Origin of the sequence: Candidatus Manganitrophus morganii (assembly GCA_021651055.1) — a bacterium.
Lineage (GTDB): Bacteria > Nitrospirota > Nitrospiria > SBBL01 > Manganitrophaceae > Manganitrophus > Manganitrophus morganii.
In genome coordinates this window covers 2,131,142-2,187,343 of sequence record JAJHOH010000001.1, presented here as the reverse complement: position 1 = coordinate 2,187,343, position 56,202 = coordinate 2,131,142, and the positions used below count along the sequence as shown (strand labels likewise).

Here is a 56,202-nt window from a genome sequence, read left to right as displayed (position 1 = left end):
ACGATCTTCTTCGAGAAATCGGTGAAGCTCTTCGTATTTGATTTCGGACCGGCCGATGACGGCCGCGAAATCGGGGCCGACATCAAACAGCGGATGTGGCCGAGCCTTTCCATCGCGCTCCCCGCTTTAATCATTGGCCTCCTCGTGAATATCACCGCCGCGATGCTGGTCGCCTTTTTCCGCGCCTCCTACATCGATTTCTGGGGGGTGATCGTCGCGGTCGCGATGATGTCGATTTCTTCTCTCTTCTACATCATCGGCGGCCAATATCTCTTCAGCAAAGTCCTGCGGCTCGTCCCGATCTCCGGATACGACGACGGCCTCACCGCCCTGAAGTTTATCCTCCTGCCGGTCCTGATCGGCCTGGTCGCCGGGATCGGGAGCGGGCTGCGCTGGTACCGAACGATCTTCCTGGAAGAGATCGGCAAAGAATATGTCCGGACGGCGCGCGCCAAGGGGCTCTCCGAGCTGCGGGTTCTCTTCGGCCATGTTTTGCGAAATGCATTGGTCCCGATTCTGACCGGCGTCGTGGTCGTCATCCCCCTCCTTTTTCTCGGCTCCCTTCTGACCGAGTCGTTCTTCGGCATCCCCGGACTCGGAAGCTACACGATCGATGCGATCAACAGCCAAGATTTCGCGATCGTCCGGGCGATGGTCTTTCTCGGCTCGGTCCTCTACATCATCGGTCTGATCCTGACCGACCTCTCCTATACCCTCGTCGATCCGCGCGTGAGGTTGAGCTGATGCCGATCCTCCCGGTGGTGCTCTGGACCGACGCCTTGGTCTTTGTTCTGTTGGCCGCCGCCATCGGTTTCGGCCTTTACGCTTCGCGGCGCGAGCCGCTGCGCGCCCCCTGGCGGCAGATCCGCCGGCGTCCGGTGGCGATGGCGGCGATGGTCATCCTGCTCGCCTACGTCGGCATCGGCCTCATCGATTCGATTCATTTCAAAAAACGGCTGCCGGCCACCGAGGCGGGGCAGGCGACGCAATATTCTCCGGAGGTACTCTCGCTACTCGACGTCATGACCGACCGGCTTCGGAAAAATACCGAGCGGACCTACTCCGCCCCCCTCGCCACCCATGCCTATGCAAAAGAAACGGTCGAGATGCCGGACGGCACCCAGGCGCGCGTCTTTCCCAGGCTGCGCTTCGGCGGGGCGCATCTTGCCGATCCGGAGAAGGAGTGGTCTCAGGATGTGGCCTTCACCGCGCTCCAGGGGGGACTCCTCGGCCTCGTCGCGGCCCTCATCGTGAACGTTCATTTTCTCTTCCTCCTCAGCCGGCGTCATGGCATGGAGCCGGGAGCGATGGCGCAGGCGATTTTGAAGGGAAAGACCGACACCGCCTGGCGGGCCACACTCGGAACGATCACTTTTATGATGATTGTGGCCGGCATCGCCTGGTCGCTCAGCACCCGATATCATCTTTTCGGAACCGATAAGGTGGGGCAGGATGTTCTCTACCTCTCGCTCAAGGCGATCCGGACCGGATTGGTCATCGGGACGGTGACGACGCTGGTGATGCTTCCTTTCGCCGTGCTGTTGGGAATTGCCGCCGGTTACTTCCGGGGATGGGTCGATGATGTCATTCAATACATCTACACCACCCTCAGCTCGGTGCCGGGGGTCTTGCTGATTGCCGCGGCGGTCTTGATCCTCCAGGTCTACATGGATCAGAACGCCGACGCCTTCACCAGCGTCACACGGCGGGCCGATGTTCGCCTTCTTTTTCTCTGCATTATTCTGGGGGTGACCGGTTGGATCGGCCTCTGCCGCCTCTTGCGCGGGGAGACGCTGAAGCTGCGGGAGATGGATTATGTTCAGGCCGCGACCGCATTGGGGGTGGGGAGCTGGCGGATCATCCTCCGGCACATCCTGCCGAACGTGATGCATATCGTCCTGATCTCGGTCGTCCTCGACTTCAGCGGCCTGGTCCTCGCCGAGGCGGTGCTGTCGTACGTCGGGGTCGGCGTCGATCCGGCGATGATCTCCTGGGGGAATATGATCAACAGCGCCCGGATGGAGATGGCGCGAGAGCCGATCGTCTGGTGGTCGCTGATCGCCGCCTTCGTCTTCATGTTCGGATTGGTCTTGTCGGCGAATCTTTTCTCCGACGCGGTGCGCGATGCGTTGGACCCGCGGTTGAGAGGGCGCGCATGAACAACCCTGATCCCGTCCTGAAAGTCACCGACCTGAAGACCTGGTTCCACACCGACGGGGGAACCGTCCGCGCTGTCGATGGGATTTCGTTCGAGGTCCGCCGCGGGGAGACCTTCGCCCTGCTGGGCGAGTCGGGCTGCGGAAAGTCGATGACGGCGCTGTCGCTGATGCGGCTGGTCCCAGAGCCGGCGGGGCGGATCGTCTCGGGAGAGGTTCTGCTGGAGGGACAGGATCTCTGCACGCTCCCGGAAGTGGCGATGCGCCCCCTGCGGGGCCGTCGGATCTCGATGATCTTTCAAGAGCCGATGACGAGCCTGAATCCGGTGATCACGGTCGGCGATCAAATTGCAGAGACATTGCAGCATCATTTTTCCCTCGACGGCGCCGCGGCGAAAAAGCGGGGGTGCGATCTCCTGACCGCGGTCGGCATCTCCGATCCGGTCCGGCGGTATGACGAATACCCCCACCAGATGTCTGGGGGGATGAAGCAGCGGATCATGATCGCAATGGCGCTTGCGGGCGAGCCGGAGGTGTTGATCGCCGACGAGCCGACGACGGCGCTCGACGTGACGATCCAGGCGCAAATCCTCGATCTGCTCCGCCGCTTGCAGCGGGAGCGGGGGATGGCGATTCTGCTGATCACCCACGATCTGGCGGTGGTCTCCGAGATGGCCGACCGGGTCGCCGTGATGTACGCCGGCCAAATCGTTGAAACCGCAGACCGCGCCGCTTTTTTCAGCAATCCGCGCCATCCCTATTCGCAGAAACTCTTTCATTCCCTGCCGAGCCGGAACAAACGGGGAGAGAACCTCGGCGTCATTCGCGGCAGCGTTCCGCCGCTGAACCGGGAATTCGTCGGCTGCCGTTTCGCCAACCGGTGCGACGCGGCATGGGAGGCATGCGAGAAGATCGATCCCCGCTGGATTGCGGAAGCCGGGAGCGGCGTCCGATGCCATCTCTACGATCCGGCCGTCGCGGCAACACGACCCGCCACATCCACCGGGACAGCCGCTTCACCAGGCGCAGCAGTAACTCGAAAAACACCGGCTCAAACAAACGGCTCCCTTCTACAGGTTACCGATCTGAAAGTTCACTTCCCCATCCACAAAGGGCTCTTTAAGAAGGTCGTCGGTCATGTGAAGGCGGTCGATGGGGTTTCTCTGTCGCTTCGGTCCGGACGGACAATCGCGCTCGTCGGCGAGTCGGGCTGCGGGAAGACGACGGCGGGAAAGGCGATTCTTCAGCTGATCCGTCCAACCGGCGGGAAGGTCCGATTCGGCGATGTTGAGCTGACGACCCTCTCCGGCCCGGCCCTTCGGGAAAAGCGGGGCGACTGCCAGATCATCTTCCAAGACCCCTACGCCTCCCTCAATCCCCGGATGATGGTCGGCGACATCATCAAGGAAGGAATCGAGGCACAACACCGTGCTAAATCTTCCGTCGAAGCGGAGGCACGCGTCGATCAGTTGCTGGAGCAGGTCGGTCTTCCCGTCGAGGCGAAGCAGCGCTACCCACACGAGTTCTCCGGCGGCCAGCGGCAGCGGATCTGCATCGCGCGGGCCCTCGCCGTCGATCCGAAGGTGATCGTCTGTGATGAGCCGACAAGCGCGCTCGATGTTTCGGTCCAGGCGCAGATTCTGAACCTTCTGAAAGAACTCCAGGAACGGCTGGGGCTCGCTTATCTTTTCATCACGCATAATCTCTCTGTGGTGGAATACTTCGCTCATGAGGTCGCCGTGATGTATCTCGGCCGGATCGTCGAGTATGGTCCGGTGGAAGCGGTCTTGAACAATCCCCAGCACCCCTACACCCGCGCCCTCCTCTCCGCCGTCCCGCAGGTCGACGCTGATAAAAAGCGAGCCATCCTCCGCCTGGAAGGAGAGATCCCCTCCCCCGTCCACCCGCCGAAAGGCTGCCACTTTCACCCCCGCTGCCCGGAAGTGATAGCGGTCTGCCGCGAGACCTATCCCGGAGAGATCGAACGGAGCACCCGGCATACCGTACGGTGTCATCTGTATTCGAATAACGGTCCTTGAACGCCGCGACAGGCCCTCCGTCGGCCTCTGATCCCTAGACATTTCCCCTTCTGCCGATCACGTCGATTCCACATCTGACAAAGATGTATAAAAAAGTAAGAAAATAGGTAAATTATTTATTTGACAATGAATAGACGGATCACGTAGGATTATTCCAGTTCAGGCTAATTTGTCTGGTAAGTCCATCGGCGCTCTACAAGGACGGATCCTCGTACCGTGGGCCGCATAACACGATCACTCTCTTCAAGGAGCACAAAGACCATGCCCACCCTATCGACGGCTCTTCCGTTAAAACAACACAGCATTCGGGCGCTGGCAATCGTTGCAGCAATCACCCTGATGTTCGGCACCGCCTCGCCGGCGTGGGCCCTTTCTATTTCTCAGGCTTACATTATTTCGGACTGGACGTCGCCGACCAGCGCCACACCCGCTCCTTTTACCGTTAACGGCACCGCCGGATTCCAACTGACACTCAATAGCTCGGGAGTGGCCACAGCGGCCACCACCCTCGGCGGACCGCTCACGATCCAGGCGACCGACCGCCTCTATTATCAATCGCACACCGGCACCGTTGATGCGAACGAAGTTTCTTCCAGCCAGCTTGCTTCCCGGGTCAATAGCGAAATCGCCAAGCTCGACGACGCCGGCTTTGTCAACGAGTCGTCGGACGCCGCGCTGAATATCGATTTCAGAGACAGCTCCTCCGTCACACTGCGGACGTCGACGCAGAACGTTTCCGTGACCGGGTTGGTCTTCTTTGAGGATGCCGGATTGGATCCCTTCTCGCTCCGCTATTGCTACAACACTTCCTGTACGCAATCCGATCTCCTCTTTAACGGGTTCAATTCCTCGGCCAGCTCGACCATTCTCGCCTCTTCAAGCGGTCTTGAGACCGACGATTACGCTCCGGAGATCGATCAAGCTTACTGGTTCATTTTCGATCAGGCCGTCACGGGGGGCTATTTTAGGATTGCCGAAACGACAAACTTCGGAGGATACCAGAGCGAGCTTCTTGAGATCGATTTTATTGGATTGACGTCGATCGCGCCGTCTGCTCAGGTTCCCGAACCGAGCGCACTGCTGCTGCTCGCCGCGGGCCTGATGGGCCTTCCCTTCCTTCGGAAATTCCAAAAGAGCTAAGCATTTAGAACCTCTCTAACAAACCCGCGAGGGGGTCGGTCCGAACGGACCGACCCCCTCCGCCGTTTTCAAGCCGCTCTTTTTTCATTTCTTGAAAGTTCTGTTCGGGTGATTGCCAAAATGTTCGGACTCTGATATACCGGAGTCATCCGTCATGTCGGGTCGCTGATGAAATTCCGGAACCCAAAAACGTTTCAATCTAATTTCGCAAGGGTCTCTCTTTCCGTTTTGATTCTGGCCTCGATCTGGAGCTGCACGCAGCCGAAAGCGCCGAAGAACCCCACTGCACTGGCCGAGGCGTCGATCGGCGAGCCGAAACGGCTCATCCCGATGCTCGCCTCCGACAGCGCTTCGGTCGACATCGCCAGCCTGGTCTTCAACGGCCTGGTGAAGTATGACAAAAACATCCGCTTGGTCGGCGATCTCGCCGAGTCGTTTGAGATGACCCCCGATTGCCGACAGGCGACCTTTCATCTGCGGAAAGGGGTGAAATGGCACGACGGCCGGGAGTTCACCGCCGACGACGTCCTCTTCACCTATCAACAGGTCATCGATCCGAAAATCGCCACCCCCTACAGCAGCAACTTCGAAACGGTGGAGAAGGTCGAGAAGATCGACCCGCACACGGTTCGGGTCAGTTATCGGGTGCCGTTTGCCCCCGGTCTGGAAAGCTGGGGGATGGGGATGATTCCGAAACATCTCCTTGAGGGAAAAGATCTCAACAACGATCCGTTCAACCGCAATCCGGTGGGCACCGGTCCGTTTCGGTTTTCGGAGTGGGTGACGGGGCAGAAGGTCGTCGTCAAGACCAATGCCGACTACTTCGAGGGAAAACCGGAAATCGAGGAGTACATCTACCGGCTCATTCCCGATACGGCGACCCAATTTCTGGAATTAAAGGCGCTGAATATCGACATGATGACCCTCTCTCCGGTCCAATACCAGAAGCAGACGGACGACCGCTTCTTTAAAACCGAATTCAACAAATTCAAATACCCGGCGTTGAGTTATACCTATCTCGGCTACAACCTGCGGGACCCCAAATTTTCGGACAAGCGGGTGCGCCAGGCGCTCACGCATGCCATCAACAAGGATGCAATCATCCAGGGGGTCCTCTTCGGCCTCGGCAAGCCGGCCACCGGCCCCTACATCCCCGAGTCGTGGGCCTTTAACCCGAACCTAAAAGACCTTGAATACAACCCCGAGAAAGCAAAGGCCCTCTTGGCCGAAGCCGGCTGGAGTCCCGACAAGGACGGCCTTCTCAAAAAAGAGGGGGCGCCGTTCGCCTTCACCCTCCTGACCAATCAAGGGAATGCGGAGCGGGCAAAGGCGGCGGAGATCATCCAACAGGGCTTGAGAGAGATCGGCATTCAGGTGGAGATCCGGGTCTTGGAATGGCAAACACTGCTGCACCAATTTATCGATAAAAAGCAATTTGAAGCGATCATCATGGGCTGGGGGGTGGGGCTCGATCCCGATATTTACGCCATCTGGCACTCCAGCAAAACCAAAGAGGGGGAGTTCAATTTCATTTCCTACCAAAACCCCCGGGCCGATGACCTCCTGACCCAGGGACGGGAAACCTGCAATCAGGAAGAACGGAAAAAAATTTATCAGGAGCTGCACCGGTTGATCGCGGAAGACCAGCCTTACACCTTCTTATATTACCCGATGGCCCTGCCGATTGTTCACAAGCGATTCAAAGGGATCGAGCCTTCGCCGATCGGGATCCAATACAACCTTCCTCAGTGGAAAATCTCCGGGAACCACGCGGAGCGGTAAGCCGCTTCCTGACCCCCGCCGTGCAAAAAGAACACACCCGATCTTCCCCCCAAGGCGGATGTGTATCAGTCCGGCACAAAAATCCCTTTTCCCCTCATTGCTTTTCTTCTCTCATCTCCCTCAAAGCCTATCTGAATGCCTCTTAACGGCGGCACCTTGCTTGCAGTCTTTCAGGAATGCTTGCGAGCCCCGATCGATTTCCACGGTTCTGATATCCAAATCCCTCTCGAGCCAATCTGTCAATCTTCGGTCCGGCAGCAAGGAGGAAGCGCTCTTCTTTCTCATTTGTGCGCGAACCGCTTTTTAACGCGGTCGCAGCCTGTATCAACCATTAAAGAGAGGACGTAATGAGCCGAGATCCTGTTTGCGGGGTCCTGATCGACGAAAAACTTTCAACCTCGCTGAAATATGAGGGGAGAAAATATTATTTCTGCAGCGACTCGTGCCGGAAACATTTCCACGAGATACCGGAGAAATATCTCCTGATCAAAGCGGCCTAACCGGTTCATCAGATAAGAAGGAGGAAGGGTATGGAATACAAAGGCGCCATCATGCGCGATGACGAAATTGTCGAAGCGTTAAACGACCTGATCGAAACGGACCACAACGCCATCGGCGCGTACAACACGGCGATCGACGGCCTTGAAGACCATCCCAATATTCGGGACAACTTCATCACGTTCCGGGGCGACCACGAACGCCACGTTCGGGAACTCTCTCCCTTTGTCCGGCAATACGGGGGAGACCCCGAGAAAAAGCCGGGCGGGATGGGGGTTCTTCAGAAAGGCTGGACGGCCATTTCCAAACTCGGCGGGGCCGATGCGATCCTCTCGGCCATGGTCTCCAATGAGGAGTCGGCGGTCTCCGCCTATGAAGCGGGGGCAACCAAGAACTTTCCGCCCGACATTCTTCAATATGTCCAACGCGGGCTTCAGGACGAGCGCAAGCACCTGGCCTATTGCAAGGCGGAATACGAGCGGCTGAAAAAAGCAGCATAGATTTCCAGAGGTAGGGGCGTATTGCAATACGCCCCTACAATTTCAGCCGCGGGTCGAGCGCATCGCGCAGGCCTTCGCCCAGGAGGTTGTAGCCGAGGACGGTGATGAAGATGGCGAGGCCGGGAAAGACCGAGAGCCACCAGGCGATCTCGATGTTGTCCTTTCCCGCCGTCAGGATGCTCCCCCAGCTCGCCTTCGGCGGCTGAACGCCGATGCCGAGGAAGCTGAGCGCCGACTCGGTGAGGATCGCCCCCGCGATCCCCAGCACGGCGGCGACATAAACCGGCGAGAGGGCGTTGGGAAGGATGTGGCGGACGATCAATCGAACATCGCGCGCCCCCTGCGCCCGCGCCGCCGTCACGTAATCCATCTCCTTGATCCCGAGAAACTGCCCCCGGACCAGACGCGCCACCCCCATCCATCCGGTCAATCCGATCACGATCATAATGTTCCAAATCGACGGCTCCAGGATGGCGATCACCGCCAGGATCAGGAAAAACGTCGGGATGGAGAGCATGATGTCGACCAGCCGCATCAGAATCGCATCGATCGTTCCCGCGTAAAAACCGGCCAACGCGCCGACCAAAATGCCGATCAAAATCGCGATCCCCACCGCCACAAACCCGACCCAGAGGGAAATCCGCGCCCCCCAGATGACCCGGCTGAGAACATCCCGCCCGAGCGGATCGGTTCCGAACGGATGTTCGAAACTCGGCGCCTGGAGAATCTTCCCGATATTGATTTCGTAGGGATCATGCGGCGCCAAGACCGGCGCGAAGATCGCCGCGAGGAAGATCGTCAGAACGATCAGGCTCCCCGCCAGCGCCACCCGATTTTTCTTGAACCGCCGCCAGAAAAGAGGGGGGCCGGGGGTCGGGGGCCGGGGGTCGGCGGAAGAGGCTGCTGGTTGCATCTCGGTTTGTTTCATTGAGTCCCTTTTATTTTGGTTTTCTCCGGCACCCGGCCCCGGTCCCTTCCTCACGAAACGCGTATCCTCGGATTGACCCAGGCGTATGAAAGATCGGCGAGAAGGTTGCCGATTAATGTCAGCGCCGCGGCAAAGACCGTCAGACCCATAATCACCGGGTAATCGCGCGCCAACACCGACTGAAAGGAGAGCTGCCCGATCCCCGGAATGGCAAAGATCGTTTCGATAATGACGCTCCCGCCGATCAATGTCGGCAGCTCCAGCCCCATCAACGTGACAACCGGGATCAACGCGTTCCGGAGCGCGTGTTTGTAAATCACCTGCCGCTCGGAGAGCCCCTTCGCCCGGGCCGTTTGGATATAGTCCTGACGAATCACCTCCAGCATTTCCGATCGAAGATACCGCGAATACCCGGCCAGGCCGATGAGCGAAGCGGTCAGGACCGGCAAGATCAGATGACGCGCCCAGTCGATCAACCGTTCGAGCGGGGAGAGCTGCGCCGCCGTGAGCGATTGGTATCCGGAGAGGGGAAGCCATCCGAGAGAAACGCCGAAGAGAAGCATCAGCAGCAGGGCCAGCCAGAAACTGGGGAGGGAAAACCCGATATAAACAAAGAGGGTGGTGGCCTTGTCCATCCACGAGTATTGGCGCGTCGCCGAGAGAATGCCGATCGGAAAGGCGACCAGGACAATCACCGCCAGGGTCAGCAGGTTGATCGTCACCGTCACCGGCAGCCGCTCCAGGATCTTCCGAGAGACCGGCTCTCCATCGACAAAGGAGCGGCCGAGATCCAACGTGACGAAGCGCCGCAGCCAATCGAGGTATTGGATGTGAAGCGGCCGGTCCAGTCCGTAAAGCCTTCTTAAGTTTTCTTTGGCTTGCGCCGATACTTTAGGATTAAGGGTCGTTTGAAGATCGGTCGGGTCTCCCGGCGCCAGATGCATGATGCCGAAGGTCAGAAGCGTGATTCCAAAGAGGGTAATGAGGAGCTGCCAAAACCGTTGGAAGAGAAAATGGGCCATATTTTAGGTATGCTATCAAAAACGATCTTTAGAAATCAAATGCAGCGTTGTTTTGACCTAATAACTCTCAAAACCCGCTAATTCTTTCCAAAACCGGCATTGAATATCGGTGGATATGTGATATAAACTTTCATTCAACAAGCGGCTCTTTTTGAAAAAGGGGGCAAATGTCGGAAACCTCAACCTATAGACAAGACGGCATCGGCCAACCCCAATTAGTGGTGATTTTTTATTCTTGACAAAAAAAATTATTACTATATATTTACAAAAAATTTCTTCTAACTTTTTTGATTCCAGGAGAAAAGGAGGTGAGACTACTCACAAACAAACAAAACGGGGTGGCTTCACCCCACCCATAACGAAAGGGGGCAAATAGAGTGCACGCTTTAGGGACGCACTTGCTGGTGGAGTTGAAAGACTGCAACTCCAAGATTTTGAATGACGTGAAGAAGATCGAAGACATTCTGGTTACTGCGGCGAAGGAAGCGAAAGCAACCATCATTGAAAGTCGGTTCCACAAATTCAGCCCCTTTGGAATCAGCGGAGTGGTCGTGATTGCAGAATCCCACCTGACCATCCACACATGGCCCGAGTACGGCTATGCGGCCGTTGATATTTTTACCTGCGGCGAAACGCTTCAACCCTCCGTCGCCGCCTCTTACATTGTCGCAAAATTACAATCGAAGAACCCCTCTCTGGTTGAAATGAAGAGAGGCTTGCTTTCCTTGGGCGACCAGAAGTTGCCTCACAAGCCGGTTAAAGGAGAGCCTGTTCATTATGACCGAGCCAAAGAGCTACAAATGGTTCCTTGATTACCTCTCCCCGTTTGAAGGGCACATGCATGGAATCGACACGATCGTCTTTTCCAAGCAGACCCAATTTCAGCAGGTAGAGATTCTGGATACCAAAAGCTACGGACGTTGTCTGGTCCTCGACGGCAAGATGCAGTCGAGCGAGGTGGACGAGTTCATTTATCATGAAGCGCTGGTCCACCCCGCGATGCTCACCCATCCGGAGCCGAAGAAGGTCTTCATCGTCGGCGGGGGCGAAGGGGCGACCCTCCGGGAGATCCTCCGGCATCGATCGGTCGAGCGGGTCTTGATGGTCGATATCGATCAAGAGGTGGTGGAGAGTTGCAAGCGCCACCTCCCTCAGTGGCACCAAGGATCGTTTGAGGATCCCCGTGCGGAGATTCGCTATCTCGATGCGCGAAAATATCTGGAGGAAACCACCGACACCTACGATATCATCATCATCGACATCTCCGAGCCGGTCGAAGAAGGCCCCGCGTACCTTCTCTACACAAAAGAATTCTACAGCCTGGTGATGGAGCGCCTTACTGCAAACGGAATGATCTCCCTTCAGGCCGGCACCACCGCCGCCACCAGCCTGCTGAATTTCTCCGCCGTCTACCAGACCCTCCGGACCGTTTTCCCCGTCGTTTCCCCCTACCAGGCTTCCATCCCCTCGTTCGGCCTTCCCTGGGGCTTCGCCTTGGCCTCGAAGCGGTTCGATCCAAGGACGTTTGATCAGAATGAAATTGACCGGCGCATTTCTCAGCGGGTGGAGGGTGAGCTGAAGTATTATGATGGGGAAACCCACGTCGGCCAGTTCTATCTTCCGAAGCAGGTCCGGATTCAGATGGAGAAACAAGAGCGGATCATCGAAGACAACTATCCGCTGTTCACGTACCATTGAGAGTTTCCTTTTTTAGAACTTTAAATGCAGGTTATCTGAGAATCCCCGTGAAAAGACATCATCTAGTTCAAAGCGAGCGACTGGCTCTGCCAGCGCGAGCGCGGGGTGTGGGGGCATCGGAGGACCCTTTCTTTTTCATTTGCCGGACGGGCCCCCACATATGATAGACCAAGAGCAGTTTAAGACCCCCCTTTTCGACGCGATGGTGTCGCTGGCGGAGAGCCGGAAGGTCTCCTTTCACACCCCCGGCCACAAGAGCGGCAAGGGGATTTCGACCCGCTTCCGGAAGTTTGTCGGGCCGAAGATCTTCTCGATCGATCTCACCACCCTCGACGAAGTCGACTCCCTCCAAAAACCAAAAGGGGTGATCAAAGAAGCGCAGGAGCTCGCCGCGAAGGCCTACGGCGCCGACCGCTCGTTCTTTCTGGTCAACGGCACCACCGGCGGCAACCATGCGATGATCCTGGCCGCCTGCGGCCCGCGGGACAAGGTTTTGGTCGCCCGCAACGCGCACAAATCGGTGTTGGCCGGCCTGATCTTCTCCGGCGCGGAGCCGATTTTCTTCTCCCCGGCGGTCGATGACAATTTAAAACTGACCCTCAACGTCACCTACGAAACGACCCTCCGGGCGATCGATGCCCATCCCGAGGCGAAGGCCCTCTTCCTCACCAGCCCCAATTATTACGGCATCTGCGCCGATCTGGAGCGGATTATCCCGTATGCCCATTCAAAAGGGCTGGTGGTCATGGTCGACGAGGCGCACGGGCCGCATCTGAAATTCCACCCCGACCTGCCGATCTCCGGGGTCGAGGCGGGGGCCGATTTGGTCGTCCAGAGCACCCACAAGATTATCGGCGGGATGACGCAAGCGTCGATGCTTCATGCGCAGGGGCCGCGGGTCGACATGACGACGCTGGCACAGGTGCTCCGCTTCGTTCAGAGCACCAGCCCCTCGTACATTCTGATGGCGTCGTTGGATCTGGCCCGGATGCAGATGGCGACGGAGGGGGAGAAGCTGCTCGACAAGGCGATCAAGCTCGCCGCCGAAGCGCGCAGCAAGATCAATCGGATTCCCGGCGTCTCCTGCTTCGACAAAGCGATGGTGAAAAATCCTCTCTTCTCGCCGATGGGCGATTTCGACATCACCAAGCTGACGATCACCGTCCGGGATCTCGGCCTCACCGGCTATCAGGCCTCGCAGATTCTCAACAACAAGTATCACATCCAGGTCGAGATGGCCGATCCGTTCAATGTGTTGGTCATCGTCAGCATCGGCGACCGGCGGGACGATCTTAATCGTCTGGTCGATGCGCTGCGCGACATGTCGAAGGAGTATCACGGCAAGCCGAGCCAATCGAGTTTCATTGCCGAGGTCAGCCTTCCTCCGTTCGGCAAGGCGGGCCAGATGACGCCGCGCGAGGCCTTCTTCCGCGATTACCGCTACGCTCCGCTCGATGAGAGCGGCGGCCTGATCAGCTCCGAAATCATCACCGTCTACCCCCCCGGCATCCCCCTCCTCGTCCCCGGCGAGATCGTGACCCAAGAGGTCATCGACTACATCCGCAAAATGGACCGCCTCGGCGCCACTGTGGATGGGCTCAATGCGTCGAACAGCACCATTGCGGTGGTGAAGCAGTAGTCGAATCCTCTTCTGGCTTGGAAAATTCTCCCACTTGCTGTATCCTTAGCAGGATTGCGGTAGGTTTTGTCTTCATTAGGTGTTGATCTTAGTTCTTCGTCATAAAGCAGATCTGGAGCCGGCCCGTGGCGCAACGATTTGGCGGGGATTGGACTGAAGAGAAACTCGAACGCCTCCGAAAATATTTACAAGCCTATACGAAGATTTTTAAAACGAACCCCCAAGCAAGGCATTTTCGGATCACATACGTAGATGCCTTTGCCGGCTCTGGCAGCCGAACAGAGAAGCAACCGCACTCCGAAGACATCAACCCGCTCTTTGCTGAAGCAGAAGCAACTGAGACTGAAAACTTTTTTAAGGGTAGCACGCGAATAGCCCTAGAGACCGAGCCCCCATTCGAGGAATATATTTTTGTCGAGAGGGATGCTCAGTGCAGAGAAACACTTGAGCACTCCGTGAACAGTTCCCCAATTTACATGACCGTATTTTGATAAAATCTTCCGATGCAAACATATTTCTTCGGGAATGGTGTGAACAAACGAACTGGAAAAAGAACCGCGCTGTCGTTTTTCTTGATCCATACGGGATGCAGGTCGATTGGTCGACGATTGAAAAGATCGCCGCTACTGAGGCAATTGATCTTTGGATTCTTTATCCTTTGGGTCAAGCAGTAAACCGACTCCTCAAGCGTGAAGGTCCTCCAACGGGCGGCTGGGCAGACCGGCTTACTCGCTTTTTCGGCTCCGAAGAATGGAAGACACGGTTCTATAAGCTCTCTCCTCAAGAAACTCTGTTTGGAGACTCGTCTCTTGAAAAAGGGGCGGATTTCGATTCTCTTGGAAATTACTTCCTCGAACGGCTTGGGACGGTTTTCACCGCGGTGGCAAAAAATACACTTGCTCTCCGGAATTCCAAGGGAGTTCCGCTCTTTTTGTTATGTTTTGCTGCAGGGAATCCGAAGGGCGCAAAGACCGCTGTTGGCATTGCAAATGATATTTTGAAAAATAAGGGGTAGAATCCATGGCTACCGAATCACATATCGAGTGGACCGATACAACTTGGAACCCTGTAACTGGCTGTTCAAAAGTGAGCCAGGGCTGTAAGAATTGCTATGCTGAGAGGCTTGCCCATCGTCTACAGGCAATGGGACTGCACCGCTACCGAAACGGGTTTGACGTAACCCTGCACGAACAAGCAATTAATGAACCCTTCAGCTGGAAAAAACCGAGGAAGGTATTTGTAAATTCAATGAGTGATCTCTTTCACGAAGAGATTCCTCTTGAGTACATCCAACGTGTCTTCGCCGTTATGGCAGCTGTTCCACGGCACACATTTCAGATTCTGACGAAGCGCAGCGACCGATTGCGTGAAGTAACTGGGCAATTGCCGTGGCCTTCGAATGTTTGGATGGGAGTCAGCGTTGAAAGCAGCGATATGCTCTTCAGAGTCACCGACCTTGAAACCGTTCCAGCCGCTGTTAGATTCCTTTCTTGTGAACCTCTGTTAGGCCCACTGTCTCAAATTCCGCTCTCGCATATTCACTGGGTCATTGTCGGCGGTGAGTCAGGTCCAGGAGCGCGTCCGATGGAGCCACCATGGGTGTATGAAATACTCCATCAATGCCGCGCCGCAAATGTTCCTTTCTTCTTTAAACAGTGGGGTGGCGTTAGAAAATCACGGACCGGGCGTGTCCTGAACGGCCGCACGTATGATGAATATCCGGATAAGGCGAATGCATTGTTGGTACCTGTCTAAACGCGTTTCTGATAGCGGGATCTTGATTCATGACGAATAAAAAGAAGTCGATGAAGAAGGTTAGATATGATGAATTGCTCCCCGAATACAAGCGCAGCGATCTCTTCCGCGGTGTTGGCGGCAAATATTATAAGTCGTATCAATACGGCACTATGGTGCTGCTCAGCCCGGACGTCGCGGAGGTGTTTCCCGACGACGCCTCTGTGAATAAGGCGTTATGGATATTGATCAAGGCCGCTCACCAATCTGTCAGCCCAACGAAACGCCGCTCCAATTGACGGGGGGAACTGAACCGACATAACAATTCAAACAGCTTGCCTTCTACTCACCAGAACCAACCGCTTTCCTCCCACATCCAGAAGGATAGCCGCAAATGCACACCTTCGGACCTCATCAGAAACAAAATCATCTGCCCCAGTCTGCACGCTCCAAAATGCAGGCTCAAACTACCTTCACACACAATGCAGCAAGGCATACCGTTCCACAGTTACAACACACCATCGGCAACCAAGCCCTCCAACGTTTGCTCCAAACCAATGCGGCGCCTCCCCAGATCCAACCCAAATTGAACGTCAGCACACCGGCAGATCGGTCTGAGCAGGAAGCAGACCGCGCAGCCGATCAGCTGATGCAGTCACAAGGCCCTCGCGAACGATGGCAAACAGAGCCGGCCCGGGAAGACCATACCGGCGAGACGGCGGTGCCGTCCTCTGTCCGGGAGGCCGTCTCCTCCCCCGGACGGCCGCTCGATGCGGCGACGCGCGGGTGGATGGCGTCCCGCTTCGGTGAAGACTTCGGCCATGTGCGGGTCCATACGGACGACCGGGCGGCGGTATCGGCGCGCACATTGGGAGCACGGGCCTACACCGTCGGCTCGGATCTATTTTTTGAAGCAGGCGAATATGCCCCCGCTACAGCCGCGGGAAAGCGCTTGCTTGCGCATGAGCTGGCGCACGTGGTGCAGCAGCGCGCCTCTCATACCGATCGGGTTCAACGGCAACCGAAGCCCTCCCAGAAAGTCCCGCCCGGTCCGGGCGAGCTGACGGTGCAGGAGTACGAGGCGTGGGCGAAGAAACACCCGCAACGGGAGGTTCGGGCGGGGGGCGATTATGAAGCGGCTGTGATTTTTGCGCGATACAAGCCGCAATGGTTTTGGGATCGCGGCTATCTCTATGCCGGGTATGGCGGGAACTTTCCCTACTATTGGTGGGAGGTCTGGATCAGCGACGAGGGGAAGGGCAAGGAATTTCGGGTCTGGCACACGACCGACTGGCAGGGAACACAGAAGGGGACACCCCCCAAACTACCCCCCGCGCCGAAGAAAGAACTTCCTGAGCCCCGCACCGTGGTCGTTGAAGGGACGGAGAATTGGCCGACGAAAATTCCCTTGGACACCGACCTGGAAGATCTCTTCGGTCTGGACGTCGCAGAGCGGGAGGGGGTCACCCCCTTCGGCAAGGGGCTGATGGTTCGCTACCAGAACGGGGCGGTCGCTATCTTCCCGGAGGGAACGACCGAGCGGTACATCGTCCGCCCCCTTCCCCCGCCAAACCTCGGCTACCTGATGTACGATAAAGACGGCAAGCTGATCAGCGATGTCGTGATGTCCTATCCGGACGACACCTTCCCCGATCCCAAAAAAGACGCCATCAAGTAAACACCCACCGCCATCGGTCTTCCGCCCTATCCGAACCACCCGGGTAGAATGCTACAATAATCCATGGTCATCATTCTTTTTGGCGTCACCGGAGCGGGGAAAACCACCATCGGCCAGTTGCTTGCAAAAGAATTGGGCTGGGACTTCTATGACGCCGATGCGTTTCACTCTCCCGACCATGTGGAAAAGCTGCGGCAGGGCCTTCCGCTCAGCGACGCCGATCGGCAACCTTGGCTGGCAGCCTTGCGCAAGGCGATCCGCGAATGGATTCAACGCGGAGAGAATGCCGTGCTCGCCTGTTCGGCGCTGAAAAAATCGTATCGCCAATCGTTGCAGGTGAGTGATGCCGTTCGGTGGGTCTATTTGAAAGGAGACCCGGCCCTGATCAAGAACCGCCTTGAGGAGCGATCCGACCACTTCATGAGTCCCGCCTTACTCGACAGCCAATTCGAGACCCTGGAAGAACCCTGGGGCGACGACGTGGTCGTCGTCGATGTAAATAAAAGTCCGAGCAAGATTGTAAGAGAAATTCGAAGTACAGTGAAGATTTAAAGATATTGGAATGGGGCGTTGCCCCACACTCCATCGCGGGGGTGGGGCGAGCAGCCCCGCGACATTCATTCGCCCCATTTCAATGTTCTCGACTGATTCCGACAGGTTGACTGAACGAGAGATTTCGCTTATAAAAAAGGGTTGGTATTCACAAATGAGAGGAGCCATGGCGAAAAAGAGCAACAAACAAGACCCTCCCAAACCCGAATCCGAAACCTCCGAGCCCAAACCGAGCCCTCGCGCCGCGACGCCGAGAACCACCCTCACCGCTGTCGAGATGGGCGCGCGCCAGCGGGAAATTTCCGTCGCGGAGTTTTTCACCAAGAACCGGCACCTGCTCGGATTCGACTCCCCGCGAAAGGCAATGCTCACCTGCGTCAAAGAAGCGGTCGACAATGCGCTCGACGCCTGCGAGGAAGCGGGCATCCTTCCGGAGGTCACGGTCAAGCTGGAGATCGTCTCCAACGACGGGACCCCGCCCCCGGCGAGCCAGGCGACCCGTTTCCGGATTACGGTGATCGATAACGGCCCCGGAATTGTCCGACAGCAGATTCCGCCGATCTTCGCCAAGCTCCTCTACGGCTCCAAATTCCATCGCCTGCGGATGAGCCGCGGGCAGCAGGGGATCGGGATCTCGGCCGCCGGGATGTACGGCCAGTTGACGACCGGAAGACCGGTGCAAATTATCTCCCGGACCGGCCCGAAGAGTCCCGCCCATTATTTCGAAGTCCAAATCGATACCAAGAAGAACGAGCCGCGCATCTTGGAGAAAAAGGAGGTCAGCTGGGAGAACCCCCGCGGGACGGCGGTGACGCTGGAGATCGAAGGGCGATATCAGAAGGGACGGGCATCGGTCGACGATTATTTAGAGCAGACCTCCATCGCCAACCCGCACGTCAAGCTCGTCTATGTCACCCCAGAGGGGGAGACGAAAGAGTATCCCCGGAAGTACAACGAGCTTCCGATTCCGCCGCGCGAGATCAAACCGCATCCGTACGGCATCGAGTTCGGAATGCTCCTGAAGATGATGCACGAGAGCAAAAGCCGCTGGCTTTCGGGATTCCTCTCCAGCGATTTCAGCCGCGTCTCCTCGAAGCTGGCGGAAGAGATCTGCAAAGCGGCGAAGCTGTCGCCCCAGATGAAGCCGCGCGAGGTCCACGGCGCCGACGCCGAGGCGCTCTACAAGGCAATCCAGTCGACCAAAATCATGGCGCCGCCGACCAATTGCCTCTCGCCGATCGGCGAGAACGCGATCCTCGCCGGACTCTACAAGCAGATCAAGGGGGAGTTCTACACGGCGGTCAGCCGCCCCCCCGCGGTCTACCGCGGCAACCCCTTCGTGATCGAGGCGGGGCTTGCTTATGGAAAAGCCCCGGAACCGGAAGGGAAAAAAGCGGAAGAGAAAAAGGTCCCGCTGGCGGAAGGGGAGGATCACGAGAAGGACAGCGAGCTCGCCCGGGTGATCCGTTATGCGAACCGCGTCCCGCTCCTCTATCAGCAGTCGGCCTGCGCCACCTTCAAAGGGGTCCTCGAAACGTCTTGGAGAAATTATGGCATTTCTCAATCGAAGGGGGCGCTGCCGGCCGGACCGATGGTGATCTTTGTCCACATGGCGTCGGTCTGGGTGCCGTTCACCAGCGAATCAAAAGAAGCGATCGCCGACTACGACGAGATTCGAAAGGAGATCACCCTGGCCCTGCGCGAGTGCGGCCGTCGGCTCGGGAGCTTTTTGAAGCGGCGCGAGCGGGCCAAAACCGAATTCCGCCGGCGCAACATCTTCGAGCTCTACATCGAAGAGGTGGTCGATGCCTGCAACCGGCTCAAGGGAGGAAAACTCGCCACGGAGAAGCTCAAGGAGCAACTTCAGAAGATCGCGCTCAAGCGGACCGGCGGCGAGAAGACCGACGCGGCGCTTGGGATGACGGGAGAGGGGCCGGAAGGGCTTCCGCACTCGATCATCGTCACCGCCGAGGGGGTCGAAGGGGATGCGCCGGTGGTGAACGACGGCGCGCCGCAAGCGATGCCCGCGCCGGAGGGGATCCTCAAAGAGGGAGGGGCGCCGGAAGACGAAGCCGTGTCTGAAGCGGGAGACGCCGCCACGGCGCCGAAGCGCTCGAAGGGAAAGGTCAAACCGGTGGCGAAGGCGAGCAGCGTCGCGAAGAAACCGACAACGCGTAAAAAGAAATAGCGCAAACGAACAAATCTTCGTCATACCCGCGAAAGCGGGTATCCAGGAACCTGAATCTCTGGATTCCCGATTAAACATTCGGGAATGACAACACTGAATAAGAAACGGAGAAATAGGAGAGCGCATGGCGAAGAAGAAAGAACACAAAACCACTCCGGTCGAAAAGAAGTTGATCGGCGTCGCCGACACCGTCATCCACGCCGCGGAGCGGCGGCAGGACCCCACATTATCGATACCGGTTCGATCTCTTTCCAACGTCACCTTCAGCGAGAAGAAGGGGATGATCGAGATGGGGAAGAAAAAACAGGAGCGCTCCTTCTTCAACGTCGGGATGGCAAAGAAGTTCATGCAGACGGTCCTGGTCGCCGACGCCCTCTCCGAGCTGCAGCGCGCCGGCCTCACCACCTCATTGAGGGAGATCTACTACCGGACCAAACATACCCTGAAAGACTCGAACGAAAATACCTTCGATAACCAGGATGAATCGGATCCGGTGATCGAAGATCTGGAGGCGTCGCTGGAAGCGTTACGCGAGGAGCTCCATGTCCGCGCCGAGAGCGCCGGGAGTGTGGTCGGGCCGCTGGTGTTGGTCGACGACGGCGACACGGTCAACTGCACGCGGCTGGGGAAAGGGGGCTACTCGGTCCCGTCGATCGTGGAGCCGGAGTATCTTTCAATCAAGAAATGCACCGCCGATTTCGTCCTGCTGGTCGAGAAGGGAACACAGTGGAACCGTCTCTCGGAGGACAAGTTCTGGCGCCGGTACAATTGCATCCTGCTGACCGGAAACGGCCAGCCTCCGCGCGGCATCCGCCGCCTCACCCGGCGGCTGCATGAAGAGAAAGGTCTTCCTGTCTACGTTCTCGTCGACAACGACCCTTGGGGCTATTACATCTACTCGGTCGTGAAGCAGGGCTCGATCAACCTGGCGTTTGAGAGCCAGCGGATGGCGATCCCGAAAGCGAAGTTCATCGGCCTCTCCAGCGCCGACCCCGAAACCTACGGCCTCCCGCGCAACGTCGGGATCAAGCTGAATGAGAAAGACATCGCCCGCGCGAAGGAGCTGCTCGCCTATCCCTGGTTTCAAAAACCCGATTGGCAGAAAGAAATTAAGCGGATGCTCCAGAGCGGTCTCAAATACGAGCTCGACGCGCTGGCCAACAAGGACTTTCAGTACCTGACGAAGAAGTACCTTCCGAAAAAGCTGAAAGAGAGAGACTGGCTCGACTAGAATTGGAATGGGGCAGCACCCCGATTCAGCGTACCTTTAGAAAACCTGTTAAAACTTATCCGCGACTTTATCGAATGACTCATGAACGGCCTGGTAGCTTTCTAAAAAACCTTTCTTCGTATTTTCCCACGCACCGGCGGAGCTCTGCTTCATGGAGCCGATCCACTCGGCCACTTTCTCGCGCTGCCTTTTAATTCCTTCCAGAGACGTCTTTGCGGTGTTGCGCGCCGAGTCTCCCATCTGGTCCCATTCCTTTTTGATTTTTGATTCCATCTGTTCGATCCGGACGTCCAGGTTATCCAAGACCGCTTTCCCTTTCTTTACCGCTTCGTCTTTCTGATCGGCAGAATAGGCCTTAATCGCCTCAACCGCCTCCTTCACCTCTTGGCCGACCTCTTTCTTAGACACCCTCTCTCCCGAGGGCCGGTCGGCAGAAAAAGCCGGCATGGCCGTGAAGATCCCGATCGATGCAACGATCAAAGCGGCGAATGCTGTTTTGTAAATCTTCATCGCATTTTCCTCCTTCATTCACATTCAAGAGGGGTAGATTACCATGAACCGATCGGATGATAAAGCCTTTTTCCGGAGATTCGTTGACAACAGATAAGAATCGGAATATACCTGAATTCATCGATCCGCTTCGCAACTCAAACAAGAAGGTGGAACATCCGAACATTTACGCAAAAGCCAAACCAACCTGAAAAGAAAGTCTCCTCCGGCCTGAATCGGTCTCACGGGCTGAACCATCCTCCAGACTCGATTCTGCACCTGCAGCGCACGATCGGAAATCAGGCCGTCCAACGGATGTTCGACTCGGTCCCCCGCGCGAGCGGCGCGGAGGAGCAAGCGGCCGAGGCCGCCGAAACAGAGGTGATGTCGCTCGACGCAGGAAGTCGCGCTTCGTGGCTCGACGCCGCCGGCCGGCAGTCCGGCGCAGTCTCCGTAGACACCGGTAGCGAGGCACAACAAAGGGCTGATGCGATCGACGCCCGGGCCTTCACCCTTAGCAGCCGGATCTATTTGGGCGCAGAATACAAACGCGGCACACCGGAGGGAGACGGGCTGCTTGCGCACGAGCTGACCCACGCGCGGCAGCAGCAAGCAGGCCCCCCGCGGCTGGCCGCGGCGCCGAAGCGGCCGACGGCAAAACAGATCAAGCAATTCTGCGCGGCGGCGTGGATCAAGTGCGGCAAGGCCAGTAACGAGAAACCTCAACGCATCGTCGGGGTGCGGCGGGACGACAAACAGGCGCCGACCTACCCAGCACCGGGACTTTCCAAAGGCAAGGACAAGGTCTGGGTGGAAGTTCCCGAGAAATTCTCTTCGAAGAATCTCTATGTAAAAGTCTATTTGGTCAAGTCCGATGGGACCCCGATCCGGGGGGGCAAGGGGATTATCTGGCCCGGCAGCAAGGAGAAGGAGCAAGATGTCGAAGTGGACCGAAGGGCCGCCGAGGCGGTCGGGCCCGACACCCTCGCCTTCATCGTCGACGAGGAGGTCGACTACTTTGCGAAGACCACCGTCTCGGGTAAATCGTTCCCGGTGATCGAGGTTGCAAAAGTCGGGAAAAGTGTCTCTGTGCGTCTCGACGTCGGCGACGCCGAAGGGGCCAGCGGCACCTTTTACGCCAAGGTGACGTTCGGGGAAGGGGCGAATCCCCTCGTGTACAAGGCATTGCACACCGGGGGTGGAAGTTCTTACCGAGACTTCGTGCTCGAAGATGAGCAAGCGTATTACCGTATTGGAAACCTGCAGGACGACGTCAAAAAAGGAAAGGCGTTCGGAATCCCCCTCGAAAAGTGGCCGGGAAAGTAACGCCGCCTCTCTCACCCACAGAACATCGGTCCTCTCTCAAAACTTCACTCGAGAAAACCATGCGCTTGACCGAGGATGCGCGACTCTAGAATAATAATGAAGGACCCTCTTTCGCTTTTATTTATCCTTCATGGAGACCCCTTTGCCGCAGCCTCAGCCGGAACAGCTCCCCGGAAGTCATCTGATCCGCGGTTTTCTGATCACCTTTTTGGCCGGCGCTCTTTTTGGGATCATCACCGAGATTGTTTTTGCGAGCTTCTTCGCAAAAGAGCTCGATGCCGCTGCGTTTCTTCGGCTCCAACAGATTCGATCCCCCATCCTGACCGGGCTGATGCATTTTGCCTCCTGGGCGAGTCACCCCTTGGTTTTGAGTCTGCTTGCGCTGGCAATCGGCGCCTACCTGGCCTACCGACGGCTTTTTCATCTTCTGCGCGTTGAGCTTCTGATCTGGATCGGCGGCGCGGCGCTGAATCTCTCTTTGAAGCTGTTTTTCCAGCGGCTCCGGCCGGACGGAGCCACCGCTTTGATTTCGGCCTCAGGCTACAGCTATCCCAGCGGCCATGCCCTCGGTTCCGTTCTTTTCTTCGGCGGATTGGCCTATCTTTTTTCGATCGGCATCTTGCCTGCGCGATCTCCCGTTTTGCGAAGAGGGGCCGCTTTCCTCTGTTTCGCGATGGTGATCCTGGCCGGAATCAGCCGGGTCTACCTTGGCGTTCATTACCTGACCGATGTTCTGGGCGGATGGATGGCGGGGCTCTTTTGGCTGGGGCTCTGCATCAACTTCGCTGAAGTCTGGAGAAGGCGGATCATTCATCATCGAAGGAAGACCCTGATCCGCAAATGGGGGCCGACCGCTCGGGAGATGCAGAGCGTCCCTCGTCCTCCGGATACGATTGTGCTGATCAATGCCGATGCCAACATCCTCTCCGGGCGGGACAATCCTGAAGAAACGCTGGAAGCCTTGACGCAGCTGTTCCGGGCGGAAGGTCTGCCGGCGGCGCTTTGGGTGGCCCCCGGAGATCAAATCGGCGCCGCGGCGCAGCTGGCCGTTGAACAAGGGGCGAAGACCCTGGTGGCGGCGGGGGGGGATGGGACGATCAGCGCGGTCGTCCAGGCCGTCGCAGGGAGCCGGGTTCGATTGGGCGTCCTTCCGTTGGGGACCTTCAATCATTTCGCCAAGGACCTTCACATTCCCACGGAGATGGCGGAAGCGGTCCGGACGATTGCGCGAGGGACCCCTTTTCGCATCGATGTGGGGGAGGTCAACGGCCGGGTCTTTATCAACAATGCCTCGATCGGATTTTATTCCCGCGTGGTTGAAAAACGGGATGAGATTCGCGAGCAGCTCGGATACCGGAAGTGGAGAGCGCTGCTGAAAGCGGGCCTGATTGTGTTTCGACGGTTTCCTTTGATTTCCGTCCGGGTGGAATCCCGGCAGGAGACGCGCGAATTTCGAACCCCGCTTCTTTTCATCGGAAACAATGAATATCCGATCACCCTCTTGAACCTGGGACAACGGACCGCCCTCGATCGTCGAACGCTCAGCATTTACGCCGTCCGAAGCGAGAGCCGCTTCGCGTTTGTCCTGCTGAGCCTTCGCGCCCTGCTGGGACGTCTCCATGCCGCCGGGGACTTTCACTCCTTTTTGGGTCGCTCGCTTTGGGTCGAAACCACCAAAAGGCGCCTCAAGATCGCGCTGGATGGAGAGGTCGCCTCGATGAAACCGCCGCTTCAGTTTCGAATCCGGGCCCAGGCGATCGAGGTGATGGTGCCGGAAGCGCAGGACTTCACCGCAGCGGTCGGCGCGGAGGGAAAGCGATGAGGACCATCGCACATCTTTCGGATCTTCACTTCGGCCGGCACAATCCTCGGGTGGCCGAAGCGCTTCTTCAAGACTTGTGGGAGATCCAACCCTCTCTCATCGCAATCAGCGGAGACCTGACGCAGCGGGCGCGGAAAAGAGAATTTCAGGCCGCCTGCGACTTTCTAAAGCAAGCTCCAACGCCGTACCTCTCGGTCCCGGGGAACCATGACATCCCTTTGGAAAATGTTTTTGAGCGCTTTCTCTCTCCTTTCAGTCGATATCAAAAATATATCTCCGAGGAAACGGCCCCCACCTTTGTCGACCCGGAGTTCACGGTCTTCGGTCTGAACACCGCGCACCCGAGCCGCTGGAAACAGGGTTATCTTTCGCATGAGCAGCGTCGCTCGCTCGAAGCGCGGCTTCGTGCCGCTCCGGCCCGGAATTTCAGGATCCTGCTCTGTCATCATCCGGTCCTGGTTCCGCCGGAGCTCAGCGACCTGGCGGGACTCACCAACCCCGGAAGCCTCCTGCCGATCCTCGAAACGGGTGCGCTCGATCTGATTCTGGCGGGACATCTTCACCGGAATTTCCTGACGGAAACGATCAGCCTGGACGTCGGGATGAAACATTCGACCCTTCTGGTTCAGGCCGGAACCGCCATTTCGACCCGGGAGCGGGGCGAGGCCAACGCCTATACCCTAATCACCCTCAACCCCGGCGAGATCCTCATGACGGTCCGGGTCTGGGATAATCAAAAATTCCATACCTCGATCGTCACGACCTATCGAAAAACCGGCAACAACTGGGTGCATGCCGCGACGTCGCCGACACCCTCCTAGAAGCAGCTCAAACGCCCCTTCCCTTTTCCAGGCAGATGGCGTAATAATACCCTTCACCCATGAGGCGCGCCGACAACGGCGGACGCTTCATTTTTCCCTTCACATTGCTCCAGCCGAAAAGGAGATCCCGATGCCGACCCTCCCCAGCTTCGCCCGGACGCTCGATAAATTGATGTCGCAATGGCCCGACGCCAGAGAGAACCGCTCCTTTGCGCCGCTCGAGCAGCCGGCCCGCGCGCTCTTCGGCGGAAGCCTCGGTGAAACCGGCGGCATTGCGGGGGCGATTCTCGACCTGCACCGGTCGGGGCCGCTCCTGGCCGAGGTGCTCCGCGCGCACCCCGCGCTGTCGGCCACAGATCCTTCGCGGACATTTGGGAAACTCTTCGGAGAGGAAAATATCGAGTGGGGCGGGGCGCAAGCGCCGTTTGCTTACACCGGGATGATGACGGCGGCGATGATCGTCCTGGCCGACGTCGGGATGCCGGAGCAGATCGGGAACCTGGCGGTCCGCGTCGGGTTCGGGCTGGACCCGTATAATGCGCTGCTGCGCGATCGTCTGTTCGGAACGTTCGGCCGGCTGCGCGATCCATTGAAAATCGGGATCAAGTTTCCGACCCGGCTCAACACCTTCGACGATCTCTTCAACCGCACCTGTCTGCTCGGCATTAAAGACGCCTTGAACAATGTCGCGAGCGCTTCGATGGCGTTGCCGCGCGAATCGACGACGGCCGTCATCACTCTGATCCGCCCCAACCGCGGATGCCCCGGCGCGGTGGTGGAGATCATCGGACATGGATTCGGCGCCACACAGCCGGCCGACCTCGATCTTTGCTTCACCGCCTATGCGGGCGGCCTCCTCACCGTCACCGTGCCGCCGGCCGATTGGAGCGACACCCTCATCCGGGCCACCGTCCCCAAGGGGGTCGGCAACGGGCCGGTCGCATTGATTCGGCGGGGAAATCCGGCATACGCCGGCGACACGATCACCTCCGCCACGGAGCAGCTCGCCGGCGCGATGGAGAGCTGTTTGGGAATGGGGGCGTCGCGGATCGCCTTCGGTCTGCGCCAGATCGCCACCAAGCTCGGCGCGCCGATGGTCAGCTCCACCGGCCGCAACCGTTTCAGCGGCGGCCCTCCGAAGATTCTCAGCTTCACCGGGAACAACGCCACGCAGGTGATGCTGCGGCCGCGCGGGCCGCTGGTCCTCGGCTGGATCACCGACAATGCCGATTCGGTGGAGATCAAAACGTCGGGCCCGCGAGAATTACCGGTCATCGGCACACCGCTGCCGGTGAGCGGCGAGGAGCGGTTCCCTTCCGTCAACGGCACATCACACTGGACAGGGAGCTACACCCTCACCGCGACGAATGCCTGCGGCGCTGTGTCGGCGAAGATCTCCGTCGAAATGAAGGAGCGGCTCGCGCTGGCCCTCGCCGGCGGCGGCTCGAAAGGGGCGTTCGAGGTCGGCGCGGTCCGCTGCCTCACCGACATGTTCAACTACAAGCCCGACATCCTCTGCGGGACCTCCGTCGGCGCGCTCAACGCCGCCAAGCTTGCCGAAGGGCCCGCCGCGCTGGCGGAGCTTGAAACCCTCTGGCTGGCGATGGCCAGCACCGACGATCTCTATGTTCCGACGGCGTGGGTGGTCAGCATCGTGAAAAACCTGGCGGCGCTCGGGATCAAAGGGGCCGGCACGGTCAACTTCGCGACGCTGCTCGGGGTAAAAGGAGGGAGCTACAACTGGCTGAGCCCCGATCAGGAGATCGCCGTCGGGGTCGGCAAGAACGTCCTCGGCAACGTGTCGGGCGGGGGCTGGGCCTTCACCGCTTCCGACCTCATCCTCGGCGCCATCAAAGCGGGGCTCCACCTCGGCAAAGTGGTCGATGGGATCCAGGGGCTGCTCCGCTCGCAGTCGCTCTTTCACTTCAGCCCGGTCCGCGCGAAGATCGACGCCGCCATCGATCCGGCCAAAGTGCAGAAATCCGGAATTCATCTCCGGATCGCGATGGTGAGCCTCGACAGCGGCCAGACCCGCTATGTCGATCAACGGGGCCGGTTCGTCGATGATGATTTTCCTGTCCCGTTGCGGGATGCGATCCAGGCGTCGGCCTCGATTCCGATCGCCTATCCGCCGACGGTGCTGGACGAGGGGTTCACCGATCCGGTCGCCGGTCCTGCGGCGATGCCGAAGGGAAATTATATCGACGGCGGGGTGCGCGACAACGCGCCCCTTCGCGCGGCCGACGAAGCGGGGGCGAGTTCCATCATCGCCATTCTTCCTTCCCCGGCCGCCATGGATCGGGTCAACTTCACCGGGTCGGCGCTCCCCGCCATCGGAGCCCGGGGGTTCGAGACCCTTTTCGACGAAACGCTGCAAAATGACCTGGCCCCGTTTCGCGGCTACAACGTCCCGGTCAAGCTGATCGCGCCGCAGATCGAAATCCACAGCATGCTCACGGTCGATCAAGGAATGATCCGGATCAACATGGATTACGGCTACATGCGGGCGTTCGACGAGATGCAGCCGGACGACGCGCTTCGCGCGCAATTTCGGAAGCTGTCGCTCGATATCGCGAAGGCGCGTCTCGAAGTCTGGGGGCCGCTGGAGCACCGCTCCGAAGGTTTTCTGATGGAGGATGAAAAAGTTTCCTTCGCGGCCGTGGGGCTGCAGCGGACGGCGGACACGGGTTATCTCCGGGAGGTTCGGGCCAAGAAAAAAGAGATCCGCGCGTTCTGCCAGCAGCGCCAGACCCTCGCGAAGCACACCGGGGCCAATCCGACCGGGATCGAGCGGGTCTGGCAGAAGTGGGAAGGGCACGACTGGCCCCCCACCCTCATCGATCCCTGGCAGGCGAGCTACGCCCATATCGGCCCGGTGGTTCCCGCAGAGACCCCGCCGGCGGCGCTCCCCCCGCCTTGAGGCGGCTGCATCACCCGAACCAACGGATTCGACCGTGGTCATTTCCACCCCGGTCCAAAGAGAGGCGAACCGATGTTCTCATTTGGGACGAGAAGCAGGGTCGCATGTTGGAAAATCCTCTGCCTGAGTCTTTTCTCTCTGAGCCTCTTTCCCGCACACCCTTCTGCCGCCGCCGACCCCACCGACCTGATTCAATCGGTCATCCGGCAACAGATGAAAGCCTTCAACGAGGACGACTATGCGACCGCCCGGACCTTTGCCTCGGAGGGACTTCGCCAACGATTCTCAAAAGAGCGCTTCGAGAAGATGGTCAAATCGGGGTATCCGCAGATTGCAAAATCCCACCTCGTCTCATTCGGAGAGATCCTCTTCTCCGACGACACTCAGGCAGCGGTTGCGACGGTCCACGTAACCGGAAAAGACCGGGTGACGGTCATTGCGCGGTATCTGATGGTCCTCGAAGGGAACGCCTGGAAAATCAACGGCGTGATGATTTTAGAAGAAATCCAACCGATTAGACTCTCTCGTGAGGTGAAGTTTCCCCTATGTCCAGCAGACAGCAGCATATGCAGATCCACGAGAACAATTCAAACCACTTCGACGACTTCATCCGGCTGAACGAAGCCTGGATCTCGGAGCACTTTCAACTGGAAGAAGCCGACCTGCAGCTTGCCCGCGATCCGGGCGCAATCGTGAGAGCGGGCGGGTATATCTTTACCGGGATCATCGAGGGGGCCGACGTCGGAACCGCCGCGCTCTTTCGGCATGCGCCGGACGAGTACGAACTGGCCCGCATGGCCGTCGCCCCGGCCTACCGGGGCCAGGGGCTTGGGCGGGCGCTCGCGCTGGCCGCGCTCGGAAAAGCGCTCGCCCTCGGAGCGAAGCGGGTGATCGTATTGTCGAACACCCGGCTCCTTCCCGCCCTCCGCCTTTATCAATCACTCGGATTTAATACGGTTCGAGAAGGTCCCCATTCGGTCTACGCCCGCTGCAATATTATTATGGAAAAGTTCATGGACAGCGCGCAACGGTAGGACCGCAGAAGAGAACCCCGCTGATCCGGGTCGTGAGGAAATGCCATATGAATAAAAACATCGTCTTTCAGGGCTCCGTTGCAAGCATCCTTGTCACCCTCCCTGTCGGCATGATCGTGCTTCGGCTGCTTCCCGGCTGGGACGACCTCGTGAGGAATCTCGGCGCGGGCGGCGCGTGGACCGTTGCATTCGTCTCTCAGCTGATTTACGGCTGGGTGATCGGGATCGCCACCTTTGCCTTTCTGAAGCTTCTTGAAAAATTAAAATATCAAGGGAGCGCCTTCGGCGCCGGCCTGAGCGCCGCAATCAGCGTCACGATCATCAATATTCTCTCCATCCGTTTCTCCGTCGATTTCGGCGTTGCCCTGGTTTTCTGGCTGGCGTGGGTGAACTGGGCCGTCCATTATGTCATTTTCCTATCGATGAAGTTGCTGAATCGCCCGCACCAACCGGCCGGCTAAAGGGACCTCGAACGTCGGATCGGATCAACCTCATTAAGCTCCGCGCTCCATTTATCCCGCCGCAACCCCCTATTATCTCTAAGAAGTCTCGATCAGATTCCGCGGTGTGGATTCGCACGCAAAGAATATGCGAAAATTGTAGGTGGCGAGGAACGGAGGGAGGCAGAGGCCCCGCCGGGCGAAGTAGGATACGGCCCGGTCATAAGGAGATATAAAAATGAAAAAAGGTTTACTGAAAGGGTTTCTGTTTTTGGCAATGGTTGCCCAGCTGTTTTACGCCGGCCAGGCCATGGCCGACGATGAACCTTCGTCGGGGCACCGGGAGGTGTCCGGGACGATTGAAAAAGTGGAAAGCGATTTAATCTCGGTAAAAACGGAGGAAGGGACCACCCGGACGTTCACCATTCGGGAAGGCAAACGGGAAGAGGTCCGATCGTTGAAACCGGGAGACAAGGTGCTCCTGGAAATGGATGAAGGGAATCAGATCGTCGATATTCACCGGGAAGGATCGATCATCACCAAAGGAGATCATCGGCACCGCTCGATCGCGGGAACGTTAAAAATGTTCAGCCGGACCGACAAGAAGATTATCATTGAATCGAATGACGGCGGAACGGAGAGCTTTTTGGTCAAAGACTCGGCCGCTTCAAAATTGGGCTCCATTAGAGAAGGGACCCAAGTCACCCTGGAAATTGACGAGCAAAACCGTGTGATGGATGTGCACGGCGGTTGATCGCCGCCGCGTCCTGAGCGGATCGGGCGGGGGGAGCCGCAATACACTTCCCCCGCCCGAAGGCCCGAAGAATTGATCAGCTCCCCTCTTTCTCCAACTTCTGCAGCATCTCTTCAAAGAAGGGCCGGTCCCGAAGGCTCATAAAATCATTTCTAAACCGGATCGCTTCGATTTCGACCGAATCGCCGACGACGTCCCGGAGCACCAACGCAAACCGGCTGCCGTCGCTGAGTTTGGTGTTGTCCATGTAGGGGAGATCGAAATAGGAAATATCGAATTGGAGGCTCCCCTTCAGCAGGCTTCCTTGAAGAATCTCCCCTTTAAAGAGATCGTCGTAGATGCCGACTTGAATGGTGGCGTAGGCTTTATTCACCGAAACCGGCATGATCTCCAGCGACTGGCGCCGGGTATCGCCGGTCAGATCGACCAGGTCGATCAGTGTATCCGCCAGGTTGGCTCCATTGCTCACAGTCCTCCCCGGCTCCATACATTGCTCCGGCAGAAAACTTTGAAACGGGGTCCCGTCTTGCTTCCGGAGGGTCGCAAACTCTTCCCGGTTGTAGAGCCTGACGCAAATCGGCTCGTTTTTTTCGATGTTGAAGACCGCGCTCGTCCCGATATTGTTCAGCATTTTCGCCTGCCTTGAGACGATGTTCATCGACACACGGATAATCTGCCGCTCTAAATCGTCCCATTTTTTCCGCTCGGCCTCGGTCTGCGCCGCCGCGCGCTTCCGCGCCAACGCCGTATAGACCTCTTCGAAGAGCGGCTTTGCATTGAAGAACTCCTGAAAGTTGACCGTGAGGAGCTCCAAGAACATGATTCGCCTTCGAAAGGAATCTTCATCGGCCTTCACAAAATCTTCTTTGAGGGAGCCGAGGTAGCCGTCCATGAGCGTTTTGAACATCGATTGCCGGATATCGGTGTCGGCCTTCTCCCGCTCCGTCATGGTCCGGACGAACATCTCGGCCCGGCGATTCTCTTCCGTATAGGAGTTGATCAAGACCGGAATCAGAATGGCGCTGACGGCGGCGCTGAAGCCGGCCAAGATTTTTGCGAACGACTCCACCTTCGCCCAGGCATCGGTCCGCTTTTCTTTCTCAGGCATGGAGATCCTTTTTAGAGTTGAATATCGTGGCTGGTTTTGTCGGATTCGACCTTCACAGGGAACTCCTGCCCTCGGATGATCAGGGTGTGATTTCCCGGAGGGAGATCGAGCTTATACTCCCCCTTGGGACCGGTCTTCGTTTTTGTCTCCGTCCCCTTCACGGCCACGGTCAGGTTCGCGACCGGCGAGCCTTTGCTGAAGACCCTTCCCGAAAGCTCCGCCGCCGTCGACGGCTGTGAAAGAAACACAATGAACAAAATCAGAAAAGCGGAAAAGAGGATCCTCTTCATTTTTAACTCCTTATCTTTCTGCAACCGTTCCCGGGCCGGAACCGTTCCCGAGTGAAGGAAATGAAACTGGAAAATGATTCTAGCCGATCTCGATACGATCTGCAAATATCGGTCAGCGCCTCCTCTCCTCCTAAATTGCAATTCCGGTCCAATTTGTCTATGATACCCCCTATGAAAGTGAAGCTTTATCACCCCACGCGCGAAATTATCCTGAAAGGCCCCAAACAGGTCGCCGTGCTTCTAAGGGAGCTCAACCTCCCCAAAGAGGCGCACCTTGTCATCTGCGGCGATGAGCTGGTCACGGAAGACTTGGTGATCCCCGACGATCAGACGGTCGAGATCCGCCCCGTGATCTCGGGAGGAGGCGAGTGATCCGATGAAGTGCCGCCAATGTCAAAAATCGGCTGTCATCAAGATGGAGCGCCACAACACCTCTCTCTGCGGCGGCTGCTTCAACCTTTACGTCCACGACCAGGTCGATCGGGCGATTACCGAACAGAAAATGTTCGATCATGGAGAGCAGATTCTCGTCGCAATCTCCGGCGGGAAAGACTCGCTCGCCCTCTGGGATGTCCTCATTAAACTCGGCTACAGGACGGCGGGGCTCCATTTGGATCTGGGGATCGAAGCGTATTCGGAAATCTCGCGGAAAAAAGTCGAGACTTTCGCGGCGTCACGCGGCTTGGATCTGATCGTCCATCCCTACAAGGAGGCCTACGGTCTCGGCGTGATCGAGATTGCGGAGGAGACCGCCCGGCCGGCCTGCTCCGCCTGCGGGACGATGAAGCGCTACCACTTCAACCGGATCGCGATGGAGCGGGGTTTCCCCGTCGTCGCCACCGGACACAATCTGGATGATGAGGCCTCGCGTCTATTGGGAAATGTATTGCAGTGGCAGGAAGAGTATTTGGAGAAACAGTCGCCGGTCCTCTCCGACGAAGGGGGAACCTGGGCGAGAAAGGTCAAGCCCCTCTTTCGCCTCGCCGAGCGGGAGGTCGCGGCCTATTCGATTCTGAACCGGATCGATTACATCGTCGATGAGTGCCCGATGTCGAAGGGGGCGAAGATGCTCCTCTACAAAGACGTCCTCAACCGGCTGGAAGAGACCTCCCCCGGAACAAAGCACAAGTTCTATCTCGGCTTTCTGCAGAGGCAGCGCGCCGCGCCGGCTGCGCCCAAAACAGTCGATCTTCATCCCTGTCAATCGTGCGGCCAGCCGACGCCGGGAGAGGTCTGCGGATTCTGCCGGTTGATGCAGCGGGTGACCCCATGAGGCTTTTTTCTTCCGGAGAACGGGTTCACCTCGTCAACGCCAAAGGGGACCACTACCCGCTGACATTGAAGGCGGGAGCGCTCTTCCAATTCAGCGGGGAGACCATCCCGCACGACGCCATCATCGGCCTGGAGGATGGAACCGAGATCACCCTGTCGCGCGGAAGCCGCTTCTTTTTGCTCAAGCCGACCCTGGCAGAGTATACCCTCCATATGCCGCGCGGCGCGCAGATCCTCTATCCGAAAGACCTGGCGCTCATCTGCATGTGGGCCGACATCCACCCCGGCGCGACGGTGGTGGAGGCGGGAATCGGATCGGGGGCGTTGACGATGACGATGTTGAATGCGGTCGGGGAAAAGGGGCGCGTCATCAGCTACGAGATCCGCGAAGATTTCGCCCGGCGGGCGGTGGCGAACATCGAGGCCTATCTGGGGTCGGCGATCACGACCGACCGGCTGTTGGTCCGCCAGCAGGATATTTACGAGGGGATCGAGGAGGAAGCGGTCGACCGGATCGTCCTCGATCTGCCGGAGCCGCACAAAGTGGTGCCGCACGCCGTGACGAAACTCCGCTCCGGCGGGATCTTCCTGGCATTTCTTCCGACCGTCCCGCAGGTGGAACTGGTGGTCGGCGCCCTTCGGAAAGAGCCGGCCTTCTCCGAGATCGAGACCTTCGAGACGCTGCTGCGCACCTGGAACATCGACGGCCGCAGCGTCCGCCCCGATCACCGGATGGTCGCCCACTCCGGATTCCTCACGACGGCGCGGCGGGTGAAGCGGCTCCCGAAGAAAGAGCCGATCCGGTCGGAGGAAGAACCGCTTGTTCCTTAGGCCGTCATTCCCGCGGATGCGAGAATCCAGAAAATCATAAATTCTAAAACGCTGGATTCCCCATGAGACATTCGGGAATGACGCATAGAAGATTTACTATTTTATTAGGAATAAAAATGAACGCAGACGAGCTCCGCGCCCTTCAAGCGCCGTTGAAGGCGCGTTATCGCGAGGAACCGGCCGCGGCGAAGGTCACCCTCTCCGCGGAGGGGGTTCTCGGAGAAGCGTCGGTCACCTGCAAGGTGTCGACGGGACGGGCGCTCGTGGAAGCCGGTCTTCATCCGGCGAGCGGCGGGAGCGGCCTGGCCGCCTGCTCGGGCGACATGCTCCTGGAAGCGCTGGTCGGATGCGCGGGGGTCACCCTTAAAGCGGTCGCCACGGCGCTTGCGATCCCGCTTCGGTCGGGCAAAATCATGGCCGAGGGAGATCTCGACTTCCGTGGGACCTTGGGGGTTGACAAACAAACTCCGGTGGGGTTTACTGAGGTTCGTCTTCGCTTCCAGCTCGACACCGACGCCGCCCCGGACCAGATCGCGACCCTGCTGAAATTGACCGAGCGCTACTGCGTGGTCTATCAGACTTTGCGAAATTCGCCCCGATTGACCCTCTCCCATGAAGTGACGGGATAGGCGTCAAGAAATGACCGGACGATAAGAAAGTCTTTTGAACAACATTCCATTCACTTCTTTGTATGTAAAGGATCAGATCATGATCAAACGTTCTTCTCTTTTTGTTTTTATGATCCTCCTCACCCTCTCCTCGGCATCGATCGCCGACGCTCAAAAAAAGGGGACAAAGCCGGCCGCGCCGCCGGAGCAGATCGGCCAGGCCGCCTTTCCGATCTCCTGTAAAAAGACGGTTCAGAAATCGTTCGACCGGGGGATCGCCCTGCTCCACTCCTTCTGGTACCAGGAGGCGGAGAAAGCGTTTACTTCGGTCATTCAGACCGATCCCAACTGCGCCATGGGATATTGGGGGATCGCGATGAGCGTCTATCACCCCCTTTGGGAAGCGCCCAACGCCGCCGATCTGAAACGGGGCTGGACCTTCGCCGCCCGGGCGAAGAAGCTCGGGAGCAAAAACGAACGGGAGAGGGACTATCTGGCCGCCCTCGAAACTTTTTACCATGATTCCGATAAGGCCGACCATGCGGCCCGCGCCCTCGCCTATGAAAAGGCGATGGAGCAGCTTCACCAAAAACATCCGGACGACCGGGAAGGGGCGATCTTCTACGCCCTCTCTCTTTTGGGAACCGCCTCTCCGACCGACAAAACCTATGCGAACCAGAAAAAGGCCGCCGAGATCCTCAACCCGATCTTGGCCGAAGCCCCCGAGCACCCCGGCGTGATCCATTATCTAATCCACGCCACCGACTCGCCCGCGCTCGCCTCGGAAGGGCTCAACGCCGCGCGGGCTTATGCGAAGATCGCCCCGTCGGTTCCGCACGCCCTTCACATGCCCTCTCACATCTTCATCCGTCTCGGGCTTTGGCAGGAGGCGATCGACTCCAACCGCGCCTCCGACGCCGCCGCAAAATCGAAAATGAAGGGGAATCCCGACCCGCGGCTTCATGCGATGGATTACATGGTCTACGCTTATCTCCAGAGCGGCCAGGACCTCCAGGCAAAGGGGATCGTGAACGACCTCTCCTTCCTCCCCAAGGCGAACCAGGAGACCCTCACCGCCGCTTATGCCATCGCGGCGATCCCGGCGCGCCATGCGATCGAGCGGCGCCGTTGGTCGGAAGCGCTGGCCCTCACGGCCCATCCGAGCCGCTACCCTTACACGGAGGCGATCACCTATTTCAGCCGCGCCGTCGGCGCGGCCCGAAGCCACCGCCTGATCGAAGCGCGCGGAGAGCTGGAGGTCTTGAAGTCGGTCCGGACCCGTTTAGAGGAATCGAAAAACAAATATTGGGCCGATCAGGTCGAAGTGCTCCTTCAAGCCGCGGCGGCCTGGACCGAATACACCGACGGGAAACATGATCGAGCCGTCATGCACATGCGGACCGCGGCCGATTTGGAAGACTCTCTTGAAAAACATCCGGTGACTCCCGGCCCGATCGTTCCGGCGAGGGAGATGCTCGCCGATCTTCTGCTCGAAGTGGGCGAGCCGAAAGAGGCGCTGGTCGAATTCGAGAAATCGCTTCAGACCTCCCCCAATCGATTCAACGGATTCTACGGCGCCGCCCGCGCCGCGGAGCGCGCGGAAGACTTCAAAACGGCCCGGATCTATTATGAGAAGCTGGTGGCGCTGGCCGGGGAAGCGAACGGCCGCCAAACGGAGCTGGCGGAGGCAAAAACATTTCTTGAGAAGACAGCCGAGCAGACGGGGGCCGAAGAATCGGCCGCGCAACCGGCCGAAACGGAGCCCGAGTCGTGAAGCAACAGGAAAAATATGTCTGAATATCAGGTTGCGATTGACTGGGAACGGGAAACCGAGCAATTTACCTACGAGTCATACAGCCGCGATCACCTCTGGACCTTTCCCGGCGGGGTGCGGGTCTCGGCATCGGCGGCTCCCGATTATCAAGGGAATCCGAGTTATGTGAATCCGGAAGAGGCGCTTGTCGGGGCACTGTCGAGCTGCCACATGTTGACCTTCCTCGCGGTCGCCGCCCGAAAGCAGTTTGTGGTCGATTCCTATCATGATGATGCCACCGGTATTCTGGAGAAGAATACCGAGGGAAAGCTCGCCATGACGCGTGTTACCCTCCGGCCGAAGATCACCTTCTCCGGTTCGAAAACTCCGACACCGGAGGAGTTAAAGATGCTTCACGACCAAGCGCACCGCGGCTGCTTCATCGCGAACTCGGTCACCACGAAGGTGACGGTGGAGAGTCGGTAGGGCGTGGGGCATGGCGCATCTGGTGTGAAGATCCGGAATTAATAGGCTTCTCCTAGCGTCGGCCCCACATACAAATAGAGGGAAGAAAATGGATCAAGCGCGAAAGGTCAAAACAATCATTACCCCCCAGCCGGTAATGGAAGGGGCCGGGGTACGGTTGAAGCGAAGCATCGCCACCCGTACGCTGAGCGAGTTGGATCCGTTTTTGTTATTCGACCACTTCGGATCGGAGAATCCGGACGACTATCTGGCGGGATTCCCGATGCATCCCCATCGCGGAATCGAAACGGTCACCTATATGCTGGCCGGGACGGTCCGGCATCTGGATACCCTCGGAAACGCCGGAACGATCGGGCCGGGGGACATTCAGTGGATGACGTCGGGGAGGGGAATCCTTCACGAAGAGATGCCGCAGCCGAGCGCGAGGCTGGACGGGTTCCAGCTCTGGGTCAATCTTCCGGCCCGGCTCAAGATGACCGCTCCCCGATATCAAGACATTTCCGCCGCGAAGATTCCGGTCTGGACGGGAGAAAACGGGGTGATGGTCCGGGTGATCGCCGGGGAGGTCGGCGGCATTCGGGGGGCGGTGACCGATATCGCCGCCGATCCGACCTATCTTGATATCACGCTCCCGGCGAACGTCGCTTTTCGCAGGTCGGTTCCGCAAGGCCATGCCGCCTTCGTCTATCTTTTCGAGGGGGCGGGGACGTTCGGGATCGCGGAGTCGGACGGCGTTTCCGCGTCGTCGCCCAGATTGTTGGTGCTCGACGACGGCGACTTCCTCGCCGTCCGCGCGGGGGAAAGCGGCGCCCGATTTCTTCTCGTCTCCGGCCAACCGCTCAACGAGCCGATCGCCCGCTACGGCCCCTTCGTCATGAACACCCAGGAAGAGATCGAAGAGACGCTCCGCGAGCTTCGCGAAGGAACGTTCATTCAGCCAGTCCGATAACGCTTCATTATCTAGGCTTATCCCCCGGCCGCCCCATACCCGATCAGCGACCCCCTTGAATCTAAAAAATCATATTGCTTATAATTAAGGAGGGCTTTTTTTATTTTGGAGAACGTCCATGAACGAGCTGACAGAACAGATCTTGGGCTTACAGCCGGGAGATCATCTTTGCCTCATTTATGACAGAGATCCCGCCGAGCAGATGCCGGCGCTGGTTCCTTTTATCAAACAAGGATTGGAGGGCGGAGAGCAGTGTATTTATATCGCCGATGATCAGACGACCGACGAAGTGGCCCTCGCCCTTGAAGGGAGCGGAATCGATGTTCGCGATGAATTGAAACGGGGCACGCTGCTCCTGTGGACCCGGGAGGAGTGGCGCCAGCCGGGAGAGCTCGATTCCGACAAAAAAGCGGCCCAGGTGCGTCAATTTATCGATGCGGCCTTTGCGGCGGGATTTGCCGGGATTCGGTTTGCGGTGGAAATGACCTGGACCCTCGGGCCCGCGATCAGCGCGGAGCGGCTAAAACATTGGGAGGCGACCATCAATAAAATCTTCGTTCCCGGCTTCCCGGGCCGGATTGTCTGTCAATACAGCCGGCACCGCCTCTCCCCGGCGGTCGTAGAGACCTCGTTGAACACCCACCCGCTCGCCATCATCGGACAAACGGTTTATCCCAATCTCTTTTATGAAGCCCCCCTGATTCTGGACGGCCGGTCCGAAGCGGATAAATTGGACTGGATGATCTCTCAGCTGAAAAACGCCCGTCTGGAAGAAAAGAAACGTGCAGGACACCAAGAGCGGGAGCAAAACAAGAGACTCCGGCAAATCTATCAGCTCAACGATCAGGTCAATCGGGCCGAGGCCCTTGAGGAGATTTACAAGGCCTCGCTCGACATGATTCTTCAATCGGTGAAGGCCGATCGCGCCGCCATTCTATTGATGGACGACGATCAGGTCATGCGCTTTAAAGCGTGGCGCGGACTTTCGGAAGAATACCGCGAGGTTGTGCAAGGACATTCCCCCTGGCAGCCCGGCGCCCCCGATCCGCAGCCGGTCTGTATCCCCGATATCGATCATGCCCCCTTGGACGCGCCTCTGCGAGAGGTTGTTCGTCGGGAAGGAATCCAAGCGCTCGGATTCTTTCCCTTGGTCTATCAAAAGCGGCTGCTGGGGAAATTTATGGTTTATTACAACACGGCGCATCCCTTTCTTGAGGAGGAGGTGCAGCTCGCGCAGACCATCGCCGGCCACGTCGCTTTTTCCATTCAGAGCAAGCGGCGAGAAGAAGCGTTGCACCAAAGCGAAGAACGCCTGAATGTCGCATTAAGCGCCGGACGGATGGGCGCCTGGGAATGGAACATTCAGACCGGGAAGATCGCTTGGAACAGCACGCTTGAGACCATTCACGGAATTCCGCCGGGGACATTCGGGGGAGGTTTTGAGGACTTTAAACGAGACATCCATCCGGAAGACCTGGAACGGGTCTTGGCCGCGATCAATCGAACATTGCGGGACGGGAGCGAATATCAAATCGAGTATCGAATCTTCTCTCCGGATCAAAGGCTCCTCTGGTTGGAGTCGAGGGGGCAGCTCTTTTTCGATGCAAATGGCCAGCCGGAGCGGATGGTCGGCGTCTGCATGGATATCACCGAGCGCAAGCGAATGGAGGAGGCGCTGACGCAAAAAACGATTGAAGCGCAGGAGGCGAGCCGGGTGAAGTCGGAGTTCGTCTCGAATGTCTCTCACGAGCTGAGGACTCCGCTGAATGCCATTCTCGGTTTCTCCCATCTTGTCTTGGGGAATATTTACGGTTCGATCAATGAAGATCAAAAATATGCGCTGGAGGGGGTCCTCCGAAACGCAGACGACCTCCGCAAGCTGATCAATAACCTTTTGGATCTCTCGAAAATAGAGTCGGGAAAGGCCCCGCTGAAAATCGCGCCGGTGGAGATCCCCGCCTTGATCGAAGATATATCAGCCGGGCTCCAATCGTTGCTGGAGAAGAAGTCCCTTTATCTTCAATATGAAAAGAAGGCGCTTCCCCTCATTCAATCTGATGGGGATAAGATCAAGCAGATTTTGGTCAATCTCCTCTCCAATGCGATTAAATTTACGCCTGAAGGAGGGATCACGGTGGAGATGGAAGATCGGCCTGAAAGAGAACGGGTCGAGATCCGCGTACAAGATACCGGCATCGGCATCAAACCGGAAGACCTTGCGAAAATCTTCAACGCGTTTCATCAGGTGGACGGGACCGCAACCCGTGAGTTTGGAGGGAGCGGTTTGGGTCTCACGATCGTGAAACAGCTGGTTGATCTTTTAAAAGGGGAGATCGGCGTAGAAAGCGAATTCGGAAAAGGATCGACCTTTATCCTCTCTCTTCCTTATCGCGCCGATGAAAGATCGCCGGAGATCAATCCGGCGCCCGAGCGCGGTTCTTATCAAAAATCGCCCATAATATAAGGACAAATGCAAAGAGGCGGATCACATAAACGAAGGTGCGAACCTCGTCTTCTTGATTGATCAGGACGAGAATGATCCGTTCTGCGGCAAGCATCCAAAACGCCAGCGCAAAAATTGCGAAGAGACGGTCTCCCGTCTTTTTCCAGAAGCGAAGGAAGAAAAGCCCGGCCACCCAACAGGCCATCATAATGGCGCCGGAGATAAATACGATCATCTATCTCTCCTCAGACAAGATCCCAAATTAAGCCATAGATCAGCAGCATCAGGCCGACCAGCGCGGGGAAAAGTCGCCAAAGCTGGAGCGGGACCTGCGGAAAGAGCAAATCGACGAAAAGAAGGATGTTATTTAAAGCCAATCCGACAAAGCAAAGCGCGCTCCAGAGCAGAATCCCCGTTCGGTTCCGCTGGTAGCTCCGCAGCAGAATGATTGCGCAGGCGACGCTGGTGAGTGCGCAGAGAAAATAAACCGCTCCTTCAATCATCTTCCTCTTCCTTTCTTAACTTGAAGGCGTCGGAGAAATGACGCAATTTGTCGGCCGGCTTGGAGAAGATCAAGTCGATCACCCTGGCCCGCGACGACGCATAGGCCTCCGCCAAGCGGTCCACCGCGACGATCAATTTGTTTGTGCGAGGGCTGTATCGGTAGCGCGGGGGAAATCCTTCATTCAGAAAAAGGAGCTCCCGGGTGTGAAGATCGGCCAGCCGCTTTGAGATGGAAACGGTGCTGCTTCGAAACTCTTTGCTGACCTCGTCGGCCCGCCATTCCCGCTCGGAGTGGGAGCGAAGAAACAGAAGCACCTCCAGCAGCTCGACGGAGTCGATCCGCTCCGCGATAAATTGCTTCACCTCTTCTGGTATCAAATCGCCGGCCAATATTCCCGCTCTTCATCTTAAAATCGAATAGACCTTTCAAAGGTATCAGAAGACGGCGGGCGATTTCAAGGAAGGAAACATCGAAGCCGTCGGTCACATGATGTAACCCATCTCACGCAGGTCGAGGCGATTCACGCATTCTTTAAGAAGAATTCGGACGAATGGATATGTCGATCAATAATGCCGCCGTGGACCTGGATAAAGGGGAACCTCTTTGCGGTTCGATCGACGCTTCGGCAGACGATGGAGGGGAACTCCTACGGTGCGTTCGGACCCTGCCGAGGCTTTATTCCTCTTCTAAAGCAGAACAATGATCGCCCGGTAGGAACTTGTTTTCTTTCGGCCATCTTCTTCTAAGCGGCTTTGGAAGCGGCGGCCCTTGGCTTTTTAATCCGGGCCTCTTTCGGAACCCCATCCCCTAAGAGCATTCCCCACGGTTTCAGCGATTCCACCCGATCGAAAATGACCTTGAGAATCGCCACCAGGGGGATGAAGAGAAACATTCCCGAGATTCCCCAAAGCAGTCCTCCCACAATGACGGCAATGATTGTCGCGATGGAGTTGATCCTCACATACGAGCCGACGATTTTGGGAACGATGATGTTATTGTCCAAAAATTGGATGATGCCAAATGCAATCACCACACTCACCGGAGCCCAGAGCGATTCCTCCGTCACAAACGCGATGACCGTAGGAAAGACGCTGCCGATAAAAATTCCGACATAGGGAATGAGATTCAGAATGGCCGCTGTTACCCCCAGGAGGACGGCATAATCGATTCCCAAATAAAGGAGGACCCCCACATTGAGAACGGCGACAATGACCGTCTCGATCATCAATCCCAAAAGATAATTTTTGACCACCCGCTTGATCTCATCTAAAACGGCCTTCACTTGTTGAATATGGCCCCGAGACGAGAGCTGAAAGAAAAATTCCACGAGGAGCGGCCGGTAGAGGAGAAATAAAAAAGTATAAATCGGCACCAACACCATGATATAGCTGAATTTTGTGAAGGCCAAAAGTGTCTGCGAGACGAGGACCCCTCCATTCTCAAAGACTCTGGCGGTGGTCAGCCGCAGCCATTGCAGCTGCTTCTGGTAAGTGATGCCGAAATTCTCTTTCAGAAAGACCTTTAATTCGCGGGCATACTCAAAGACCCGCTCTTTGAGGACCGGAAGGTCTTGTGAAAACTGGCCGGCCTGCCAGACGATGAATCCGATGACGGTCGCCACCAGAATCAGCGCCACCGTCAGGGTGAGGGTGATCGCTAAAATTCTCGGTATTCCAATCCGCTCTAAGCGATAGCTCATCGGATAGAGCAAAACAGAGAGGAGCGCCGCATAGGCGAGCGGGACAAAAACCTCGGCGCCGTAATAAAGAATTCCTGTAACGAGAACAAGCCCCAGCAGGAGGAAGGTCGATTTCACATAAAAGGGGAGGCGCGCTTCAGAGGTCATAGAAAAAACCTATTAAACAGAATCGTACATTGACCATAATGACGGCTGGAAAGGGAGCTCCAACGAGGTTTTCTGAAGCCGACCGACAAGGTGCAAGGAGAAGGAGAATGAAGATCAATCAACCTAATCTATTATTGTATAACCCATCGGAGGGGGTCAACCGATCGATGTTGGCCGGCAATTGACTTCCTGCCTTTTTTGCAATCGAGAGAAAACGCTCTTCCGCTTGTCTGCTTGACTGAATGGACCCATCTTCCCGTATCATAGAAGAAAGCCGCTAACAGACGCTCCTAAGAAATTTCTCCGCGCGCTCCACCTGCTTCGGGAGATCGACCATGCTCCAGAGGACCCTTTCCTCGTTGATCGGACTGATTCTCCTTGCCGTCTCTTTGGTCGGTTGTCCCGCGATTCGCTCCATTTCTCCCGACGCCGGCAGAGGCGCGGCCCCTCAAACCGCCCCCGGCCACATCACGAAGCAGGTCTCCTTCAGTATTCTGGAAGATTACGACAAAGGGGAAGATTTAGACGAAGTCGCGGAGGACTTTGCGCTGATGCAGGAGCTCGACGTGACCACCTGGCGCGGAAGCTTCGGGTGGGATGATTATGAGCCGGCCCGCGGAAAGTATGACTTCGCCTGGCTGCATGACTTTGCCGAATTGGCCGGGCGCGTTGGAATCGAGCTGCGCCCTTACATCGGATACACCCCGGCTTGGGCCGCAAAAGGGGGAACCGATGAAGCTGCATGGAACGATCCGCCGAAGCGGATCGAGGATTGGTACAACTTCGTCTACCATCTTGCGAGCGCCGTGCGGCGGCACCGGAACATTCGCTCGTTCGAAATTTATAATGAGGAAAACGTCCCGCTCTGGTGGGATGGGACCGTCGCGGAGTATAACCAAGTCCTCCTGCGGGGGGCCGCCGCCATCCGAGGGGCCAATCCCGGCGTCGAGGTCCTCCTCGGCGGATTGGTCTTTCCCGACGTGGAATTTATCGAGGGGATCTGCACGACGTTTGAGAATGCCGGCAGTTTCGATATCGTCCCGCTTCACGCCTACCCCGAGACCTGGACGCCGGAGACGGTCACGGTGGAAAACTATATCGATGCGCAGTATCGCACTTTTACCGACACCGTGGAGACCGACTGCCAGGGCGAGCCGATCTGGATCAACGAAGCGGGGTATGCCACGACCGCCGGGAAGACCGAACGCGACCAGGCCAACTGGTGGGCCCGTGCGATCGCCACCTTTCTGGCCGTCCCGGAAATTGAGCATATCGGCATCTATGAAATCAAAGACCTTGAACCGGACCGCCCGATTATCGGGGAGGCGCCGAACTACTTCCTCGGCCTGACCACTTCGGACCGTAAAAAGAAGCTGGCTTTCCACACCGTCGACCTTCTAACCGATCTGCTCGATGTAACACCGCTCACGGTCGCCGACGGCGACCTGACGGTCACCGTCACGAAGGGAAAGCCCGGGGCGCTTTATCATCATCTCTTTATCCGTCCGGGTGGAGAGCAGGTTCTTTTTGTCTGGGATAAGAGCAGCCGCCCGACGGTCAACTTGCAGGTCAGGCAACGCGGCGCCGCGGCGACCGAATATGGACTCGACGGCGCCTCCTCCACCTACCCGGAGTTTGACGGCCGGACCCTCCGCAATGTTCAGCTCACTCCCGGCGAGGTTCGGATTTTCGAGATTGGACCGCAGTAGCAGATGGCCCGCCTCCCATGACCTTTTCTCCCCTCATGCAATTCGATTGACTTGAAAAAAGAATTGGCTTATACACGTGAATCAGCCCGGCGGATCACGCATGGCGAAGATTATAAAAATGTCGGCGGAGCATCTGAAGGAGCGACTGATTGCGGGTGATATATTACGCAACCCTTTCGGTCTGGGGCCGGAAACTGAAATGACGATCCGAATCAAAAAGGCCTCGCCGGAAGAGGCCGAACAAATCGCGCTGATGGTGAAGCGGTTGACCGACGAGATCATCGACGCGATCGGCGAGAAGCCGTTCAATATCGACCTGGCGGAGACGAGCGTCCGTTGCCGGCGATTCCTGGAACAGGAACTCTACGCGGTGTATAGGGCGATCGACTCCGAATCAGATGAGCCGCTCGGCTTCATCGCCCTTTGTGAAAGCCACGCCCTTTACGCGGAGGGGGCCTTCGGGATCATTCAGGAGCTCTATGTCGATCCGGCCCATCGCTCAAAGGGAATCGGCGGAAAGCTGGTAAAAACCGCCATGGACCATGCCCGAAAGAAGGGATGGAAACGGCTTGAAGTCTGCACCCCGCCGCTTCCCCAATTCGCCGGTACGGTTCACTTCTATGAGCGTCAGCGCTTTGAAGTGACGGGAGGCCGGAAGATGAAAGTGTTGTTGTAAAAACCTCCCAATCGCTTGGCATTCCAGGAAGATCGCTTCGCTTAACCTCGAACCGGCGCTTCCCGCATCCCATGACGACGGGCGCCGTAGACACGGCTATAGCCGTAATAGAGAAAGGCCACCCCGAAAAAGAGATGCAGCCAATCGTCCGCGTCGTTCATCCGCATGAATCCTAACTCATAAACCCCGCTCATAAAGAAACCGGCAATCGTCAACAGGCCGTAGACCACGCCGATCACCTTCGAATATTGCTTCGCCGGCGCTTCCCCTCTCGCTGCAAAAACGATCGCCAAAATCCCGGTGAGCAAATGAAACACATTGTGCATGGGATCCACCAGAAACAGCCCCAAAATGGGGTTCTGGAAAAATCCCCAAATCCCGATAATGATTAAAATAATGCCGAGCGCCTTCACGCCCCTTGATACAGATGACATCTTCATTCCCTCCCTTTCCTAATCATACGTCTCCTCTTACAGAGTTGAGCCGTATTTGCAGCCTTATTTTTATTGTAGTGCGAATACAGAATGGCATACAACCCCCCCGAATCGAGGAGATCCCCTCCTGCAGAGGCTCAACCGGAAAGGAGTGCGGCTCTTCCTTTTGGAAAGAGACGAATTGACCCTTTGCCCGTTTCGGATTATCATGAAGCGATGGTTTCTTAAGAGATCGATGCGCAATTTTAAAACATCATCGAGACGATCGGGTAAAACCCTCGTCAAGCTCAACAAGACTTTAAGTCGTCATGAGGAGTCGTTTTTATGAAAAAGAAAGTCACCAAATCCGAAGAAGAATGGAAAAAAGAGCTCACCCCCGAGCAGTATGAGGTCACCCGGAAGAAAAGGACCGAGCGGGCCTTCACCGGCGAGTACTACAACAGCAAAGAGCCGGGGGTCTACCGTTGCGTCGCCTGCGGAAATCCGCTCTTTAGTTCCAAAACCAAATATGAGTCGGGGAGCGGTTGGCCGAGCTTTTGGGAGCCGATCTCGGCGGAGGGGATCAGAACCGAGGAGGATCAGAGCCACGGAATGCGCCGGGTCGAGGTGTTGTGCGCGTCCTGCGAATCTCACCTCGGCCATCTCTTTCCGGACGGTCCGCGGCCGACCGGGATGCGCTACTGCATCAACTCCGCATCCCTGAAGCTGGAAAAAGAGAAACAAGAAGAGGAAAAGAAGCGATGACGGACGGTCGATGACAGACGTGGTGTTTATTCGGCCTGCCGTTGCGCAAGATACGGAGCGCCTCGTGGCGTTCAACCGGGCGATGGCGAAGGAGACCGAGGGGCTCGACCTTCCGATCGAAACCGTCTCGGCCGGCGTCGCCGCGCTCCTCAAGCAGCCGCAATACGGCTTTTATCTCGTCGCCGAGATCAACGGGGAGGTCGTCGGAGGGCTGATGGTCACCTATGAGTGGAGCGACTGGAGAGACGGCCTCTTCTGGTGGCTTCAGAGCGTCTATGTCCTTCCACCAAGACGGGGGAAAGGAATCTACAAACGGCTCTATGCGGAGGTGAAGCGCCGGGCGGAGGAACAGGGGAATGTCTGCGGCTTCCGTCTCTACGTCGAGCGGGAAAATCAGCGGGCCGAGCAGACCTATCGGACGCTCGGGATGGCGGAGACCCACTATAAGATCTATGAGGAATTGCTGAACAGAAGTAAAACTGCTTGAGCCGGCCGCCGGAGAGACCGCCGCATCACGGAGGAATATGACGACGCTGCAGGGCAAGACCCTCTTCATCACCGGCGCGAGCCGGGGGATCGGGAAAGCGATCGGCCTGCGGGCCGCCCGGGACGGCGCCAACATCGTTCTGGTCGCCAAGACGGTCACCCCTCAGAAGAACCTCCCCGGCACGATCTACACCGCCGCCGAGGAGATCATCGCCGCCGGAGGCCAGGCGCTCGCCTGCCCGACCGACATTCGATTTGAAGATCAGGTCCAGGGGGCGGTGAAGAAGGGGGTCGAGACATTCGGCGGAATCGATATCCTGATCAACAACGCCAGCGCTCTCGGCCTGACCGGCATCCTTCAAACGTCGATGAAACGGTTCGATCTGATGCATCAGGTCAACGTCCGCGGGACTTTTCTCTGCGCTCAGGTCTGCTTTCCCTATTTGACGGAATCGGCCAATCCCCACATCCTCAACATCGCCCCCCCGCTGAACCTCGAAGCGAAATGGTTCGCGCCGCATCTGGCTTACACCCTCTCGAAATACGGAATGAGCCTCTGCACGCTCGGAATGGCGGAAGCGTTCAAGGAAAAGGAGATCGCCGTCAATTCCCTCTGGCCGCAAACCGCCATCGCGACCGCCGCGATGGTCAGTTTGGCCGGAGAGGTCGCGCTGCAGCGCTGCCGGACACCCGAGATCATGGCCGATGCGGCTTATCTCATCCTGACGAAGTCGAGCCGGGAGTGCACCGGAAACTTCTTTCTCGATGAAGCGCTTCTCCGATCGGCCGGGATCACCGATTTCGACCGCTATGCCGTCTCGCCCGGAACCCCGCTGATCCCCGACCTCTTCGTTTAGGAGCGCCCTCTGAAAAAAAAGCGTGCGCGATCTCGAAACGGAAAAGCGATCCTTTCTGATCAACGACAGGAGCCGACCTGGACTGTCTACATCGTCGAATGCAGCGACGGGACCTTCTACACCGGCATCACCAACAAGCTGGCGCGGCGGCTCGATCAACACAACGCGGGGCGCGCCTCCCGTTACACGCGCTCTCGGCGGCCGGTCCGAGTGATCTATCAAGAAGGCTGCGTCAGCCGTTCCGAAGCATCCATCAGGGAGGGGGCGCTCAAGGCGCTCTCTCGGAAAGAGAAAGAAAAACTGATTCTGGAGAGGAGAATCGATGTTACATTCTGTCCGATCGATTAGCGAGGTTGCTTTCATCTTGGTTGCCGTCCTCTTGGCGCTCTCTTCGATACCGTTCGCCGCCGGAAGAGACCGGGGAGAGGAGAAACTCGGCATTCCGAGCATTGTCCTTGCCGGGCTGAACGACTACTCCTTCAAAGGAGCGGATGGGGCGATGAAGGCATGGACCAAGGGGGGAATCCTTGAGGGGAGCAAGGAGGCGGCCGCACAGTTGGCCCTCTTGAAGGAGATCGAATCCCTCTACGGCCAATTTTCAAGCGGCCATCTGATCGAAACCCATCCGCTGACCCCGCGCGCCTATCTGGTCTATGTTACCCTCAATTACGACCGAGGACCGGCCTTCGCCCGGTTTGTCGCTTTTAAAGAAGTTGCCAAGGTAAAAGAAGATTGGATCATCTCCGATTTGAACGTCAGCACCAAGCCGGAGGTCATCTTACCGAACGATCTGCTTGTTGATCCGAGGTGATCTGATGAATCTTTATGGAATCATCATTCTTGCCGCACTTCTTCTCGACTACATCCTGAATCTCGCCGCCGATCTCCTCAACCTCAAGGCAATGCGGCGGGAGCTGCCGGAGGAATTTCAAGGGGTCTACGACCCGGAGGCCTACCGCAAATCGCAGGAGTATCTCCGTGTGAAGACGCGATTCGGGATTCTCACCGCGACCGTCGGCTTGATCGCCCTTCTCGCCTTCTGGTTCTCCGGCGGATTCAATCTCATCGACTTATGGGTCCGGAGTTGGGGGTTCGGTCCGATCGTAACGGGCCTCGCCTATATCGGCATTTTGGTTTTCCTGAGAAGCCTTCTGTCGCTTCCCTTCCAGATTTATGACACCTTCGTCATCGAGGAACGGTTCGGCTTTAACAAGATGACGCCGGCGACCTTCGTTGCCGATTTGATCAAGGGGACGGTGCTTGGCCTGCTGCTCGGGGGGCCGCTTCTCGCCGGCATTCTCTTTTTCTTCCACTTCGCCGGGGAGTTCGCCTGGCTTTATGCCTGGGCCGCCTTTACCCTCTTCGTCTTCTTCGTCCAATTCATCGCCCCCACCTGGATTATGCCGATCTTCAACAAGTTCACCCCGCTCGGAGAGGGGGAGCTGAAGGAGCGGATTCTCTCCTATGCCCGTTCGGTCGATTTTCCGGTGGAGCAGATCTACGTGATCGACGGATCGCGCCGCTCCACCAAAGCAAACGCTTTCTTTTCCGGCTTCGGCCGACACAAGCGGATCGCCCTCTTCGATACCTTGATTGCGAAGCAGACGGTTCCGGAGCTGGTCGCTATCTTAGCGCATGAAATCGGGCATTATAAGAAAAAGCACATTCTCCTGGGAATGGCCCTTTCCATTGCGCATGCAGGGCTGATGTTCTTCCTCCTCTCCATCTTTCTCTACCGGCCTGGACTTTATGAAGCCTTCTACATGGAGCAGCCGTCGATCTATGCGGGGCTGGTTTTCTTCAGCCTTCTCTTCACCCCGGTCGAGTCGATCCTGTCTATCTTTCTACAAGCTCTGTCCCGAAGGAACGAATACGAGGCCGACCGCTTCGCGGCCGATACATTTGAACAGCCGGAGGCGATGATTGGCGCGTTGAAGAAGCTGGCGGTCGATCATCTCTCCAACCTGACGCCGCATCCGCTCCATGTGCTCCTCAATGATTCTCATCCTCCGATCCTGCAGAGAATCCAGGCGATCCGCCAGGCGGAGCGGGAACACCCTCCTCCAAGAAGATCGACGCCGCAATCCCAAACTTCCTGACCCTTCAAAAGGGCTTGATCTCTCCGGTCTCTTTCTTTATGCTAAGACAACTTTTTTGAGGAGAGCCATGTTAAAAGCGATTATTTTTGATTGCGACGGGGTGATCGTCGACAGCGAGCCGCAACACATGAAAGCGCTACAACAGATCTTGCAGGAAGAGGGGATCACCCTCAGCAAAGAGGAATATTATTCGAAATACCTTGCGATGGACGACAAGGGATGCTTCGAGACGGCGCTCGCCGCCCATCAGCGACCGATCAACAACAAGATCCTCAAGGATTTGATTATTCGGAAAATGGCCGTCTATCGGACCCTCTCTCAGCAGGAGCTCTATCTCTATCCGGGGGTGGTGGAGTTTGTGAAGAAGGCGGCAGGGGTCTACCGGCTGGCGATCGCCTCCGGCGCTTTTCGAGGGGAGATCAAGTTTGCCCTCGATAAAGGGGGGATGCGGTCGGCGTTTCCGGTGATCGTAAGCGCGCAGGACGTGAAGAACGGGAAACCCCACCCGGAGGCCTTCCTCATGGCGCTCGCAAAGCTAAACGAGCTGCCGCCGGCGCCGAACCCACCGATCCGGCCGGACGAATGCGTGGTGATTGAAGACTCCCTTCATGGGGTGGAAGCGGCCCGCCTGGCGGGGATGAAATGTCTGGCGGTCACCAACTCCTATGCGCGGGAAAGTTTGGAGGGCAAGGCCGATCGGATTATCAGAAGCCTGACGGAGATGGAGCCCAAGGAGCTTGAGGCGCTCTGCGCGGGTTGACTGTGGATCGATGGTCGGTGGTTGTGTAGGGGCACAGCATGCTGTGCCCCTACGGAATCGGAACACCGAAAGAGCTCTATTTTCGTTTTGCCCGGGGGGAGTGGTTCTGGTTTTCGGGACGGATCGGAATCACCTCCGCCTGATTCTCCTCTTCCACATCGAAGCTGAGGCGGACCACCGGAAAGGGACGCATCTCTTTCCAATCGGGAGTTCTCAACTTATTCTCTTCCAGGGCCATCACGAAGCAGGCCCGCTTGTTCTGGTAATCGACATCTTTAAGGACCTTTTGCGGTAGCCGCTGTTCCAGCTGGAGGAAGGAGACAAAAAGGCGGAGCGCTTCTTTTAAGGGGAGCTCGGCTTTCGCTTGCTGGTAGAGATCGTCCATCTTGTAATCTCTTAAGAGATCTTTGATTGAGATTTCTCCCATTCGGTAGTGAAAATCGTCTTTTTTGATCTCCAGCTCGAAGTGGTTGAGCGAATCGTGAAGCTCCGGATCATCCGCCCATTTCTCTTTGATCTCTTCGAAAAAAGAATACATATCAATGACGGCACTCATCGGGAATTCGACCTTGACGTCTCCCTGGACGGCCCACTTTTTCTCCATGTCTCTCCCCTTCAAGGTGGTTCAGGATTAACCAATCGGTCCGTGTCTATGTTTTTTCTATTGTACTTGAAGTCGAACCCCAAATACCAGCCCCCAAAGACCTTCGTCCGGCGCCTTCACCTCCCGCTTGCCAACGACGCCCGACTTATATTAAGATCGCCCCGTCTTTTACTTTCAAGGAGGTTTGAATGCAGCTGACTCTCTGGATCTTAAGTTTCATTGTCGTTGGTTTGGCCCTCATTCCCGAGGGAGCGGCCGAGGAGAAGAAGCTCCCTCCCGGCGTTTACGCGGTGATGGAGACGTCGCAGGGGAAAATCACCCTGGAGCTCTTTGAGAAAGAGGCCCCGAAAACGGTGGCGAACTTCATCGAGCTGGCCGAGGGAACCAAAGAGTGGACCGATCCGAAAACGAGACAAAAGGTGAAGCGGCCGCTCTACGACGGCGTGATCTTTCATCGCGTCATTCCCGGCTTTATGATCCAAGGGGGAGATCCGCTCGGGAACGGGAGCGGAGGACCCGGCTACCAATTTGAGGATGAGTTCTCGGCCAACTTGAAATTCGATCGCCCCGGCCGCCTGGCAATGGCGAACGCCGGCCGCAATACCAACGGGAGCCAGTTCTTTATTACGGAAGGAGCGACCGATTGGTTGAACAACCGTCACACGATCTTCGGCCAGGTCATCGAAGGCCAGGAGGTGGTCAAGAAGATCGTCGCCCTCCCGCGCGACGAACGCGACCGCCCCAAAACCGAGGTGGTGATCAAGAAGGTGCAAATTATCAGATCGAAGTAACGGGAGGCGCGAGGGTGAGGCGTAAGGGGTAAGGTCGAAAGCGCTTAAATCTTTTACTCCTCACGCCTCATGTCTTTTAGAACTTGTATTCTTTCGGAACCACCACGACCCCTTCCTCAGAGATCGTAAATCCCCGGCAGCGATCTTGTTCGTGATTCCAACCGATCGTCTCTCCCGCCGGAACACGGACCCCTTTATCCAGAATGCAGCGCCGCAGGCGGGCCCTGGCGCCGACCTGAACCCCTTCGAACAGAATCGCATCCTCGACGAGCGCCCCCGATTCGACCCAAACATTCGGCGAGAGGATCGAATGGAGAACCCTTGCGCCGATAATGACATCCCCTCCGGCCAACAGGGTGTTGACGACCGATCCCGCCTCGCCGGTGGCCGAAGGGGCCATCCGGGCCGCGGGATATTGGCCGTGGTAGGTCCGAATCCCCCAGTCGCTCTGGTAGAGATCGATCGGCGGGACCGGCTCGATGAGATCCATATTCGCCTGGTAGTACGCATCCAGGGTTCCGACATCGCGCCAGTAACCGTCGCGGGTGACCCGGCCCTCCTTGCCGCCGAAATGATACGCCCCGACGGCGTGGGTATCGATGATGCTCGGGAGAATATTTTTCCCGAAATCGTGACCGGAGGTGTCGTCTTCGTGGTCTTGGGCGAGGACCTTCAGGAGAAAAGGAAGATTGAAGACGTAAACCCCCATCGAGGCGAGGGCATGTTGAGGGTCATTCGGCAAGGTCGGGGGATGGGGGGATTTTTCAATGAAACTCCGGACCCGGAGCTCCGGGTCGACGTCGATGACGCCGAAGGAGCGGGCATCGGCGATCGGCACCGGCATGCAGGCGACCGTCACGTCGAATTTTCGGCGGGCATGCTCCTCCAGCATCCGGGCGTAATCCATCCGATAGATGTGATCGCCGGCGAGAATCAGGACATACTCCGCACCGCTCCGCTCGAGGAGATAGCGATTTTGGTTGATCGCATCGGCGGTCCCGGCATACCATCCCTCTCCCACCCGCATCTGCGCCGGAACGGCGGTGATAAACTCGCCGATCTCCGGAATGAAGATCGACCAGCCGTCTCGAAGATGTTTGTGAAGCGAATGTGATTTGTATTGGGTGAGAATCAGGATGCGTCGAAGACCCGAGTGAAGGCAGTTCGAGAGGGTAAAATCGATGATCCGGTAAATCCCGCCGAAGGGAACCGCCGGTTTGGCCCGATCGGCCGTCAGGGGATGAAGGCGGGAGCCAACCCCGCCGGCCAGTACGATCGATAATGTCTTATCGACAACCTGCATGGTCACCTCCGAAGGATGATTCAGGGAGTGTATTTGAAAAAAAACCAAATTTCAACTGTAAATCATCCACTTCTCTTCCTTTATCAGTCATTGACACACGGGTAGAGTCTCCTGTATCTTCGATCAAAGAGGAAAACAGGTGCTCGAAGATACCTTTTCAGATATTATCGGCAAAGCCCGCTTCGGAAAGGGATGGTCTCCGGACGAACTGGCGCAAAAGACGCAAATGACGGGCGCTCGGGTCGGCGCCTTGGAAGAGGGAGCCGACCCGAGTGCCGACGAGATCGAGCGCCTCTCCGCCGCCCTTTCGCTGGATGCGCGTAAGCTGGCCGCCATTGCGCGCTCGGAATGGGAACCCCGGTCGCGCGAGAAGATTCCGATGGTCCGATGGATCGACGGCAAAATCGGAACTTATCCGGTCAATGGGTATCTCTTCGTCGATCCCGCCACGGGAGAGGGGGCCCTCTTCGATACCGGCTACAGTCCCGACCAGGTCTTGGCGGAGATCAAAAAAGAGAAGATCCGATTAGTCGCTCTCTGCATCACGCATACACACGCCGACCATGTCGGCGGGGCCGATCGGATCCACACCGCGACGGGCGCGCCGATCTATCTCCATTCGGATGAATTCTCGGGCGGGGGCCGACCGCCTGGAGGGGTCGCTTTTCTTAAAGAGGGAGGGGAGATCCCGGTCGGGCGATTTTGCATCCGCCACCGGCGGAGCCCCGGCCATACCCCCGGCGGAACCACCTTCTTCATTGAGCCGATGAACGGTCTGGAAATACCGATCGCCTTTGTCGGCGACGCCCTCTTCGCCGGATCGCTCGGCCGGGCCCAATCGACCTCGACCTATCCTGTTCTGCTTCGGTCGGTCCGGGAGGAGATCCTTTCTCTTCCAAACGAGACCCGTCTCTTTCCGGGCCATGGGCCGGCCACCACGGTCGAGGAGGAGCAACAGCACAATCCCTTTTTTACCGTCTCGTTCTAGGGGTGTTTTCAGCATCGATATCGCGGTCAGCCCCTTTCGGTTTAAAACAGCTTCCTTCTGAAAGTGATCTCTGTTACAATTATCTTGATTCTTTTGATCTTTTTTTTTAAAATCCATCAGACGTCTCGAATGAAATCTCCATCTGGTATCACGCGTTGTGCGGCACGTCAATAGGAGAATCCTGTTATGGATGCGAAAAGTATCGAGCGGGCTTATACCGTCTTCTCGGGGTTTTATGATCTGGTTTTTGGAAAGCTCTTCCACCAATCCCGCGCGGATGCAATCCAGCTCTTAAATATCCGGGGAGGAGAGACCATTCTTGAAGTGGGGGTCGGCACCGGCCTCTCTCTTCCTTATTACCCCAGAAACTGCAAAGTGATCGGGATCGACTTCTGCGAGCCGATGCTGGAGAAGGGGCGGCAGCGCGTCGGCCAGTATCAGCTCTCGCATATCCAGCTGATGAAGATGGATGCGATGAAGATGAACTTTCCCGACAACTCCTTCGACTCCGTCTTCGCCGCTTATGTGATCTCGGCCGTGCCCGATCCCCATCAGGTCATCGCGGAGATGATTCGCGTCTGTAAGGTGGGGGGAAAGATCGTCCTCCTCAATCACTTCAAAAACATGAACCCCTTCATCTCAAGCTGTGAGAAAGCCATCTCCCCCTTTACCAAGAAGATCGGCTTCCAGGCCGACCTCGATTTGAGCAGCCTCTTGAGCGGGAAACCGCTGGTCGTGGAAAAAAAGAGAAGCGTCAAGCCGCTCAACTATTGGAAGGTGGTTCAGTGCACGAACCGGAAGGGGCTCAATGGAAACGGCAACGGACACGGAAACGGAAGCGGCAACGGCGCCTATCCGGCCGCTTATTCTACGCTGAAGAGATAGCTTGTAAGGGGATAGACCCGAGCAAAATTTCGTTTCCAGTCAAATAAGACTTCGTGCGTCATCTCTCCATTTCCCTTGACACATTCATCCCGCAAATGATAACTTTTTAGGTGCACCCTGTAGCAGAAATGCGGACCAGGCTCTCTCGGTCCGGATCCAGTGAACACAGATCAGTCATACCTAGTTCACCAACCCAAAAAGGAGAATCACTAATGAAAAGATTGCTCTATGCAGCGGTTGTGTTCGCTTTACTTCCTGTCTCTCAGAGTTTTGCTCAAGCCTCGGGGCCGGGTTGCGGCGTCGGGACCATGATCTTTAAGGGACAGAAAGGGGTCGTCCCGCAGGTGCTCGCCGCAACAACGAACGGAACACTCGGCAACCAGACGTTCGGAATTTCAACAGGCACCTTAGGCTGCACACAGGACGGCGTCGTAAAAAACGAAGAGAAAGTCAATGTCTTCGCCAGCGCGAATCTGGATAACCTTTCTCAAGAGATGGCCCAGGGTCAAGGGGAGCACCTCGCTTCATTGGCCGCGCTTCTCGGCATCCCTGCAGAGCATCAAACCGACTTCTTTACATTGACCCAGGCGAAATATACCGCGATTTTCCCCACGGAGAAGACGACCTCCGGGGAGATGCTGGTTGCGCTCAACCAAGAGATGTCAACCCATCCAAATCTTTCCACGTTCGTTTCAAGTCACTAATCTCTCTTCGGCCCCCGGCTTCGGTCGGGGGCCGAGCAGGGCCGATGCTGTCTTTCGCCTCAACTTTCTCCTTCGCTTTGAAACCAATCAAATTATTTCTTTTCGATCGCCGATCTCCGCTTCTTCGGAAAGGAACGACGTTCCTTTTGTTTTTTCTCCTCCTGATCTGGGCGACACCTGCTTTTGCTGGAGATGCTCAGGGCTATCTGCAAGAGCTGATTGAAACCTCGCGCCAGAAAGAACTTTCCCGGCAGCGCTACTGGCATCTTCTCCTTCATTATCGGCCCACCCTGCTCGGCGGCGTAGACAGCGAGGCCGATCCGGCCGGCTTCTTCCTGGCACCTGACGGGAAAACGAACCCCCAGGCCGAGCTGGAGGCCACCCTTGCCGCTTTTTTTAGTGAGGAGCTCGTCGCCACATCAAAGCAGCCGGCGCAGTGCGCCTTCATCGCCCGGTACCATTGGCTTAAGACGGAGCTCGGCATCGATCCGAAGCGCCTCCCGGAACAGCAATGCGGCCGGTTCGATGCCTGGTATGCGGCGCTCAACCCTCAATCGATGACCCTGATTTTCCCATCGGCCTACATGAACAATCCCTCATCGATGTTCGGCCACACCCTTCTTCGGATCGACCAGAAGGACCAGACGGAACAGACAGAGATTCTCGACTACACCGTCAAC

60 protein-coding genes and 1 pseudogene (2 of these 61 only partly in view) are annotated in these 56,202 nt (G+C 57.3%); 49 read left to right on the top strand and 12 right to left on the bottom strand.

What is annotated here, in order from left to right:
- The 8 genes and pseudogenes from MCM46_09995 to MCM46_09960 form a co-directional block, all read left to right on the top strand.
- Positions 1 to 744, top strand: partial view of an ABC transporter permease gene (locus MCM46_09995; protein ID MCG3112138.1) — the 3' portion only. Its footprint begins 234 nt before the window's first position; the window shows 744 of its 978 coding nt (coding positions 235-978); the start codon falls outside the window, past its left edge; it ends in the stop codon at positions 742 to 744.
- Entirely contained in the window at positions 744 to 2,159 is a 1,416-nt protein-coding gene (locus tag MCM46_09990) for an ABC transporter permease (GenBank protein ID MCG3112137.1), read from the top strand. Before MCM46_09995 ends, MCM46_09990 begins: the two co-directional genes overlap by 1 nt.
- Positions 2,156 to 3,067, top strand: a pseudogene (locus tag MCM46_09985) (ABC transporter ATP-binding protein). Before MCM46_09990 ends, MCM46_09985 begins: the two are co-directional and overlap by 4 nt.
- 174 nt (positions 3,068 to 3,241) lie before the next feature.
- Entirely contained in the window at positions 3,242 to 4,195 is a 954-nt protein-coding gene (locus tag MCM46_09980; GenBank protein ID MCG3112136.1) for an ATP-binding cassette domain-containing protein, read from the top strand.
- 261 nt (positions 4,196 to 4,456) lie between these two features.
- Entirely contained in the window at positions 4,457 to 5,335 is an 879-nt protein-coding gene (locus tag MCM46_09975; protein ID MCG3112135.1) for a PEP-CTERM sorting domain-containing protein, read from the top strand.
- Positions 5,336 to 5,503: 168 nt separating this feature from the next.
- Positions 5,504 to 7,117: a peptide-binding protein gene (locus MCM46_09970; protein ID MCG3112134.1), complete on the top strand. Its 1,614-nt coding sequence runs from the start codon at positions 5,504 to 5,506 to the stop codon at positions 7,115 to 7,117.
- A 347-nt stretch (positions 7,118 to 7,464) separates the two neighbouring features.
- Positions 7,465 to 7,617, top strand: a complete 153-nt coding sequence (locus MCM46_09965) for a YHS domain-containing protein (protein ID MCG3112133.1) — start codon at positions 7,465 to 7,467, stop codon at positions 7,615 to 7,617.
- Between the two features lie 30 nt (positions 7,618 to 7,647).
- The gene (locus MCM46_09960) at positions 7,648 to 8,115 is read left to right on the top strand and encodes a PA2169 family four-helix-bundle protein (GenBank protein MCG3112132.1); all 468 of its coding nucleotides are present in this window, start codon (positions 7,648 to 7,650) and stop codon (positions 8,113 to 8,115) included.
- 34 nt (positions 8,116 to 8,149) lie between these two features.
- Here MCM46_09960 and MCM46_09955 read toward each other — a convergent pair whose 3' ends face one another.
- The gene (locus tag MCM46_09955) at positions 8,150 to 9,043 is read right to left on the bottom strand and encodes an ABC transporter permease (protein MCG3112131.1); all 894 of its coding nucleotides are present in this window, start codon (positions 9,041 to 9,043) and stop codon (positions 8,150 to 8,152) included.
- A 50-nt stretch (positions 9,044 to 9,093) separates the two neighbouring features.
- Positions 9,094 to 10,065, bottom strand: coding sequence for an ABC transporter permease (locus MCM46_09950; protein MCG3112130.1), 972 nt, complete (start codon positions 10,063 to 10,065; stop codon positions 9,094 to 9,096).
- Between the two features lie 404 nt (positions 10,066 to 10,469).
- On the opposite strand from MCM46_09950, the gene speD reads away from it, so the two are divergent.
- The 11 genes from speD (at position 10,470) to MCM46_09895 (ending at position 20,785) form a co-directional block, all read left to right on the top strand.
- Positions 10,470 to 10,877, top strand: a complete 408-nt coding sequence (gene speD, locus MCM46_09945; protein ID MCG3112129.1) for an adenosylmethionine decarboxylase — start codon at positions 10,470 to 10,472, stop codon at positions 10,875 to 10,877.
- Entirely contained in the window at positions 10,843 to 11,763 is a 921-nt protein-coding gene (speE, locus tag MCM46_09940) for a polyamine aminopropyltransferase (protein MCG3112128.1), read from the top strand. The genes speD and speE overlap by 35 nt, the downstream gene beginning before the upstream one ends.
- A 160-nt stretch (positions 11,764 to 11,923) precedes the next feature.
- Positions 11,924 to 13,402 carry an aminotransferase class I/II-fold pyridoxal phosphate-dependent enzyme gene (locus MCM46_09935; protein MCG3112127.1) on the top strand — a complete coding sequence of 493 codons (1,479 nt, stop codon included), beginning with the start codon at positions 11,924 to 11,926 and terminating at the stop codon, positions 13,400 to 13,402.
- 125 nt (positions 13,403 to 13,527) lie between these two features.
- Positions 13,528 to 13,893 (top strand): three-Cys-motif partner protein TcmP, encoded by a 366-nt coding sequence (tcmP, locus tag MCM46_09930; GenBank protein ID MCG3112126.1) that lies wholly within the window; start codon positions 13,528 to 13,530, stop codon positions 13,891 to 13,893.
- Positions 13,890 to 14,417, top strand: coding sequence for a three-Cys-motif partner protein TcmP (gene tcmP, locus MCM46_09925; GenBank protein MCG3112125.1), 528 nt, complete (start codon positions 13,890 to 13,892; stop codon positions 14,415 to 14,417). The genes tcmP (MCM46_09930) and tcmP (MCM46_09925) overlap by 4 nt, the downstream gene beginning before the upstream one ends.
- Before the next feature lie 5 nt (positions 14,418 to 14,422).
- Positions 14,423 to 15,157 (top strand): phage Gp37/Gp68 family protein, encoded by a 735-nt coding sequence (locus tag MCM46_09920; protein ID MCG3112124.1) that lies wholly within the window; start codon positions 14,423 to 14,425, stop codon positions 15,155 to 15,157.
- 29 nt (positions 15,158 to 15,186) lie between these two features.
- Entirely contained in the window at positions 15,187 to 15,435 is a 249-nt protein-coding gene (locus tag MCM46_09915; GenBank protein MCG3112123.1) for a hypothetical protein, read from the top strand.
- Between the two features lie 95 nt (positions 15,436 to 15,530).
- Entirely contained in the window at positions 15,531 to 16,814 is a 1,284-nt protein-coding gene (locus tag MCM46_09910) for a DUF4157 domain-containing protein (protein MCG3112122.1), read from the top strand.
- Positions 16,815 to 16,877: 63 nt separating this feature from the next.
- Positions 16,878 to 17,366: a gluconokinase, GntK/IdnK-type gene (locus tag MCM46_09905; protein ID MCG3112121.1), complete on the top strand. Its 489-nt coding sequence runs from the start codon at positions 16,878 to 16,880 to the stop codon at positions 17,364 to 17,366.
- A 166-nt stretch (positions 17,367 to 17,532) separates the two neighbouring features.
- Positions 17,533 to 19,554 carry a DNA topoisomerase VI subunit B gene (locus tag MCM46_09900; GenBank protein MCG3112120.1) on the top strand — a complete coding sequence of 674 codons (2,022 nt, stop codon included), beginning with the start codon at positions 17,533 to 17,535 and terminating at the stop codon, positions 19,552 to 19,554.
- Positions 19,555 to 19,678: 124 nt separating this feature from the next.
- Positions 19,679 to 20,785, top strand: coding sequence for a DNA topoisomerase IV subunit A (locus MCM46_09895; protein MCG3112119.1), 1,107 nt, complete (start codon positions 19,679 to 19,681; stop codon positions 20,783 to 20,785).
- A gap of 48 nt (positions 20,786 to 20,833) precedes the next feature.
- Here the strand turns inward: MCM46_09895 and MCM46_09890 are convergent, their stop codons facing one another.
- Positions 20,834 to 21,295: a hypothetical protein gene (locus MCM46_09890; GenBank protein MCG3112118.1), complete on the bottom strand. Its 462-nt coding sequence runs from the start codon at positions 21,293 to 21,295 to the stop codon at positions 20,834 to 20,836.
- A gap of 294 nt (positions 21,296 to 21,589) precedes the next feature.
- Here MCM46_09890 and MCM46_09885 point away from each other — a divergent pair, with 294 nt between their 5' ends.
- From MCM46_09885 to MCM46_09850, 8 genes are all read left to right on the top strand, one after another.
- Positions 21,590 to 22,600, top strand: a complete 1,011-nt coding sequence (locus MCM46_09885) for a DUF4157 domain-containing protein (protein MCG3112117.1) — start codon at positions 21,590 to 21,592, stop codon at positions 22,598 to 22,600.
- Between the two features lie 142 nt (positions 22,601 to 22,742).
- Complete coding sequence (locus MCM46_09880; GenBank protein ID MCG3112116.1) at positions 22,743 to 24,422, top strand: phosphatase PAP2 family protein; 1,680 nt, start codon at positions 22,743 to 22,745, stop codon at positions 24,420 to 24,422.
- Complete coding sequence (locus MCM46_09875; GenBank protein ID MCG3112115.1) at positions 24,419 to 25,243, top strand: metallophosphoesterase; 825 nt, start codon at positions 24,419 to 24,421, stop codon at positions 25,241 to 25,243. Before MCM46_09880 ends, MCM46_09875 begins: the two co-directional genes overlap by 4 nt.
- A gap of 130 nt (positions 25,244 to 25,373) precedes the next feature.
- Positions 25,374 to 28,163, top strand: coding sequence for a patatin-like phospholipase family protein (locus tag MCM46_09870; GenBank protein ID MCG3112114.1), 2,790 nt, complete (start codon positions 25,374 to 25,376; stop codon positions 28,161 to 28,163).
- A 72-nt stretch (positions 28,164 to 28,235) separates the two neighbouring features.
- Positions 28,236 to 28,781: a DUF4864 domain-containing protein gene (locus MCM46_09865; GenBank protein MCG3112113.1), complete on the top strand. Its 546-nt coding sequence runs from the start codon at positions 28,236 to 28,238 to the stop codon at positions 28,779 to 28,781.
- The gene (locus MCM46_09860) at positions 28,730 to 29,197 is read left to right on the top strand and encodes a GNAT family N-acetyltransferase (GenBank protein ID MCG3112112.1); all 468 of its coding nucleotides are present in this window, start codon (positions 28,730 to 28,732) and stop codon (positions 29,195 to 29,197) included. The genes MCM46_09865 and MCM46_09860 overlap by 52 nt, the downstream gene beginning before the upstream one ends.
- 47 nt (positions 29,198 to 29,244) lie before the next feature.
- Entirely contained in the window at positions 29,245 to 29,658 is a 414-nt protein-coding gene (locus tag MCM46_09855) for a hypothetical protein (GenBank protein ID MCG3112111.1), read from the top strand.
- A gap of 217 nt (positions 29,659 to 29,875) precedes the next feature.
- Positions 29,876 to 30,391 carry a hypothetical protein gene (locus MCM46_09850; protein MCG3112110.1) on the top strand — a complete coding sequence of 172 codons (516 nt, stop codon included), beginning with the start codon at positions 29,876 to 29,878 and terminating at the stop codon, positions 30,389 to 30,391.
- A 76-nt stretch (positions 30,392 to 30,467) separates the two neighbouring features.
- Here the strand turns inward: MCM46_09850 and MCM46_09845 are convergent, their stop codons facing one another.
- Together MCM46_09845 and MCM46_09840 are read right to left on the bottom strand one after the other, a co-directional pair.
- Positions 30,468 to 31,499 carry a hypothetical protein gene (locus MCM46_09845; protein MCG3112109.1) on the bottom strand — a complete coding sequence of 344 codons (1,032 nt, stop codon included), beginning with the start codon at positions 31,497 to 31,499 and terminating at the stop codon, positions 30,468 to 30,470.
- Between the two features lie 11 nt (positions 31,500 to 31,510).
- Complete coding sequence (locus tag MCM46_09840) at positions 31,511 to 31,789, bottom strand: carboxypeptidase-like regulatory domain-containing protein (protein MCG3112108.1); 279 nt, start codon at positions 31,787 to 31,789, stop codon at positions 31,511 to 31,513.
- Positions 31,790 to 31,960: 171 nt separating this feature from the next.
- Between MCM46_09840 and MCM46_09835 the strand changes: the two genes are divergently transcribed.
- The 8 genes from MCM46_09835 (at position 31,961) to MCM46_09800 (ending at position 40,152) form a co-directional block, all read left to right on the top strand.
- Positions 31,961 to 32,161: a thiamine biosynthesis protein ThiS gene (locus MCM46_09835; protein ID MCG3112107.1), complete on the top strand. Its 201-nt coding sequence runs from the start codon at positions 31,961 to 31,963 to the stop codon at positions 32,159 to 32,161.
- A gap of 4 nt (positions 32,162 to 32,165) precedes the next feature.
- Positions 32,166 to 33,062 (top strand): TIGR00269 family protein, encoded by an 897-nt coding sequence (locus tag MCM46_09830; protein MCG3112106.1) that lies wholly within the window; start codon positions 32,166 to 32,168, stop codon positions 33,060 to 33,062.
- Positions 33,059 to 33,892: a tRNA (adenine-N1)-methyltransferase gene (locus tag MCM46_09825; protein ID MCG3112105.1), complete on the top strand. Its 834-nt coding sequence runs from the start codon at positions 33,059 to 33,061 to the stop codon at positions 33,890 to 33,892. Before MCM46_09830 ends, MCM46_09825 begins: the two co-directional genes overlap by 4 nt.
- A gap of 116 nt (positions 33,893 to 34,008) precedes the next feature.
- Positions 34,009 to 34,521, top strand: a complete 513-nt coding sequence (locus MCM46_09820; protein MCG3112104.1) for an OsmC family protein — start codon at positions 34,009 to 34,011, stop codon at positions 34,519 to 34,521.
- Between the two features lie 79 nt (positions 34,522 to 34,600).
- Positions 34,601 to 36,274 carry a hypothetical protein gene (locus tag MCM46_09815; protein MCG3112103.1) on the top strand — a complete coding sequence of 558 codons (1,674 nt, stop codon included), beginning with the start codon at positions 34,601 to 34,603 and terminating at the stop codon, positions 36,272 to 36,274.
- Between the two features lie 15 nt (positions 36,275 to 36,289).
- Positions 36,290 to 36,739, top strand: a complete 450-nt coding sequence (locus MCM46_09810; GenBank protein MCG3112102.1) for an OsmC family protein — start codon at positions 36,290 to 36,292, stop codon at positions 36,737 to 36,739.
- An 88-nt stretch (positions 36,740 to 36,827) separates the two neighbouring features.
- On the top strand, positions 36,828 to 37,688 hold the full coding sequence (locus MCM46_09805; protein ID MCG3112101.1) for a pirin family protein: 861 nt from the start codon (positions 36,828 to 36,830) through the stop codon (positions 37,686 to 37,688).
- 118 nt (positions 37,689 to 37,806) lie between these two features.
- Positions 37,807 to 40,152 carry an MEDS domain-containing protein gene (locus MCM46_09800; protein ID MCG3112100.1) on the top strand — a complete coding sequence of 782 codons (2,346 nt, stop codon included), beginning with the start codon at positions 37,807 to 37,809 and terminating at the stop codon, positions 40,150 to 40,152.
- On the opposite strand, the gene MCM46_09795 is transcribed toward MCM46_09800, so the two are convergent.
- The 4 genes from MCM46_09795 to MCM46_09780 all read right to left on the bottom strand — a co-directional run bounded on the left by MCM46_09795 (position 40,103) and on the right by MCM46_09780 (position 42,482).
- The gene (locus MCM46_09795; protein ID MCG3112099.1) at positions 40,103 to 40,366 is read right to left on the bottom strand and encodes a DUF5985 family protein; all 264 of its coding nucleotides are present in this window, start codon (positions 40,364 to 40,366) and stop codon (positions 40,103 to 40,105) included. The genes MCM46_09800 and MCM46_09795 overlap by 50 nt on opposite strands.
- Positions 40,367 to 40,376: 10 nt before the next feature.
- The gene (locus MCM46_09790) at positions 40,377 to 40,634 is read right to left on the bottom strand and encodes a DUF5985 family protein (protein MCG3112098.1); all 258 of its coding nucleotides are present in this window, start codon (positions 40,632 to 40,634) and stop codon (positions 40,377 to 40,379) included.
- Complete coding sequence (locus MCM46_09785) at positions 40,627 to 41,025, bottom strand: hypothetical protein (protein MCG3112097.1); 399 nt, start codon at positions 41,023 to 41,025, stop codon at positions 40,627 to 40,629. Before MCM46_09785 ends, MCM46_09790 begins: the two co-directional genes overlap by 8 nt.
- A 353-nt stretch (positions 41,026 to 41,378) precedes the next feature.
- Positions 41,379 to 42,482 (bottom strand): AI-2E family transporter, encoded by a 1,104-nt coding sequence (locus MCM46_09780; protein ID MCG3112096.1) that lies wholly within the window; start codon positions 42,480 to 42,482, stop codon positions 41,379 to 41,381.
- Positions 42,483 to 42,817: 335 nt separating this feature from the next.
- Between MCM46_09780 and MCM46_09775 the strand changes: the two genes are divergently transcribed.
- On the top strand, positions 42,818 to 44,191 hold the full coding sequence (locus MCM46_09775; protein MCG3112095.1) for a beta-galactosidase: 1,374 nt from the start codon (positions 42,818 to 42,820) through the stop codon (positions 44,189 to 44,191).
- Between the two features lie 100 nt (positions 44,192 to 44,291).
- Positions 44,292 to 44,867 carry a GNAT family N-acetyltransferase gene (locus MCM46_09770; GenBank protein ID MCG3112094.1) on the top strand — a complete coding sequence of 192 codons (576 nt, stop codon included), beginning with the start codon at positions 44,292 to 44,294 and terminating at the stop codon, positions 44,865 to 44,867.
- A gap of 41 nt (positions 44,868 to 44,908) precedes the next feature.
- On the opposite strand, the gene MCM46_09765 is transcribed toward MCM46_09770, so the two are convergent.
- On the bottom strand, positions 44,909 to 45,301 hold the full coding sequence (locus MCM46_09765) for a DUF4383 domain-containing protein (protein MCG3112093.1): 393 nt from the start codon (positions 45,299 to 45,301) through the stop codon (positions 44,909 to 44,911).
- Between the two features lie 324 nt (positions 45,302 to 45,625).
- Here MCM46_09765 and msrB point away from each other — a divergent pair, with 324 nt between their 5' ends.
- The 7 genes from msrB (at position 45,626) to MCM46_09730 (ending at position 50,247) form a co-directional block, all read left to right on the top strand.
- Complete coding sequence (msrB, locus tag MCM46_09760; GenBank protein ID MCG3112092.1) at positions 45,626 to 46,045, top strand: peptide-methionine (R)-S-oxide reductase MsrB; 420 nt, start codon at positions 45,626 to 45,628, stop codon at positions 46,043 to 46,045.
- A 10-nt stretch (positions 46,046 to 46,055) separates the two neighbouring features.
- The gene (locus tag MCM46_09755; GenBank protein ID MCG3112091.1) at positions 46,056 to 46,532 is read left to right on the top strand and encodes a GNAT family N-acetyltransferase; all 477 of its coding nucleotides are present in this window, start codon (positions 46,056 to 46,058) and stop codon (positions 46,530 to 46,532) included.
- Positions 46,533 to 46,569: 37 nt separating this feature from the next.
- A complete protein-coding gene (locus tag MCM46_09750; protein ID MCG3112090.1) occupies positions 46,570 to 47,388 on the top strand; it encodes an NAD(P)-dependent oxidoreductase in 819 nt (272 codons plus the stop codon).
- A 138-nt stretch (positions 47,389 to 47,526) separates the two neighbouring features.
- A complete protein-coding gene (locus MCM46_09745) occupies positions 47,527 to 47,736 on the top strand; it encodes a GIY-YIG nuclease family protein (GenBank protein MCG3112089.1) in 210 nt (69 codons plus the stop codon).
- Positions 47,711 to 48,199: a hypothetical protein gene (locus tag MCM46_09740; GenBank protein ID MCG3112088.1), complete on the top strand. Its 489-nt coding sequence runs from the start codon at positions 47,711 to 47,713 to the stop codon at positions 48,197 to 48,199. Before MCM46_09745 ends, MCM46_09740 begins: the two co-directional genes overlap by 26 nt.
- 4 nt (positions 48,200 to 48,203) lie before the next feature.
- On the top strand, positions 48,204 to 49,487 hold the full coding sequence (locus MCM46_09735) for a M48 family metallopeptidase (GenBank protein ID MCG3112087.1): 1,284 nt from the start codon (positions 48,204 to 48,206) through the stop codon (positions 49,485 to 49,487).
- 67 nt (positions 49,488 to 49,554) lie between these two features.
- Positions 49,555 to 50,247: an HAD family phosphatase gene (locus tag MCM46_09730; protein ID MCG3112086.1), complete on the top strand. Its 693-nt coding sequence runs from the start codon at positions 49,555 to 49,557 to the stop codon at positions 50,245 to 50,247.
- Between the two features lie 76 nt (positions 50,248 to 50,323).
- On the opposite strand, the gene MCM46_09725 is transcribed toward MCM46_09730, so the two are convergent.
- Positions 50,324 to 50,851, bottom strand: coding sequence for a hypothetical protein (locus tag MCM46_09725; GenBank protein ID MCG3112085.1), 528 nt, complete (start codon positions 50,849 to 50,851; stop codon positions 50,324 to 50,326).
- A gap of 293 nt (positions 50,852 to 51,144) precedes the next feature.
- Between MCM46_09725 and MCM46_09720 the strand changes: the two genes are divergently transcribed.
- On the top strand, positions 51,145 to 51,642 hold the full coding sequence (locus MCM46_09720) for a peptidylprolyl isomerase (GenBank protein MCG3112084.1): 498 nt from the start codon (positions 51,145 to 51,147) through the stop codon (positions 51,640 to 51,642).
- Positions 51,643 to 51,718: 76 nt separating this feature from the next.
- On the opposite strand, the gene glgC is transcribed toward MCM46_09720, so the two are convergent.
- Positions 51,719 to 52,945, bottom strand: coding sequence for a glucose-1-phosphate adenylyltransferase (glgC, locus tag MCM46_09715; protein MCG3112083.1), 1,227 nt, complete (start codon positions 52,943 to 52,945; stop codon positions 51,719 to 51,721).
- A gap of 139 nt (positions 52,946 to 53,084) precedes the next feature.
- On the opposite strand from glgC, the gene MCM46_09710 reads away from it, so the two are divergent.
- The 4 genes from MCM46_09710 to MCM46_09695 all read left to right on the top strand — a co-directional run.
- Positions 53,085 to 53,933 (top strand): MBL fold metallo-hydrolase, encoded by an 849-nt coding sequence (locus MCM46_09710; GenBank protein MCG3112082.1) that lies wholly within the window; start codon positions 53,085 to 53,087, stop codon positions 53,931 to 53,933.
- 186 nt (positions 53,934 to 54,119) lie between these two features.
- The gene (locus MCM46_09705; GenBank protein MCG3112081.1) at positions 54,120 to 54,818 is read left to right on the top strand and encodes a methyltransferase domain-containing protein; all 699 of its coding nucleotides are present in this window, start codon (positions 54,120 to 54,122) and stop codon (positions 54,816 to 54,818) included.
- Between the two features lie 212 nt (positions 54,819 to 55,030).
- Positions 55,031 to 55,522 carry a DUF3015 domain-containing protein gene (locus MCM46_09700; GenBank protein ID MCG3112080.1) on the top strand — a complete coding sequence of 164 codons (492 nt, stop codon included), beginning with the start codon at positions 55,031 to 55,033 and terminating at the stop codon, positions 55,520 to 55,522.
- 146 nt (positions 55,523 to 55,668) lie between these two features.
- A protein-coding gene (locus MCM46_09695; GenBank protein MCG3112079.1) for a DUF4105 domain-containing protein crosses the window boundary here: on the top strand, positions 55,669 to 56,202 show its 5' portion. The gene runs 1,371 nt beyond the window's last position; the window shows 534 of its 1,905 coding nt (coding positions 1-534); its start codon is at positions 55,669 to 55,671; its stop codon lies off the right edge, out of view.

Coding starts and splice junctions, on each gene's coding strand:
- MCM46_09960 (MCG3112132.1), top strand. CDS start 7,648: ATGGAATACAAAGGCGCCATCATGCGCGATGACGAAATTGTCGAAGCG.
- MCM46_09950 (MCG3112130.1), bottom strand. CDS start 10,065: ATGGCCCATTTTCTCTTCCAACGGTTTTGGCAGCTCCTCATTACCCTC.
- MCM46_09835 (MCG3112107.1), top strand. CDS start 31,961: ATGAAAGTGAAGCTTTATCACCCCACGCGCGAAATTATCCTGAAAGGC.
- MCM46_09730 (MCG3112086.1), top strand. CDS start 49,555: ATGTTAAAAGCGATTATTTTTGATTGCGACGGGGTGATCGTCGACAGC.
- MCM46_09965 (MCG3112133.1), top strand. CDS start 7,465: ATGAGCCGAGATCCTGTTTGCGGGGTCCTGATCGACGAAAAACTTTCA.
- MCM46_09790 (MCG3112098.1), bottom strand. CDS start 40,634: ATGATTGAAGGAGCGGTTTATTTTCTCTGCGCACTCACCAGCGTCGCC.
- MCM46_09735 (MCG3112087.1), top strand. CDS start 48,204: ATGAATCTTTATGGAATCATCATTCTTGCCGCACTTCTTCTCGACTAC.
- MCM46_09895 (MCG3112119.1), top strand. CDS start 19,679: ATGGCGAAGAAGAAAGAACACAAAACCACTCCGGTCGAAAAGAAGTTG.
- MCM46_09825 (MCG3112105.1), top strand. CDS start 33,059: ATGAGGCTTTTTTCTTCCGGAGAACGGGTTCACCTCGTCAACGCCAAA.
- MCM46_09820 (MCG3112104.1), top strand. CDS start 34,009: ATGAACGCAGACGAGCTCCGCGCCCTTCAAGCGCCGTTGAAGGCGCGT.
- MCM46_09810 (MCG3112102.1), top strand. CDS start 36,290: ATGTCTGAATATCAGGTTGCGATTGACTGGGAACGGGAAACCGAGCAA.
- MCM46_09740 (MCG3112088.1), top strand. CDS start 47,711: ATGTTACATTCTGTCCGATCGATTAGCGAGGTTGCTTTCATCTTGGTT.
- MCM46_09795 (MCG3112099.1), bottom strand. CDS start 40,366: ATGATCGTATTTATCTCCGGCGCCATTATGATGGCCTGTTGGGTGGCC.
- MCM46_09905 (MCG3112121.1), top strand. CDS start 16,878: ATGGTCATCATTCTTTTTGGCGTCACCGGAGCGGGGAAAACCACCATC.
- MCM46_09910 (MCG3112122.1), top strand. CDS start 15,531: ATGCACACCTTCGGACCTCATCAGAAACAAAATCATCTGCCCCAGTCT.
- MCM46_09850 (MCG3112110.1), top strand. CDS start 29,876: ATGAAAAAAGGTTTACTGAAAGGGTTTCTGTTTTTGGCAATGGTTGCC.
- MCM46_09975 (MCG3112135.1), top strand. CDS start 4,457: ATGCCCACCCTATCGACGGCTCTTCCGTTAAAACAACACAGCATTCGG.
- MCM46_09700 (MCG3112080.1), top strand. CDS start 55,031: ATGAAAAGATTGCTCTATGCAGCGGTTGTGTTCGCTTTACTTCCTGTC.
- MCM46_09865 (MCG3112113.1), top strand. CDS start 28,236: ATGTTCTCATTTGGGACGAGAAGCAGGGTCGCATGTTGGAAAATCCTC.
- MCM46_09955 (MCG3112131.1), bottom strand. CDS start 9,043: ATGAAACAAACCGAGATGCAACCAGCAGCCTCTTCCGCCGACCCCCGG.
- MCM46_09870 (MCG3112114.1), top strand. CDS start 25,374: ATGCCGACCCTCCCCAGCTTCGCCCGGACGCTCGATAAATTGATGTCG.
- MCM46_09805 (MCG3112101.1), top strand. CDS start 36,828: ATGGATCAAGCGCGAAAGGTCAAAACAATCATTACCCCCCAGCCGGTA.
- MCM46_09800 (MCG3112100.1), top strand. CDS start 37,807: ATGAACGAGCTGACAGAACAGATCTTGGGCTTACAGCCGGGAGATCAT.
- MCM46_09970 (MCG3112134.1), top strand. CDS start 5,504: ATGAAATTCCGGAACCCAAAAACGTTTCAATCTAATTTCGCAAGGGTC.
- MCM46_09705 (MCG3112081.1), top strand. CDS start 54,120: ATGGATGCGAAAAGTATCGAGCGGGCTTATACCGTCTTCTCGGGGTTT.
- MCM46_09815 (MCG3112103.1), top strand. CDS start 34,601: ATGATCAAACGTTCTTCTCTTTTTGTTTTTATGATCCTCCTCACCCTC.
- MCM46_09755 (MCG3112091.1), top strand. CDS start 46,056: ATGACAGACGTGGTGTTTATTCGGCCTGCCGTTGCGCAAGATACGGAG.
- msrB (MCG3112092.1), top strand. CDS start 45,626: ATGAAAAAGAAAGTCACCAAATCCGAAGAAGAATGGAAAAAAGAGCTC.
- glgC (MCG3112083.1), bottom strand. CDS start 52,945: ATGCAGGTTGTCGATAAGACATTATCGATCGTACTGGCCGGCGGGGTT.
- MCM46_09915 (MCG3112123.1), top strand. CDS start 15,187: ATGACGAATAAAAAGAAGTCGATGAAGAAGGTTAGATATGATGAATTG.
- MCM46_09750 (MCG3112090.1), top strand. CDS start 46,570: ATGACGACGCTGCAGGGCAAGACCCTCTTCATCACCGGCGCGAGCCGG.
- MCM46_09920 (MCG3112124.1), top strand. CDS start 14,423: ATGGCTACCGAATCACATATCGAGTGGACCGATACAACTTGGAACCCT.
- MCM46_09765 (MCG3112093.1), bottom strand. CDS start 45,301: ATGTCATCTGTATCAAGGGGCGTGAAGGCGCTCGGCATTATTTTAATC.
- MCM46_09990 (MCG3112137.1), top strand. CDS start 744: ATGCCGATCCTCCCGGTGGTGCTCTGGACCGACGCCTTGGTCTTTGTT.
- MCM46_09775 (MCG3112095.1), top strand. CDS start 42,818: ATGCTCCAGAGGACCCTTTCCTCGTTGATCGGACTGATTCTCCTTGCC.
- MCM46_09935 (MCG3112127.1), top strand. CDS start 11,924: ATGATAGACCAAGAGCAGTTTAAGACCCCCCTTTTCGACGCGATGGTG.
- MCM46_09885 (MCG3112117.1), top strand. CDS start 21,590: ATGTTCGACTCGGTCCCCCGCGCGAGCGGCGCGGAGGAGCAAGCGGCC.
- MCM46_09725 (MCG3112085.1), bottom strand. CDS start 50,851: ATGGAGAAAAAGTGGGCCGTCCAGGGAGACGTCAAGGTCGAATTCCCG.
- MCM46_09890 (MCG3112118.1), bottom strand. CDS start 21,295: ATGAAGATTTACAAAACAGCATTCGCCGCTTTGATCGTTGCATCGATC.
- MCM46_09840 (MCG3112108.1), bottom strand. CDS start 31,789: ATGAAGAGGATCCTCTTTTCCGCTTTTCTGATTTTGTTCATTGTGTTT.
- MCM46_09875 (MCG3112115.1), top strand. CDS start 24,419: ATGAGGACCATCGCACATCTTTCGGATCTTCACTTCGGCCGGCACAAT.
- speE (MCG3112128.1), top strand. CDS start 10,843: ATGACCGAGCCAAAGAGCTACAAATGGTTCCTTGATTACCTCTCCCCG.
- MCM46_09780 (MCG3112096.1), bottom strand. CDS start 42,482: ATGACCTCTGAAGCGCGCCTCCCCTTTTATGTGAAATCGACCTTCCTC.
- MCM46_09720 (MCG3112084.1), top strand. CDS start 51,145: ATGGAGACGTCGCAGGGGAAAATCACCCTGGAGCTCTTTGAGAAAGAG.
- MCM46_09845 (MCG3112109.1), bottom strand. CDS start 31,499: ATGCCTGAGAAAGAAAAGCGGACCGATGCCTGGGCGAAGGTGGAGTCG.
- MCM46_09855 (MCG3112111.1), top strand. CDS start 29,245: ATGAATAAAAACATCGTCTTTCAGGGCTCCGTTGCAAGCATCCTTGTC.
- MCM46_09860 (MCG3112112.1), top strand. CDS start 28,730: ATGCAGATCCACGAGAACAATTCAAACCACTTCGACGACTTCATCCGG.
- MCM46_09770 (MCG3112094.1), top strand. CDS start 44,292: ATGGCGAAGATTATAAAAATGTCGGCGGAGCATCTGAAGGAGCGACTG.
- MCM46_09900 (MCG3112120.1), top strand. CDS start 17,533: ATGGCGAAAAAGAGCAACAAACAAGACCCTCCCAAACCCGAATCCGAA.
- MCM46_09830 (MCG3112106.1), top strand. CDS start 32,166: ATGAAGTGCCGCCAATGTCAAAAATCGGCTGTCATCAAGATGGAGCGC.